This window comes from Pseudomonas sp. CFBP 8772 (assembly GCF_014841665.1).
In the GTDB taxonomy this organism is placed as follows: Bacteria; Pseudomonadota; Gammaproteobacteria; order Pseudomonadales; family Pseudomonadaceae; genus Aquipseudomonas; species Aquipseudomonas graminis_B.
Genome location: NZ_JACYUI010000010.1, coordinates 115,344 through 172,135 on the forward strand (window position 1 = coordinate 115,344; position 56,792 = coordinate 172,135).

54 protein-coding genes and 2 pseudogenes (2 of these 56 cut by a window edge) are annotated in these 56,792 nt (G+C 60.9%); 28 read left to right on the forward strand and 28 right to left on the reverse strand.

Translation table 11 applies throughout. The features are described 5' to 3' along the window. From IFT99_RS19600 to IFT99_RS19610, 3 genes are all read left to right on the forward strand, one after another. Window positions 1-3,924: the 3' portion of an RHS repeat-associated core domain-containing protein gene (locus tag IFT99_RS19600; protein ID WP_244657027.1), read on the forward strand. Its footprint begins 600 nt before the window's first position; 3,924 of the gene's 4,524 nt are visible here — the last part of the coding sequence; the start codon falls outside the window, past its left edge; it ends in the stop codon at window positions 3,922-3,924. Window position 3,925: 1 nt separating this feature from the next. Beyond that, window positions 3,926-4,558 carry a hypothetical protein gene (locus IFT99_RS19605; protein WP_192134481.1) on the forward strand — a complete coding sequence of 211 codons (633 nt, stop codon included), beginning with the start codon at window positions 3,926-3,928 and terminating at the stop codon, window positions 4,556-4,558. A gap of 581 nt (window positions 4,559-5,139) precedes the next feature. After that, complete coding sequence (locus IFT99_RS19610) at window positions 5,140-5,400, forward strand: Imm32 family immunity protein (RefSeq protein WP_192134483.1); 261 nt, start codon at window positions 5,140-5,142, stop codon at window positions 5,398-5,400. A 74-nt stretch (window positions 5,401-5,474) separates the two neighbouring features. Here the strand turns inward: IFT99_RS19610 and IFT99_RS19615 are convergent, their stop codons facing one another. Beyond that, window positions 5,475-6,473 carry a bile acid:sodium symporter family protein gene (locus tag IFT99_RS19615; RefSeq protein WP_192134485.1) on the reverse strand — a complete coding sequence of 333 codons (999 nt, stop codon included), beginning with the start codon at window positions 6,471-6,473 and terminating at the stop codon, window positions 5,475-5,477. Between the two features lie 220 nt (window positions 6,474-6,693). After that, the gene (locus tag IFT99_RS19620) at window positions 6,694-6,924 is read right to left on the reverse strand and encodes a hypothetical protein (protein WP_192134487.1); all 231 of its coding nucleotides are present in this window, start codon (window positions 6,922-6,924) and stop codon (window positions 6,694-6,696) included. Between the two features lie 471 nt (window positions 6,925-7,395). Between IFT99_RS19620 and IFT99_RS19625 the strand changes: the two genes are divergently transcribed. The 8 genes from IFT99_RS19625 (at window position 7,396) to IFT99_RS19660 (ending at window position 16,242) form a co-directional block, all read left to right on the forward strand. Then, a complete protein-coding gene (locus IFT99_RS19625) occupies window positions 7,396-8,811 on the forward strand; it encodes a serralysin family metalloprotease (protein ID WP_192134489.1) in 1,416 nt (471 codons plus the stop codon). A gap of 115 nt (window positions 8,812-8,926) precedes the next feature. Then, entirely contained in the window at window positions 8,927-9,256 is a 330-nt protein-coding gene (locus tag IFT99_RS19630) for an AprI/Inh family metalloprotease inhibitor (RefSeq protein WP_192134491.1), read from the forward strand. A gap of 23 nt (window positions 9,257-9,279) precedes the next feature. Further along, on the forward strand, window positions 9,280-11,058 hold the full coding sequence (locus IFT99_RS19635; protein ID WP_065989258.1) for a type I secretion system permease/ATPase: 1,779 nt from the start codon (window positions 9,280-9,282) through the stop codon (window positions 11,056-11,058). Continuing rightward, window positions 11,051-12,355: an HlyD family type I secretion periplasmic adaptor subunit gene (locus tag IFT99_RS19640; RefSeq protein ID WP_192134493.1), complete on the forward strand. Its 1,305-nt coding sequence runs from the start codon at window positions 11,051-11,053 to the stop codon at window positions 12,353-12,355. Before IFT99_RS19635 ends, IFT99_RS19640 begins: the two co-directional genes overlap by 8 nt. A gap of 13 nt (window positions 12,356-12,368) precedes the next feature. Continuing rightward, on the forward strand, window positions 12,369-13,715 hold the full coding sequence (locus IFT99_RS19645; RefSeq protein ID WP_192134494.1) for a TolC family outer membrane protein: 1,347 nt from the start codon (window positions 12,369-12,371) through the stop codon (window positions 13,713-13,715). 197 nt (window positions 13,716-13,912) lie between these two features. Continuing rightward, a complete protein-coding gene (locus tag IFT99_RS19650; protein ID WP_192134496.1) occupies window positions 13,913-14,341 on the forward strand; it encodes a DUF2231 domain-containing protein in 429 nt (142 codons plus the stop codon). After that, complete coding sequence (locus IFT99_RS19655) at window positions 14,338-15,630, forward strand: PQQ-dependent sugar dehydrogenase (protein WP_192134498.1); 1,293 nt, start codon at window positions 14,338-14,340, stop codon at window positions 15,628-15,630. The genes IFT99_RS19650 and IFT99_RS19655 overlap by 4 nt, the downstream gene beginning before the upstream one ends. Before the next feature lie 147 nt (window positions 15,631-15,777). Continuing rightward, on the forward strand, window positions 15,778-16,242 hold the full coding sequence (locus IFT99_RS19660) for a GNAT family N-acetyltransferase (protein ID WP_192134500.1): 465 nt from the start codon (window positions 15,778-15,780) through the stop codon (window positions 16,240-16,242). A 55-nt stretch (window positions 16,243-16,297) separates the two neighbouring features. Here IFT99_RS19660 and IFT99_RS19665 read toward each other — a convergent pair whose 3' ends face one another. The 3 genes from IFT99_RS19665 to IFT99_RS19675 all read right to left on the reverse strand — a co-directional run bounded on the left by IFT99_RS19665 (window position 16,298) and on the right by IFT99_RS19675 (window position 20,928). Next, window positions 16,298-17,152 (reverse strand): transglycosylase SLT domain-containing protein, encoded by an 855-nt coding sequence (locus IFT99_RS19665; RefSeq protein ID WP_192134603.1) that lies wholly within the window; start codon window positions 17,150-17,152, stop codon window positions 16,298-16,300. Between the two features lie 171 nt (window positions 17,153-17,323). Continuing rightward, entirely contained in the window at window positions 17,324-19,702 is a 2,379-nt protein-coding gene (locus IFT99_RS19670) for a type III effector HrpK domain-containing protein (protein WP_192134502.1), read from the reverse strand. A gap of 674 nt (window positions 19,703-20,376) precedes the next feature. Next, on the reverse strand, window positions 20,377-20,928 hold the full coding sequence (locus IFT99_RS19675; protein ID WP_065989250.1) for an RNA polymerase sigma factor: 552 nt from the start codon (window positions 20,926-20,928) through the stop codon (window positions 20,377-20,379). Between the two features lie 270 nt (window positions 20,929-21,198). On the opposite strand from IFT99_RS19675, the gene sctW reads away from it, so the two are divergent. Genes sctW through sctU form a run of 12 tightly spaced genes read left to right on the forward strand, consistent with a single transcriptional unit; the run spans window position 21,199 to window position 31,947 of the window. Further along, window positions 21,199-22,302: a type III secretion system gatekeeper subunit SctW gene (gene sctW, locus IFT99_RS19680; RefSeq protein WP_192134504.1), complete on the forward strand. Its 1,104-nt coding sequence runs from the start codon at window positions 21,199-21,201 to the stop codon at window positions 22,300-22,302. Then, on the forward strand, window positions 22,302-24,437 hold the full coding sequence (gene sctV / locus IFT99_RS19685) for a type III secretion system export apparatus subunit SctV (protein ID WP_192134506.1): 2,136 nt from the start codon (window positions 22,302-22,304) through the stop codon (window positions 24,435-24,437). Before sctW ends, sctV begins: the two co-directional genes overlap by 1 nt. 18 nt (window positions 24,438-24,455) lie before the next feature. Further along, window positions 24,456-25,436, forward strand: coding sequence for a type III secretion system inner membrane ring subunit SctD (gene sctD, locus IFT99_RS19690; RefSeq protein WP_192134508.1), 981 nt, complete (start codon window positions 24,456-24,458; stop codon window positions 25,434-25,436). Further along, window positions 25,433-26,782, forward strand: a complete 1,350-nt coding sequence (locus IFT99_RS19695; RefSeq protein WP_065989242.1) for a FliI/YscN family ATPase — start codon at window positions 25,433-25,435, stop codon at window positions 26,780-26,782. The genes sctD and IFT99_RS19695 overlap by 4 nt, the downstream gene beginning before the upstream one ends. Window positions 26,783-26,786: 4 nt before the next feature. Continuing rightward, window positions 26,787-27,242 (forward strand): YscO family type III secretion system apparatus protein, encoded by a 456-nt coding sequence (locus IFT99_RS19700; RefSeq protein ID WP_192134510.1) that lies wholly within the window; start codon window positions 26,787-26,789, stop codon window positions 27,240-27,242. Then, window positions 27,239-27,793 carry a type III secretion system HrpP C-terminal domain-containing protein gene (locus IFT99_RS19705; RefSeq protein ID WP_192134512.1) on the forward strand — a complete coding sequence of 185 codons (555 nt, stop codon included), beginning with the start codon at window positions 27,239-27,241 and terminating at the stop codon, window positions 27,791-27,793. Before IFT99_RS19700 ends, IFT99_RS19705 begins: the two co-directional genes overlap by 4 nt. After that, window positions 27,790-28,689, forward strand: a complete 900-nt coding sequence (locus tag IFT99_RS19710; protein WP_244657028.1) for a type III secretion system protein — start codon at window positions 27,790-27,792, stop codon at window positions 28,687-28,689. The genes IFT99_RS19705 and IFT99_RS19710 overlap by 4 nt, the downstream gene beginning before the upstream one ends. Further along, window positions 28,679-29,155, forward strand: a complete 477-nt coding sequence (locus tag IFT99_RS19715) for a FliM/FliN family flagellar motor switch protein (protein ID WP_192134518.1) — start codon at window positions 28,679-28,681, stop codon at window positions 29,153-29,155. The genes IFT99_RS19710 and IFT99_RS19715 overlap by 11 nt, the downstream gene beginning before the upstream one ends. Next, complete coding sequence (gene sctR / locus IFT99_RS19720) at window positions 29,152-29,805, forward strand: type III secretion system export apparatus subunit SctR (RefSeq protein ID WP_065989234.1); 654 nt, start codon at window positions 29,152-29,154, stop codon at window positions 29,803-29,805. The genes IFT99_RS19715 and sctR overlap by 4 nt, the downstream gene beginning before the upstream one ends. Before the next feature lie 7 nt (window positions 29,806-29,812). Next, window positions 29,813-30,079 (forward strand): type III secretion system export apparatus subunit SctS, encoded by a 267-nt coding sequence (gene sctS, locus IFT99_RS19725; RefSeq protein WP_065989232.1) that lies wholly within the window; start codon window positions 29,813-29,815, stop codon window positions 30,077-30,079. Next, entirely contained in the window at window positions 30,080-30,874 is a 795-nt protein-coding gene (sctT, locus tag IFT99_RS19730) for a type III secretion system export apparatus subunit SctT (RefSeq protein ID WP_192134520.1), read from the forward strand. Further along, window positions 30,871-31,947, forward strand: coding sequence for a type III secretion system export apparatus subunit SctU (gene sctU, locus IFT99_RS19735; RefSeq protein ID WP_065989228.1), 1,077 nt, complete (start codon window positions 30,871-30,873; stop codon window positions 31,945-31,947). Before sctT ends, sctU begins: the two co-directional genes overlap by 4 nt. 1,094 nt (window positions 31,948-33,041) lie before the next feature. Here the strand turns inward: sctU and IFT99_RS19740 are convergent. The 15 genes and pseudogenes from IFT99_RS19740 to IFT99_RS19810 all read right to left on the reverse strand — a co-directional run bounded on the left by IFT99_RS19740 (window position 33,042) and on the right by IFT99_RS19810 (window position 45,202). Beyond that, window positions 33,042-33,401, reverse strand: a complete 360-nt coding sequence (locus IFT99_RS19740; RefSeq protein WP_065989226.1) for a type III secretion protein HrpV — start codon at window positions 33,399-33,401, stop codon at window positions 33,042-33,044. Window positions 33,402-33,403: 2 nt separating this feature from the next. After that, window positions 33,404-33,607 (reverse strand): HrpT family type III secretion system protein, encoded by a 204-nt coding sequence (hrpT, locus tag IFT99_RS19745; RefSeq protein WP_074891941.1) that lies wholly within the window; start codon window positions 33,605-33,607, stop codon window positions 33,404-33,406. Next, window positions 33,604-35,706, reverse strand: coding sequence for a type III secretion system outer membrane ring subunit SctC (gene sctC, locus IFT99_RS19750; RefSeq protein WP_192134522.1), 2,103 nt, complete (start codon window positions 35,704-35,706; stop codon window positions 33,604-33,606). Before sctC ends, hrpT begins: the two co-directional genes overlap by 4 nt. 1 nt (window position 35,707) lies before the next feature. Beyond that, window positions 35,708-36,136, reverse strand: a complete 429-nt coding sequence (locus IFT99_RS19755; protein WP_192134524.1) for a type III secretion protein — start codon at window positions 36,134-36,136, stop codon at window positions 35,708-35,710. After that, window positions 36,123-36,347 carry a type III secretion protein gene (locus IFT99_RS19760; RefSeq protein WP_065989219.1) on the reverse strand — a complete coding sequence of 75 codons (225 nt, stop codon included), beginning with the start codon at window positions 36,345-36,347 and terminating at the stop codon, window positions 36,123-36,125. Before IFT99_RS19760 ends, IFT99_RS19755 begins: the two co-directional genes overlap by 14 nt. 90 nt (window positions 36,348-36,437) lie before the next feature. Next, window positions 36,438-37,019 carry a type III secretion system stator protein SctL gene (gene sctL, locus IFT99_RS19765; protein ID WP_192134526.1) on the reverse strand — a complete coding sequence of 194 codons (582 nt, stop codon included), beginning with the start codon at window positions 37,017-37,019 and terminating at the stop codon, window positions 36,438-36,440. Window positions 37,020-37,056: 37 nt separating this feature from the next. Continuing rightward, window positions 37,057-37,599: a type III secretion protein gene (locus tag IFT99_RS19770; protein WP_192134528.1), complete on the reverse strand. Its 543-nt coding sequence runs from the start codon at window positions 37,597-37,599 to the stop codon at window positions 37,057-37,059. Then, window positions 37,599-38,402: a type III secretion system inner membrane ring lipoprotein SctJ gene (sctJ, locus tag IFT99_RS19775; RefSeq protein WP_192134530.1), complete on the reverse strand. Its 804-nt coding sequence runs from the start codon at window positions 38,400-38,402 to the stop codon at window positions 37,599-37,601. The genes IFT99_RS19770 and sctJ overlap by 1 nt, the downstream gene beginning before the upstream one ends. A gap of 9 nt (window positions 38,403-38,411) precedes the next feature. Then, on the reverse strand, window positions 38,412-38,786 hold the full coding sequence (sctI, locus tag IFT99_RS19780) for a type III secretion system inner rod subunit SctI (RefSeq protein WP_192134532.1): 375 nt from the start codon (window positions 38,784-38,786) through the stop codon (window positions 38,412-38,414). A 41-nt stretch (window positions 38,787-38,827) separates the two neighbouring features. Continuing rightward, window positions 38,828-39,874, reverse strand: a complete 1,047-nt coding sequence (locus IFT99_RS19785; RefSeq protein WP_192134534.1) for a harpin HrpZ family protein — start codon at window positions 39,872-39,874, stop codon at window positions 38,828-38,830. A 53-nt stretch (window positions 39,875-39,927) separates the two neighbouring features. Next, window positions 39,928-40,260, reverse strand: coding sequence for a hypothetical protein (locus IFT99_RS19790; protein ID WP_192134535.1), 333 nt, complete (start codon window positions 40,258-40,260; stop codon window positions 39,928-39,930). 170 nt (window positions 40,261-40,430) lie between these two features. Beyond that, window positions 40,431-41,339: a sigma 54-interacting transcriptional regulator gene (locus IFT99_RS19795; RefSeq protein ID WP_192134537.1), complete on the reverse strand. Its 909-nt coding sequence runs from the start codon at window positions 41,337-41,339 to the stop codon at window positions 40,431-40,433. 216 nt (window positions 41,340-41,555) lie between these two features. Continuing rightward, window positions 41,556-42,497, reverse strand: coding sequence for a sigma 54-interacting transcriptional regulator (locus tag IFT99_RS19800; protein ID WP_192134539.1), 942 nt, complete (start codon window positions 42,495-42,497; stop codon window positions 41,556-41,558). A 1,065-nt stretch (window positions 42,498-43,562) separates the two neighbouring features. Continuing rightward, window positions 43,563-44,648 (reverse strand): annotated as a pseudogene (locus tag IFT99_RS19805) (transglycosylase SLT domain-containing protein); the annotation flags it as partial. Between the two features lie 113 nt (window positions 44,649-44,761). Further along, window positions 44,762-45,202: a LexA family protein gene (locus IFT99_RS19810; protein ID WP_065989204.1), complete on the reverse strand. Its 441-nt coding sequence runs from the start codon at window positions 45,200-45,202 to the stop codon at window positions 44,762-44,764. A gap of 98 nt (window positions 45,203-45,300) precedes the next feature. Between IFT99_RS19810 and IFT99_RS19815 the strand changes: the two genes are divergently transcribed. Then, entirely contained in the window at window positions 45,301-46,029 is a 729-nt protein-coding gene (locus IFT99_RS19815) for an SOS response-associated peptidase family protein (RefSeq protein WP_192134543.1), read from the forward strand. A 50-nt stretch (window positions 46,030-46,079) separates the two neighbouring features. Here IFT99_RS19815 and IFT99_RS19820 read toward each other — a convergent pair whose 3' ends face one another. Then, a complete protein-coding gene (locus IFT99_RS19820; protein WP_192134545.1) occupies window positions 46,080-48,302 on the reverse strand; it encodes a TonB-dependent siderophore receptor in 2,223 nt (740 codons plus the stop codon). 469 nt (window positions 48,303-48,771) lie between these two features. Here IFT99_RS19820 and IFT99_RS19825 point away from each other — a divergent pair, with 469 nt between their 5' ends. Next, a complete protein-coding gene (locus IFT99_RS19825) occupies window positions 48,772-50,259 on the forward strand; it encodes a SulP family inorganic anion transporter (RefSeq protein WP_192134547.1) in 1,488 nt (495 codons plus the stop codon). Window positions 50,260-50,378: 119 nt separating this feature from the next. Here the strand turns inward: IFT99_RS19825 and IFT99_RS19830 are convergent, their stop codons facing one another. Then, the gene (locus IFT99_RS19830; protein ID WP_192134549.1) at window positions 50,379-51,263 is read right to left on the reverse strand and encodes an EamA family transporter; all 885 of its coding nucleotides are present in this window, start codon (window positions 51,261-51,263) and stop codon (window positions 50,379-50,381) included. Window positions 51,264-51,526: 263 nt separating this feature from the next. Here IFT99_RS19830 and IFT99_RS26940 point away from each other — a divergent pair. Further along, window positions 51,527-52,294 (forward strand): annotated as a pseudogene (locus tag IFT99_RS26940) (MCP four helix bundle domain-containing protein); the annotation flags it as partial. Window positions 52,295-52,363: 69 nt separating this feature from the next. Further along, the gene (locus IFT99_RS26945; RefSeq protein ID WP_446731146.1) at window positions 52,364-53,152 is read left to right on the forward strand and encodes a methyl-accepting chemotaxis protein; all 789 of its coding nucleotides are present in this window, start codon (window positions 52,364-52,366) and stop codon (window positions 53,150-53,152) included. 70 nt (window positions 53,153-53,222) lie between these two features. Here the strand turns inward: IFT99_RS26945 and IFT99_RS19840 are convergent, their stop codons facing one another. The 5 genes from IFT99_RS19840 to IFT99_RS19860 all read right to left on the reverse strand — a co-directional run bounded on the left by IFT99_RS19840 (window position 53,223) and on the right by IFT99_RS19860 (window position 55,836). Further along, window positions 53,223-53,648, reverse strand: coding sequence for a cell wall hydrolase (locus IFT99_RS19840; protein WP_192134551.1), 426 nt, complete (start codon window positions 53,646-53,648; stop codon window positions 53,223-53,225). Window positions 53,649-53,674: 26 nt separating this feature from the next. After that, entirely contained in the window at window positions 53,675-53,881 is a 207-nt protein-coding gene (locus IFT99_RS19845; protein ID WP_192134552.1) for a hypothetical protein, read from the reverse strand. Further along, the gene (locus IFT99_RS19850) at window positions 53,878-54,195 is read right to left on the reverse strand and encodes a phage holin, lambda family (RefSeq protein WP_192134554.1); all 318 of its coding nucleotides are present in this window, start codon (window positions 54,193-54,195) and stop codon (window positions 53,878-53,880) included. The genes IFT99_RS19845 and IFT99_RS19850 overlap by 4 nt, the downstream gene beginning before the upstream one ends. A 275-nt stretch (window positions 54,196-54,470) precedes the next feature. Then, window positions 54,471-55,643 (reverse strand): cellulase family glycosylhydrolase, encoded by a 1,173-nt coding sequence (locus tag IFT99_RS19855; protein ID WP_192134556.1) that lies wholly within the window; start codon window positions 55,641-55,643, stop codon window positions 54,471-54,473. Then, complete coding sequence (locus IFT99_RS19860; RefSeq protein WP_192134558.1) at window positions 55,633-55,836, reverse strand: Com family DNA-binding transcriptional regulator; 204 nt, start codon at window positions 55,834-55,836, stop codon at window positions 55,633-55,635. The genes IFT99_RS19855 and IFT99_RS19860 overlap by 11 nt, the downstream gene beginning before the upstream one ends. Before the next feature lie 495 nt (window positions 55,837-56,331). Between IFT99_RS19860 and IFT99_RS19865 the strand changes: the two genes are divergently transcribed. Beyond that, window positions 56,332-56,652: a DUF1654 domain-containing protein gene (locus IFT99_RS19865; protein ID WP_192134560.1), complete on the forward strand. Its 321-nt coding sequence runs from the start codon at window positions 56,332-56,334 to the stop codon at window positions 56,650-56,652. A 91-nt stretch (window positions 56,653-56,743) separates the two neighbouring features. Here IFT99_RS19865 and IFT99_RS19870 read toward each other — a convergent pair whose 3' ends face one another. Beyond that, a protein-coding gene (locus IFT99_RS19870) for an XRE family transcriptional regulator (protein ID WP_192134562.1) crosses the window boundary here: on the reverse strand, window positions 56,744-56,792 show its 3' end. The gene runs 764 nt beyond the window's last position; 49 of the gene's 813 nt are visible here — the last part of the coding sequence; the start codon falls outside the window, past its right edge; the stop codon is at window positions 56,744-56,746.

Here is a 56,792-nt window from a genome sequence, read left to right on the forward strand (position 1 = left end):
CAAGGTCACGCCGACTCGTTGCGTGCTATGGGCAAAGACCTCAGGACTCAGATAAATCGTCTGGCGGATCCAGAGGTTCAGAACTCCATCGGTTCGTTGCTGCAGACACTGGCCGGCGCGGTTGTCAGTTGGCGTTCGCGCAATGGGCATGGGCAGTCTTTCAACATCAAGCCTGGCGTTACCAATCAGGCCAAGCGCCAGGCGGGTGAAGGCAAGCTGGAGGCTGTTCAGCATGAGCGGCCTGCGAAGGGGCGACCTAACGAGCGGAAGAAATGTGCGTGCCCGTGTCCTTGTGAGTGTGCCTGTGCGGCGACGCGGAACAGCATCAGTTTTGCGATGGGCTCGGAGTCGGTCAGTCACACCGATTTCAGTCTACCGGGGCCGTTTCCCATTGAGTGGACTCGGACTTATTGCTCGAGCCTCGATGCCTACGATCAGGACGTTATCGGCGCACGCTGGATTACGCCGTTTACGACACGCTTTGATCTCGTCGACGACGGTTTGGTGTTTCATGACTTCGACGGTCGCAGCCATGAATTCCCTGTTCCCAAGGTCAAGCTGTTTCACTTCAATGCCATCGAAAATCTGACCGTTATTCGACTCAGCAAGGATCGGCTGTTGCTGATGCGAGGGCTTGAGCATAGGGAAACCTATGTTCGGCGGGGCAAGCGCTTTGTTCTGATCAACAAGATGCTGCCCAACGGCGCCGGGGTGATGCTGCATTACGAGCATCGGCATGATGGGCAGTTGGTGCTCTCCGAACTGGTGACTTACTCGGAGAAAGATCTAAACAAAGTCCATCTGCGCCTGGGTACGTTGATTGATGATCAGGGGCGGTTGACGGGTGTTTGGGAAATTCGTGGCGGGGACGTCAAACGTCAACTTTGCGCGTATCAGTACGATGATTCTGGCGATCTTGTTCTGGCTCAGGACGAGAACGGCGGTACATGGAGTTATCAGTATCAAGATCACCTGATCACGCGCTACACCGACCGTACGAATCGCGGTTTGAACCTGCAATGGCAAGGATCCGGCCCCGACGCGAAGGCCATCCGCGAATGGGCTGACGACGGCAGTTTTGACACGCGATTGGCGTGGGATGAAAACATCCGTATGACCTACGTCACGGATGCTTTGGGCCACGAAACCCGGCACTACTACGACAGCCTTGGCTACACCTATCGCATTTGCCATGCGGACGGGCGTTCGGAATGGTTTTTCCGTGATGCTGCCAAGAACATCATCCGCCACGTTCACACCGACGGTAGCACCGACCGTTATCGCTACGACAAGCTGAGCAATCTGACCGAACACACTCGCGCTGATCACAGCGTGATGAATTACGCCTACGACGACAAAAGCCATCTGATCAAGATCAGCGATGGCGAGGGTGGCTTGTGGAAACGGGACTATGACCTTCGCGGAAACTTGGTTGAGGCGATCGATCCGCTAGAGAACGTTACCGAATACGCCTACAACGGCTTCGGTCTTCCTACCGCGATCAAGGACGCTAACGGCAATACAAAGGCGTTGGCCTACAACGACGCCGGACAACTGGTTGAGTACACCGACTGCTCGGGCAAGGTCAGTGTTTGGGAGTACGACGAACGCGGCCAAATGATCCGCTTTACCGATCCGGCCGGGCACAGCACGACCTACGAGTACAAGTTAGGCCAGTTAGTGCTGATCAAGCATCCGGACAAAACCGAAGAACGTTTTAGCCGCGATGCCGAAGGTCGTTTGCTGGCGCATTCTGATGGCCTTGAACGCTGCACCACCTGGCGCTACACGGCTGCCGGTTTTATCGCCGAACGCGTCGACGCTGCCGAGCAAACCTTGCGTTACCGCTGGGACAAACTTGGTCGTCTCGTTGCGCTGGAAAACGAAAACGAACGCCGCGCGCACTTTCACTACGACCCGGTGGGCCGGCTGCTGCAAGAAAGCGGCTTCGACGGGCGATCCACCCGCTATCAGTACGATCCCGAAACCAGCCGCCTTGCGGAGACCATCGACGGCCAACGCACCATCGCGCTGACCTTCGACCCCGTGGGCCGCCTGACCGAACGCCGCGCCACCCTCGGCGAAAAGTCCCAGAGCGAAACCTTCGCCTACGACGGCAATGGCCATCTGGTCATGGCAACCAACGCCGTCAGCCGGCTGCAATGGTTTCACGACCCGGCGGGCAACCTGCTGCGAGAGCACCAGCACTACTCGAATCTGGATAAACCGCTGGTTGCCGTCTGGCAGCACGAGTACGACCCGCTTAACCACCGCGTCGCGACTATCAGACCGGACGGACATCGCGTCAGCTGGCTGACATACGGCAGCGGTCATTTGCTGGGTATGAAGCTCGACGAGCACGAACTGCTCAGTTACGAACGTGATGACCTCCATCGCGAAGTCGCCCGCCACCAAGGCAATAAACTGCTGCAAACCCAACAATGGGACCCGGCGGGACGCCTGCAAGAGCAACTGCTAGGACGTCCCGACGACAAAGCCACACTCATTAAACGCGCGTACACCTACGATGCCGCCGGCCAACTCACCGACATCAATGACAGCCGCCGCGGGCCGCTCAGCTACCGCTACGATCCCGTCAGCCGGCTAATCAATGCGACTAGTCGCTTGGGTGTGGAAACCTTCGCCTTCGACCCTGCGAGCAACCTGCGCAACGAAACCGCCACGCCCGTCCGCCGCCCACTCGACCCAGAACCAATTCAAAACAAACTCGTGGACAACCTGCTGCGCGACTACGCCGGCAACCACTACGAATACGACGAACGCGGCAACCAGACGGAGCGCTGGACCAACGGCCTGCGCAGCGAGCTGCACTGGGATCTCTTCGATCGCCTCGCGCATTTCCGAGATTCGCGCCTGGCTGTCGACTTCGGCTACGACCCACTGGGACGTCGCCTCTACAAACTCTCAAAAGCACACTACCGACCGCGCCCGGAAGCCGGCACTGGCTGGAACGAAAACGAACACGCCCGTAAAGAGCGCGAGCTCGGCTGCGGCTTCACCCTGTATGGCTGGGACGGCGACAACCTGGCGTGGGAAAGCAGTCCGCCGCCCTATGCCGGCGCGCTAGGCCGCACGGTGCATTACATCCACGAGCCCGGCACCTTCGTTCCCGTGGCCCAGGCCATGCGCCACGAAACCATCCGCCTGGTAAGCCAACCGACCTATCAGGGCCGCTACAACTTCAAGGAAGACCCGCTCTGGAACTACAAACCGGTAGCACTGCCCATCGACGTCCTAGCCTGGTACCAGTGCGACCACCTCGGCACCCCGCAGGAAATCACCGACCAAAACGGCAATACCGCCTGGAGCGCCCAATACAAAGCGTGGGGCGAAGCGAAAGAACAGCGTTCTGAATTCGCCCAACAAGTCGGCCTGACCAACCCGATCCGCTTCCAGGGCCAATACCACGACCACGAGACCGGCCTGCACTACAACCGGCATCGGTACTATGATCCAAAGGTCGGGCGGTTCATTAGCAAGGATCCGATAGGGTATTCGGGCGGGCTAAACCTTTACGCATATGCTGCAAACCCGGTGGAGTGGATCGACCCACTCGGCTTGCATAAAGTCATCGCAACGAACAGCCGTAGGAGCGCAATGAAGAAGGCGCAGCAACATGCCCAAGTCCCGCGAGTAGGTAGAGGAGGAAAGGACATTCCAATGGAACGACTCCACCCTAGTAGCCGTGGAGTAAATTGTGCCTGCCTAAAAAAACGAGGAATTGCCACGCTCGGTCGCGAAGTTGAAGAACAGCAGCTAGAGGTATTTGACCACCCAGATGGACATCCTGACTTGGTTGGGCCTGGACAACCGGAGCACCATGAAATGCCTCATGTCCACGCGACAAATAAAAAAGGTGAGGTGTTAATATTTACCTATCCGTCAGGCCGTAAAGGACACTGAGATGAAATACTATAAAATTATGTGCTTCAAAGCGGATTTCTCAGAGTTTAGAACTCAAGTGGATAATCTCATAACCGAAATGTCCGCGGGAAATCATGATGAGTTTGCGCTACTAATGGCAACTGACTTACAAAATAATGTTGGCTTCCATACCACACCTCATGGTAATGCCGCAATTCGCACGCTGGTTTCCAGATGCTATTCAGTTGATTTACAGCATTTAAGCGTCAAACGACCGCAGGCAGGGGACGTCGTGCGAATGCCTCGACTATTATTTCGGGAAAAGGATGGCAAGTTTGAATCATTGCTGAGCGAACATTCAAAATATGAAGCTGACCTAAAAAAATATAAAGTGATCTCAAGACACAGGCCTGCCGTGATGCCAACGATGTCAACACTTGCCGGCATGCTTAAGGACGAACGTTTGTCGATCACTGGGAAGGATTTATATGAAGCTTTAGACAAGACTTGCCACTATGTAATGCGGCGGGTGGTATCGGGCGAGCATGGCCGCGATGCATTTATCGTTTTCTCCTCGAATCTAGATTTCTTCTTCAGCGAATTCAAAGAGATAATCGCGGATCACGCGACAATTAAGTTTGTCAAAAGCACGCGCGAACTTATCTATTATTAACTTGAAGGGTTATTATAAAGGGGACAGACCCTTAAGCCATATTGACGATTCAGTGCACGACAAAGGTAGCGGAGATGTGACTTTCAGTAGAAAAACAATAGCGAGTTAAAGGGGACGGCTCCCTTTAACTTATCTTGCTTAGAACAAAGAGTGGTGGCTTTAAGTAACTTCTTGAAGAGCACGTCAAGTACGAGAGAAACCTAAAAAAAATCTGGTGATCAGTAGGCATCGACATGCCGATAAACCTAAAACATCCAGACTCACAGGAATTTTACAAGACAGCAACCTGCCAATATCTCACAAGAAATTATTCGAAGCTTTGGTGGAGACTTGTCACTATATCCTAGTGCCAACTATCTCTCGAGAACACGGACAGGATGCGTTTTTCGTATTTTCGAGAAATTTGGATTATTTCTTCGAAGAGTTTAACTCGATGGTCGATGGTCGATGGTCGTGGCGAGTTAACTTGTCTCGATAGCGTGGTAGAGCTGCCATTCAACTAAGTAAGCTCGTACGCCATTTCATAAAGTAAGATTGACTTAAACTAGCCCCCCTCTAACTCATTCGATCGCATTCACCCTATGAAAAACCTCACAGCTTTTACCGTACATGGCACGGCAACCGGCAGCCATAAAAGCATCCAACTTGATGAGATATCGATCATCGCGGATTCAGAAACCATGAGAGCTTTAGGAAATTTCCTGATCAATGCAGCGAAAGAAATGGCGCAATACGGTGTGGAACACCTCCATCTTCAAGACTTCGCCGAAAATTTCTCCCATGAAACCCAGGTGGATTTTATCGCCCTGAACCGAGAGCTTGTTGACCTTGCGAACGAATAAGCCCACCCACTCCAAACACAAAAAGCCCCGAATCATCGGGGCTTTTCATCACGGCACTTCGTTGATCCCCAGAATCAAGGATCAACCTGCGCCATCAACTCCGCCACCGGCTCCGTCCGCTTCGCATACCGCTGAGCCACCACCGCGCACACCATCAGCTGAATCTGGTGAAACAGCATCAGCGGCAAGATCAGCAACCCAATCGTGCTTCCCGCAAACAGCACCTGGGCCATCGGCACGCCGGTGGCCAGGCTTTTCTTCGAGCCGCAGAACAGGATGGTGATGCGGTCTTCCTGATTGAAGCCGAACAGCTTGGACAGCAGGGTCGCAGCCACGAGCACCAGTGTCAGCAGCAGGCAGCACACTCCCACCAGCCCGGCCAGGTCCCAGATCGGTGTTTTCTGCCAGATGCCTTCGTTGACCGCTTCACTGAACGCGCCGTAGACCACCAGCAGGATCGAGCCTTGATCGACGAATTTCAGCCAGTTCTTGTTGCGTCCGACCCAGGCGCCAATCCAGCGCCGCGTGATCTGGCCGGCAATGAACGGCAGCAGCAACTGCACGCTGATCTTGATGATCGCATCGAGGGTCGAGCCGCCTTCGCCGTGAACGTTCAGCAACAGCGTGACCAGCAGCGGCGTCAGGAATATCCCGAACAGGCTGGAGGCCGCCGCGCTGCAGATCGCCGCCGGGATATTGCCGCGCGCCAGTGAGGTGAAGGCGATCGCCGACTGCACCGTCGCGGGCAGCGCACACAGGTACAGGATGCCCATGTACAGGTCTTTGCCAATCAGGGGCGACAGCACGGGTTTGAGTGCCAGACCGAGCAAGGGAAACAGGACGAATGTCAGCCCGAATACCAGCAGGTGCAGGCGCCAGTGCCCTGCCCCGGCGATGATCGATTCGCGGGACAGTTTGGCGCCGTGGAGAAAGAACAGCAGCGCAATGGCAATGTTGGTCAGCCAGCCGAAGCCAACGGCCACTTGCCCGGTGGCCGGCAGGAAGCTGGCGATGATCACCACGGTGATCAACATGAGGGTGAAGTTGTCGGGGAGAAAGCGGGGGCGGGTCATCTGCGTCATCCGAAGGTGCCAGGAACATGCCCGTCACTTTAGCGCGCAACGCACTTGCCGACTAACGCCAATAAGTCGATCAATAGCGCCTAACGGACACCTCGGCCGATCTGGACCTACCGAGTACCTATTCCCGGCTATAGCCGGTCCCACTAGACGCAGGGGGAGCCGCTTGCCAGATGTTGTGTCGACAAGCGGATCAGCGATAACCCGGGTTATGTCAGGACAGTCCGCCCTGAATCACGCGCATCACGGTCACCCGACGCTGGCCCGGGTTGTCGGCGATGAGGCGGGACAATGCGGCTTGCCACTTCACTATGTCTTTCTCTTTCGAGAGCATCATCAGTTGTTCCCAGCCCATCGGCCCACGGGGGCCAGCCTGTGCAGCGGATATCTCGGGACTGCCTTCGCGTTTCAGGAGGTTTGCTGCAATTTCCGAGAGAGTACTCATGGCCGGCTCCTGAGCGTGCGCGTCGTGGCGCACGCCGATTCAAAACGAAAGGTGATGTCAGGAGTGCCTTCGCGCCAATTTTCGGTGATCAAGGCCGCCTGTAACAGGGCTGTAGCAAAGTTCAGACCAACAGTGGCCTGGCCGCCCCTCACTCATTTTCCCCTTCAAAACTGTCAGGGAAAGACCGGTTCAACCACCCCCAATATGCCATCACGAACAAAGCGGTCTTGCTGAGCTTGTAACCCTCCCACCCCGCTTCATGTGTAACGCCAGCGTGTCACTTGATGGCAAATGTTTGTCGAATTTGTTACATATTTGAGAAATCTTGATACATTTTTAACTAAATCGCTGGACGATCGTCCCAACCCTGTGCCAATTTTTCCTCGCTTCATGCACCAAGCGAGTGATTGGATGACCTCGCACCTGAGGTCATTCGGTCGTTTTTTTTCACGCAGACAAGGATATGTCTGAATGTCGAAACTTAAACTCAATGCCCTCGGCGTCACGCCGCAGGGTCCAAGCTCTGCCTACAACCAGATCAACACGTTCAGCCACCAATACGATCGAGGCGGAAACCCGATCAACGGAAAACCGTCGTACACGGTGGACAAGGCAGCCGACTACATCTTGCGCGACCATGCCGCATGGGCAGACTCGAACAAGAGCGGCACCATCGAGTTGACCTACACCTTCCTGACCAGCCGACCCGCCGATTTCGATCGCACCCTGGGCACGTTCAGCGCCTTTTCGGCGCTGCAACAATCCCAGGCCAAGCTGTCGATGCAGTCCTGGGCCGATGTCGCGAAAGTCACCTTTACCCAAGCCAATTCCGGCGGTGACGGGCACATGACGTTCGGCAACTACAGCGGTGACAACGGCGGCGCGGCGTTTGCCTACCTCCCTGATAGCGGCTCGTATGCAGGTCAGTCCTGGTACATGATCAACAACGGCTATCAGGTCAACGCCAACCCTGGCACCAGCAACTACGGGCGCCAGACCCTGACCCACGAAATCGGCCATACCCTGGGCCTGTCGCACCCCGGCGATTACAACGCCGGCAACGGCAACCCGACCTATGCCGATGCCACCTATGCCCAGGACACTCGCGGCTACAGCGTGATGAGCTACTGGAGCGAAACCAACACCGGGCAGAACGCCAAAGGGGCTTACGCCTCGGCACCCTTGCTCGACGATATTGCCGCCGTACAAAAGCTGTACGGTGCCAATCTCGCGACACGTGCCGCAGACACCACCTACGGCTTCAACTCCACAGCAGATCGTGACTACTACTCGGCGACGTCCTCGTCGTCCAAGCTGGTGTTCGCGGTATGGGATGGCGGTGGCAAGGACACTCTGGACTTCTCCGGCTACACCAGCAGCCAGAAAATCAACCTCAACGAGGCTTCGTTTTCGGATGTCGGCGGCCTGGTGGGCAACGTGTCCATTGCCAAAGGTGTGGTCATCGAGAACGCCATCGGCGGCTCGGGCAATGACCTGATCATTGGCAACAGCGCAGCCAACGAACTCCGTGGTGGTGCCGGCAACGACATCATCTTCGGTGGCGGCGGTGCCGATAAACTGTGGGGTGGTACGGGCGCGGATACGTTTGTATTCGCGGCCAGCAGTGACTCACGGCCGTCGGCGCCGGACCAGCTCATGGACTTTGTCAGCGGTCAGGACAAAATCGATCTGTCGGCCATGCCGGAGTTTGCGACAAGCCACATCCCGCTGACGTTCGTCAGTGCGTTCAGCGGTACGGCAGGTCAGGCCATGCTGTCCCAGATCAGCACTGGCAGCACCTTGTCGATCGACCTCACGGGTGACCGTGCGGCCGATTTCATGGTTAACACCGTAGGCCAGGCCGCCACGACTGACATCGTGGTTTAAGCCTGAGGGGGCGGCGTGCAAACGCCGTCCCCGCCTGACCCGGAGCAGATCAATGAATTGGAAAACCGCGGCGTGTCTGTTCACGACGCTTTTCACCTTAAGCGGAGCACCCCCCATGGCCAGCAGCCTACGTCTCGCGAGCCCCGCCGAACTGGCCGGACCCTGGCAGTTTTACCCCAAGGACGATACGCAGAAACCCTGCACGTTGATTCTGCAAGAACAGGACGGCCAGCTCGCTGGGGATCTGGCCTGCGCCGGTCACTGGCTGGGCGGCACACCGGCAACCTGGTACCCGACGCCCGATGGACTGGCGCTGGTCGACAACCACGACGAACTGCTGGTGCACATGGGTCGACAGCGAGAAGGGTTCTACATGGCGCAACTCCCGGATGGCCGCACCCTTGTTCTGCAACGCGAACCCGCCAGCGCCACCCCACGCTCCTGACTCTTTTTCAAGGATGAACCCCCATGACCCAAGGCCGGCCAAGCCCCCTGCCGCGCGCGCCCATGTGGGCCACGCTCAAGGCCTATAAAGGCATCCTGCTCAGCATCGGCGCCTTCACCGCGCTGATCAACGTGTTAATGCTGGTGCCCTCGGTCTACATGCTGCAGGTTTACGACCGGGTGCTGTCATCGCAAAACGAAACCACACTGGCGATGCTGACCGTGATGGTTGTCGCCTTTTTCATGTTCATCGGGCTCATGGAAGCCATACGCAGCTTTGTGGTGATCCGTATCGGCAGCGATATGGAGCGGCGCCTCAACCTACAGGTGTACCAGGCGGCTTTCGAACGCAACCTCAGCCAGGGCGAAGGCAATGCCGCACAGGCGCTGGGCGATTTGACCCTGGTCCGGCAGTTCGCAACCGGCCCGGCATTGTTCGCCTTCTTCGATGCGCCGTGGTTCCCCATCTACCTGGCGGTGATCTTTCTGTTCAACCCCTGGCTGGGCGTATTTGCCACGGTGGGTGCGCTGGCACTGATCGCCCTCGCCTGGCTGAATGAAACGCTGACCCGCAAGCCGCTGGCCCAGGCCGGGCACTTTTCCGTGGCATCGAGCCAGTTGTCCGGCAGTCACCTGAACAATGCCGAGGCGATCCAGGCCATGGGCATGCTGGTGCCGTTGCGCCAGCGCTGGTTCGCCTTGCACAGCCGTTTTCTGGAGCGGCAAAACCGCGCGAGCGACATCGGCGCGCTGATCGGTTCGTTCAGCAAATGCCTGCGTTTGTGCCTGCAATCGCTGGTGCTGGGGCTGGGTGCACTGCTGGTCATCGAAGGCCAGATGAGCGGCGGCATGATGATCGCCGGCTCCATCCTGATGGGTCGTGCGCTGGCCCCGATTGATCAGCTCATCGCGGTCTGGAAACAGTGGAGTTCCGCGCGGCTGGCCTGGCAGCGGCTCGACGCCCTGCTGATCGCCCATCCCGAGCGTCCAGCGCCCATGCCCCTGCCCGCTCCCACCGGGCACATCAGTGTCGAGCAAATCAGTGCAGCCCCACCGGGGCGGACCACCGTGACGCTGCAGCAACTGAGTTTCACCGTGAATGCCGGAGAAACCCTGGGTGTGCTCGGTGCATCCGGCTCCGGCAAATCAACCTTGGCCCGGGTGTTGATCGGGGTCTGGCAACCCCTGGCCGGGGTGGTGCGTCTGGACGGTGCAGAGCTTCACCGCTGGGACCGCAACGCGCTGGGCGCCCATGTCGGTTATCTGCCCCAGGACATCGAACTGTTCAGCGGCAGCATCGCCGACAACATCGCACGCTTTACCGACGCCGATCCGCACCAGGTGGTGACCGCCGCACGACTGGCAGGGGTGCACGAAATGATCCTGCGTCTGCCCCAAGGCTATGACACGCAATTGGGCGACGGCGGCTCCGGGTTGTCCGGCGGTCAAAAGCAGCGCGTGGCGCTGGCCCGTGCGCTGTACGGCGAGCCGAAACTGGTGGTGCTCGACGAGCCCAACTCCAACCTCGACAGCAACGGCGAGGCCGCACTGGCCGCTGCCATCGCGCAGCTCAAGGCCCGCGGTTGCACGGTGATTCTGATTACCCATGGCTCAGCCGTACTGAATCAGGCAGACCGCCTGCTGGTGCTCAACGATGGACGTCTGCAATTGTTCGGTCCCGCGGGTGATGTCTTGAGGGCGCTCTCCGGTGCCCCGCCTGCGCCTGAACGGCCGCATGGGATGCAAGGGGTCAGTACCAGTCGCCAGCTCGGCGCGCAGCAAGGAGGTCAGCGCCATGAATGAACACATCCTCAAACCCGAACGCAGCGCACAGTTTTTCGTCAGCGCAGGCTGGTGGCTCGCCCTGCTCGGTGCCGGGAGCTTTTTCTTATGGGCCGCACTTGCCCCGCTCGACCAGGGCATCGCAGTGCCTGGCACGGTGGTGGTCTCGGGCAAGCGCAAAGCGGTGCAATCGGTGGACAGCGGCGTGGTCAGTCGCATCCTGGTGCGCGAGGGCCAAGTGGTGCATCAGGGCCAACCGCTGTTCCAGCTGGACCACACCCAGGTGCAGGCCGACGTGCAATCGTTGCGCGCCCAGTACGAACTGGCCCTGGCCAGCATTGCCAGGCTCCAGGCCGAACGCGACGGCAGTGTGCAGGTGCGCTTTCCCGAGGCCCTGTTACAAAAAGCGTCTCCACAGCTGCTCGGTGTGCTGGAAGGCCAGCGGCAGTTGTTCAGCAGCCGGCACCAGGCGTTTCAGCGATCCCAGGCAGGCATCCATGCAACCATCGAAGGTGGCATTGCCCAACTCGCCGGCATGCGCCAGGCGCGCAATGACCTTCAAGCCCAGGCCGAGTCATTGCGCCAGCAGCTGGAGAACCTACGGCCGCTGGCCGAGCGCGGATACATCGCCCGCAACCGCTTGATGGACTATGACCGGCAACTGTCCCAGGTGCAACGGGATCTGGCACAGAACACCGGCGACACAGGGCGGGTCGCTCAGCAGATCGAGCAATCGCGGCTGAGCCTGCAGCAAGGTGTCGAGGAGTACCAAAAGGAGGTGCGCGGGCAACTGGCCGATGCCGAGCTGAAAAGCATCACGCTGAGCCAGCAACTGGCCTCGGCACAATTCAGTCTGACCCACAGTGAAATCAACGCCCCGGCCGATGGCATCGCCGTGAACCTCTCGGTGCACACCGAAGGCGCGGTGGTGCATGCCGGTGAATCGCTGTTGGAAATCGTGCCCCAGGGCGAGGGCCTTGAGATCGAAGGCCACCTCCCGGTGAACATGGTCGACAAGGTGGCCGAACAGCTGCCGGTGGATGTGCTCTTCACCGCGTTCAATCAGAGCCGTACGCCCCGTGTGAACGCCACGGTGAGCCTGATTTCCGCCGACCAGTTACTCGACGAGCGCAGTGGCCAGCCCTATTACATCGTGCGCAGCACTGTCACCGATCAGGCGCTGGCCACACTCAAGGGCTTGGTGATCAAACCCGGCATGCCGGCGCAGATGTTCGTCCGCACGGGCGAGCGCTCTCTTCTCAATTACCTGTTCAAGCCTTTGATGGATCGCGCAGGCATGGCACTGACCGAGGAATAGGATGTTTCGGTACATGAAAATCTGGCTGGCAGCGCTGCTGTGGATCAGCGCCAACATGCAGGCCCAGGCAATGGGTTTGTTTGACGTTTATGAGCAGGCCTTGCGTAACGACCCGGTCTTTCTCGGCGCCATGAAGGAGCGTGACGCGGGGCTGGAGAATCGGAATATCGGCCGTGCCGGGCTGTTGCCTCAAGTGGCCTGGAATTACAACAAGGGACGCAACGACTCCAGGGCCACGTACAAAAGCGACGATCGCCCCAGCTCCCGCGAGGACCGTCACTACAACAGTTTCGGTTCAACCCTGAGCGTGCAGCAGCCGATCATCGACTACGAGGCCTACGCCAACTATCGCAAGGGTGTGGCACAGGCGTTGTTTGCCGACCAGGCCTTTCGAGGCAAGAGTCAGGAGTTGCTGGTGCGGGTGTTGTCCGCTTACAGCCAGGCGCTGTTCAGTCGCGACCAGATCGAGATTGCCGAGGCAAAGAAGAAAGCGTTCGAGCGGCAGTTCGAGCAAAACCGACAGATGTTCGATCAAGGCGAAGGCACCCGAACCGACATCCTGGAAGCCGAATCCCGTTACGAACTGGCCGGTGCCGAGGAAATCGAAGCGCAGAATGAGCAAGACGCTGCGTTGCGTGAGCTGGGGGCCTTGATCGGCGTGCCCGAGGTGCGCATCGACGAACTGGCGCCCCTGCGGACGCCGTTCAACTTCCTGGCCCTGACGCCCACCACGTACGAGGCGTGGAATGCCATCGCCTTGAGTGAGAACGCCGACCTCGCCTCCCAGCGGCAGCTGCTGGAAGTCGCGCACCAGGAGGTGAAACGCAACGTCGCCGGGCATCTGCCCAAGCTCAACGCCTACGCCACGGTGCGCAGCATGGAATCCGACAGCGGCAACACCTACAACCAGCGTTACGACACCAACACCATTGGCCTTGAAATCAGCCTGCCGCTGTACGCCGGGGGGGGCGTCAGCGCCTCCAGCCGCCAGGCCAGTCGTAGCCTGGAGCAAGCGGAGTATGACCTTGAGGGCAAAACCCGTGAGACGCTGATCCAGTTGCGCCGCCAGTTCAACGCTTGTGCTACGGGCGTACGGAAGATTCGCGCTTACGACAAGGCGTTGGCGTCGGCGGAGGCATTGGTGGTCTCCACGCAATACAGCATCAAGGGTGGCGAGCGGGTCAACCTGGACGAACTGAATGCGCAACAACAGCTTTACAGCACCCGTCAGGACCTGGCGAAGACTCGATATGAGTACTTGATGGCCTGGATCAAGCTGCATTACTACGCCGGCACCTTGACCGCCGAGCAGCTGGCGCGGGTCGATGAGGCGTTTGGCGCGGGACGGCCGTATCGCTAAGCATCAGTGGCCGTACGGGTAACGTCCGGTTCACCTCAGCGGGCCACCAGAACGGCAGTTGTAACTGCATATGCATGACGCCTAAATGCGGTGAACTATGTTCCTTGGGAGTTGATCCCAAACCATGCGCACCCTGCGCGGCCCTGATGGGTCAGTTCATCTGCACAGCATAAGCGTCAGTAAAATAGGGAGCCGTCGTGAACACTACCGCCCATCTTGACTACCGAAGCCCGCCAGGCCCGCTACACGCGATCTTGCTGGCCGGCACCGTCCCGCTGTTTCTCGGCGCATTGCTGAGCGACATCACCTACTTCCAGACTTACCAGATTCAATGGAGCAACTTCGCCTCCTGGCTTATCGCCGGCGGGCTCGTGTTCTGCGGACTCGCCGTGCTGTTCGCGCTGGTCAATCTGATCCGGGCCGATCGCAAAGCCGGGCGCCCTGTGGTGTACCTCGTGTTGTTGGTGGTGACCTGGGCACTGGGACTCGTCAACGCCTTCGAACACGCCAAGGATGCCTTCGCCACCATGCCGTCGGGCCTCATTCTCTCCGCACTGACCACGCTGTTGATTGGCGTGACGGCGTGGCTGGGACTCACCAGCATCCGTTCGGGAGAAGAACAATGAGCCACTCGATCAAACTGACCGCGATCAGCATGGCGCTGCTGTTAAGCGGCTGCGGTGACGGAGGGGATGCCACCCAGGCCCTGGGGCCTGATCCGAAAATGCCGGCCCCCCAGCGCGGCCTTTTGCCCAACATGAAGATTGCAGAACCGGTCTTGTGGGACGATCAAAAGCCGACAGTCCCTGAGGGTTACAGCGTGACGGCCATCGCCGCCGACCTGCAGATTCCTCGCCAGACCCTCGTGCTGCCCAACGGCGATATTCTCGTGGCTGAAGGCCGTGGCGGAAGCGCCGCGAAGCTCAAACCCAAGGACGTCATCGCCGGCTATATCAAAGCTCAAGGCAACACCAAGGTCAAAGGCGGCAACCGCCTGACCTTGCTGCGCGATGCTGACGGTGACGGCGTCTACGAGACGAAGACGGTGTTCGCGGAGAACCTTAACGCGCCCTACGGCCTCGCGTTTGCCAACGGCAAACTGTACGTGGCCAACCAGGACGAACTGGTGCGTTTCGATTATGAAGAAGGCCAGACCAAAGCCGGCGGCCCGCCGATCAAAGTCACTGACCTTCCTGCTGAAATCAACCACCACTGGACCAAGTCACTGGCCGTCAGCGACGACGGGCGCACCTTGTACGTCGGCATCGGTTCGAACAGCAATGTCACCGAGCGCGGTATGGAGGTCGAACTTGACCGGGCGCGGGTCTGGCAGGTCGATGCCGAGACCGGGGCTCATAAGGCGTATGCGACCGGCATCCGTAACCCGACGGCGCTGACCATCCAGCCGAAAACCGGGCAGTTATGGGCAGTCGTCAATGAGCGCGATGAACTGGGCCCCGATCTGGTACCGGATTACCTGACCTCGGTTCGCGAAGGTGGATTTTATGGGTGGCCCTACAGCTATTGGGGTCAGAACGTCGACACGCGGGCCCAGCCGCAGAACCCGAAAATGGTCGCTGCCGCCATCAAACCCGACTACAGCCTCGGGTCCCACGCCGCTGCGCTGGGCGTGGATTTTTCCATCCCGGCGATGGGCGACAAGTACGCCGAAGGCGTGTTCATTGGCGAACACGGCAGTTGGAACCGGGAGAATCCGGTGGGCTACAAAGTCGTGTTCGTACCCTTCAGCAATGGCCGTCCGAACGGTGCGCCGATTGACTTCGCGACCGGATTTCGGGGTGCCGACGGCAAAACCCGCGGCCGGCCAGTCGGCGTCACCGTGGACCCTCGCGGTGCACTGATCATCGCCGACGACCTGGCGAACACCGTGTGGCGAGTTACTCGCAATCGATGAAGCATGATTCCAGGCAGGGCAATCCTGCCTGGAATGCACAAAAGGCCGTTACCGCACCAATGGCGTAGGTTGATTCATGGGACGTAACAGGGCGAATATTCGTCGCAACCCCATTGATCTGACATCTGGCCAACGGAGTGCAGGCTTTTGAACTCACCCACCGTCTCCCTTGAATCACCGGACCAGCCGGAAATCATCGCGCTCATTGAAGCGCTGGACGCCTACCAAATACCGCTCTATCCGGCGGAAAGTCACCATGGCATCGACATAAACGCGCTGGCTTCGGCTAATACCGGCTTCGCCGTCGCACGTTCAAGTGATGGACAAGCCGTGGCGTGCGGAGCGCTGGTGGTGCACCCGACCTACGCCGAGCTGAAGCGGATGTTCACCCAACCGGCCTCACGCGGGCAGGGTCTGGCCGGCAGCATTCTGGCTGTTCTGGAAGAAGAGGCTCGGAGACGAGGCTGCATGCGAGTCATGCTTGAGACCGGGTACCTGCAACACGAAGCCCTCTCGTTTTACCAGCGCAACGGGTATCAGCGTCGGGGTCCCTTTGGTGATTACCAGGATGATCCCAACAGCGTGTTCATGGAAAAACTCCTCCCCCTGTAAGAGGGGCAAGAGGGGCGCGATTGCTCGCCCGCCCCCAGTGGATCGAAGACCTGCATCAGGCCGGCAATTGCCCCTGACCGCTTTCAATGATTTTTGCGAAGTTCATGACGTTCTCCACGTACTTCGGATCGCCTATGCCGCCGGCGTCCGCGAGGTTGCCTTTGTTGACCTTGTCCGGGCCCGAGTTGTAGGCACGCAGTGCCGAATCCCAGTCACCGAACTCCTTCTTCTGGTCGCGCATGTACAGCGCGCCGGCCATGATGTTGTCGTGGGCGTTGTTGACGTCGGCGTTGCCGAGCTCCTTGGGGTTGTCTCGCTTGAGGGCGGCGAAGGTGTCGGCGTTGACCTGCATCACGCCGGCGTCAGTCTTGCCGTTGACGTTGGTGGTGTCCTGGCCCAACTGACCCCGTGACTCGGCCCAGATCTGCCCGGCCAGAATGCTCGGCGGCACGCCGGTGGCGCTGGAGGCCTCCATGATGTCCTTGCGGTAGTCTTCAAGCTGGGGCGGCAAGTGCAAATCCCCCGAGCCGCTGAGGGAGGTGTCGCTCGACACCGCGCCAGTGTTGGCGGCAGGCGAAGCGGCGGCTTGAGCAGCACCCGTGCCGGCGCCTTCTGCACCACCGCCCGCCCCTTGCGCAGCGCCGCTCCCGCCGCCAGCCCCCTCGGTCGCGCCACCACCGCCTCCCCCGCCGCCGGTCACCGCATTGTTCTGCGCACCAGGATTACCGGTCTGGTTGGGGTTGTTCTGCATCAGCATTTGCATCAACTGCAGGAGTAACGCCATGAGCTGCTGGGCAATGCCATTCTGATCCGCACCGCTGGCGAGGGGGTTGGCGGCGTCGGTTTTCGTGTCCTGGTTTTCAGGCGATCCGAAGTTGACCTGGGACTGTCCGGCATGGGCAAAGAGAATCGAGCTGGCGTCGAGGGCCTGACCGGCGCCGCCGCCACCGCCCAGCGAATTGCTCTGGCCAGGCTTGCCGCTCAGGGACGAAAAATCCGCGTGGGCGGCGGGATTGCTCAATGGCTGATTCTGGGAAATACCGATACTCATGATCACTTACCTCTTTCGGGTCAGGAAACATCAATGGGCTTTGGGGATGCCGAACTGATCGAGGACCGGGTCGACGTTGTGATCGAAGGCCTTCTGGGCTTTGTGCTTCTTGACGGCTTCGATGATGGCGGAGATGCCGAAACCCAGGGCCATGGCCGCGTCGGCGATCCAGCCGACCACCGGAATGGATGCGCCAATGGCCGCACCGGCCGCCAGGCCCGCTGCTTCACCCACGACCATGCCGGCAACGCGTCCGCCGACTTTCGCCGCCACCTCGCCCAGCCCCGCACGTCCGGCGGACTTGGCCACGGCGTCATAACCGGTCTTGGCGGCCGAAAGGCCTGACTTGGTGCTGTCGTAAATCGTCTTGGCGGCATCGGTCTTGTCGCCGCGGGCGAGCATGTCCGAGACCGAGGCAAAGCCTGCGACCGAGCGCAGCGCTGAAGGCCCCATATTTGAGGCCACTTGAGCCGCCATCGACGGCGCATGGTCTTTATCGCCCTTGGCGTTTTCCAGCACCTTGCGACCACTCTTGGTGTCTTCCAGATGGTGGAAGGTCGAATCCACATAGCGCGATTGCTGGCTCTGCACGAAGGTGTCCGGCAGGACGCTGTCGTAGGCGGCCTTCTGCGCGTCGGCGGTCTGCAGCGCCTCTTCGCCATCGGCTTTCTTCTGATCGAGCAACTGCCTGACGGCGCCGCCTTCACTGAAGTTGCGCACGTACGAATCCTGAATCTTGCCCTGCAGATCAGGACGCTGGCCGAGTACCTGCTGCTCGGTCGGCACGTTCGCGTCGTCGCCGAGCAGGTCTTTCTGCATCTGCAACTGCGCCGACAACCCGCCCAGGGCGCTGCTGTAATCGGCGTTCGGCTTGTCTTTTTTGGTGGCCTTGTCGGCCGTGCTCAGGTCCGCTTGCAGGGCCTCGCCACTGTTGACCCTCTGCATCTGCCGGGTGACGGCTTCCTGCAACGACGGCGTACTGTCGACCAGCGCCCGCGACTGCTGCGGTATCTGTTTGTCGAGAAATGCCTGCACGTCGGGATCGGCCTGTAATTGGCCGATCTTTTCGTTCAGCGCATCTTCGGTCTTGCCGGTCTTGCGCAGGTCCTGGCCGGCGACGACGCTCTGCTGGGTCTGTTGCAGCTTGACCATGACTGCGGCTTTCTGCTCGCCGCTGTAGGCCGACGGATTGTCGAAGACGTCTTTGCCCAGTTTGGAGATATCGACGTTGGCCACTGAGTTGAGCGTGGCCGCATCGCTGAGCACGCTGGCAAATTCGCCGCCGTTGGTGGGGGCCTGCTTCTTGATCCAGTCGCTGATGTTCTTGGCATTGAACAACGTGTCCGGGCTGTGAGCCGCCAGCGAGCGACCGCTCAGGCCACCCTGATCGATCTGGGTGAGAAAGCCGGGCTGCGACCAGGTTTTCGCTGCCTGCTTCAAGGGCCCGCCCAGGCCGGGGTTGTCGTTCTGAATCGCCTTGAGACCGTCGGCGCTGGTCAGGCCGTCGACCTTGGTTTTGCCGTCGGCGCCCAGCGCATGCTTGGGGTCGGCGGCTTTGGTCAGGGGTTCGTTGGCCCGCATCATCGCAGCGCTGCGGACCATTTCCAGGGATTGAGGGTCGGCGTCCGGATGGTCTTTCTGGTAGTTGGCAATGTCCTTGTCCGCGCTGTCGGCGGCTTTCTGCATGTTCTTGGCAAAGGCCTTGAGGTCGCCGTCGGTGATCTTGCCGTCCGCTTTGCCGCCGTGCTTGCCGGTATCGACCGCCGTTTTCAGCGACGGGTTGGCGTTGATGAAGTCCATGGCCTTGGCCGCGTCCGGGCCTTTTTCCGCGGCCATGCGTGCAGCGGCGATGGGCCGGTTCAGCTCTTTGGCGGCCTGATCGCGTTGATCCGCCGGCAGGTTGGCGACCATTGGCGCCCAACGCTCAAGCTCCTTGGGCGACGAGTATTTCGAGTCATCGAGAAACGCTGCTTCGGTGGATTTCGGTTCTTCGGCGGGTTTCGCCGCCTCGACGGGGGCTGCGGGGGCTGGGGCGTTGACCTGAGCCACAGGCTGCGGGTTGCCTGCGGGAACGGCACCGCCGGTGGGCACGTTTTGCGCGGGGGCATCGGGCGACGAGGTGGCGGACTCGGGCGACGATTGCGCCTGGCCTTTGAAGAGCTGAGTGAGCTGGTTCAGCAATGAAAGCAGCTGCTGTTCAGTGCTTTGAGCCTTGCCTGACGGGCTAACGCCGGCAAATGCACCGTTCGCCGGGGACGGCTGGGTCGAGGCGCCGAAGCGCACATTCGGATCGACCCCGCCCTTCAGCAACAGCGTCGATTTGGGTTCGGCAAGCGGCGATCCCTGGGCGGCATCGGCGCCGGCGGGTTGAGGGGCAACGCCGTTGTAGGGTGTGCTTGAGATACGCATGAAGTCGTCATCCGGGCATGAGGGATAGCGACTGTGTGGCTGATGCGCCGCGTCGGTTCCGATAAATGTTGCAGTTTGTTTCCCAACCACCGAGTGGGCAGCCAGTCTCACTGGATACGCGCAATGCTTTGCGTAGGACCGGCTTCAGCCGGGAAGAGGCCTGTGTGAACACCATCAACCCTGCGGCGTGGCGCCCGACGCCTTCCCGGCTGAAGCCAGTCCTACAAAGCCCGCGTTCCGTCAGTCCCGCTGGATGCACGCAATCTGCTTTAGTGGGACCGGCTTCAGCCGGGAAGACGCCTGCGTGAACACCATCAACCCTGCGGCGTGGTGCCCGACGCCTTTCCGGCTAAACCGGTCCTACAACTCGGCGGCGCCGCCAGTCTCACTGGATACGCGCAATGGTTTGCGTAGGACCGGCTTTAGCCGGGAACAGGCCTGTGTGAACACCATCAACCCTGCGGCGTGGCGCCCGACGCCTTCCCGGCTGAAGCCGGTCCCACAAAGTCCGCGTTCCGTCAGTCCCGCTGGATGCACGCGGTGCTTTGCGTAGGACCGGCTTTAGCCGGGAAGAGGCCTGTGTGAACACCATCAACCCTGCGGCGTGGCGCCCGACGCCTTCCCGGCTGAAGCCAGTCCCACAAAGTCCGCGTTCCTTCAGTCCCACTCGGCACTCAGCCAAACGGGTCCATCTGCCGCTTGAGTTGTTCCCTGGCCCGGGACAGGCGTGAGCGAACGGTGCCGATCGGCACGCCGAGGGACGACGCGGTTTCCTGATAATTGCCGTCCATTTCCAGCGACACCTCAATCACCCGCTGCATGTTCGACGGCAGCGTGCCGATCGCCCTGACGGCCTGCATCAACTGACGATGGCCGTCGACCTGATGGCCGATGTCGCCATGGCTATCGGGTTCGGAATGGGTGTGGTCTTCCCAGCTTTCCTGGTACGGCTGGCGATACATTTTGCGGAAGTGGTTGCGGATCAGGTTGAGCGCGATACCACACAGCCAGGTCTGGGGTTTGCTCGCGTGTTGAAACTTGTGTTCGCTGCGCAGCGCTTCCAGAAAGGTGCTCTGCAGAATGTCGTCGACATCTTCCGGGTTCATGACCCGCTTCTGAATGAAGCCGCGAATCATCTTGATCTGATCACTGGTCAGGTGACGTATCCCTTGGGCGGGACGGCGCACTGGGGAGTCAATGTCGAGAATCGCAAGGTTGGAAAACATCAGGGCTCTTCCTTGTTTTGAGTGTATTAGCCGTATAGCGATATGCGTGCCACCCCTCAAAAACCCATAAGCCATTGAATTTAGATGAATAAATAAATCTTCAGGCACAGCACTGTGCAAATCTTTGCGCGAACACGCTGTTTCTCGGACGAGATTTGGCACAGATCGGTCTGCTCCCACATCTGCGCACAAATAGATGGAACCGTTTGCCGCCGCGCTCCACTCAGGACCCATGACCAGGCCCCGAACCGAGCCATCCAGAGCCGACTTATGAAGATCGCCGCCCCCGTTGCCCCACAGGCATTGCAACCCCCTGCGATCACGCCGGCAAAAACGCAGGCGCCCGCGCCGCTGCATGTCAATCCGCCGAACGTCAACGGCACCTCGCCGCAACAGGTCGCGCGCTTCGCGTCGGCGCTGGTTCAGCAGAGCCGCAGCCTCAGCCAGCGGGAGCTGCTCGCCAGCGGGAACGCCCTGCAATCGCGGGCGGTGAAACTGGGCGAGCTGTATCAGCTGTTGATGGGCAGTCAGGACAAAGGCCTCGACGATGCCGCGCGTAACCTGCGCAAGCAGCTGCAAAAGCAGAACGCGTCGAGCCTCGCGCAGATTCTGAGTTACACAGACGGCGACCCGGCCAAGGCCCATGTGATGCTGCAAGCAGCGAGAAAGCAGGCCCAGGCCGACGGCGAAATGGGCGAACACGTGGTGCTGAGCCAGCAGCTCAAGCAACTGCGCCGTCAATACGGCAAACGCACCCGCGCAGGCATCAACAGCGCCAAGGCGTTTTCCCGGCCGACCTCGGAAAAGCGCCGCGGTGCCCTGCGCAACCTCTACAGCGTGGCGGTGGCCGGGCAGCAGAACATCACCGGGCTGATCGACGCGCTGATCAATGAGCAGGAAGAACCCGGCGAATTCGAGCTGAACCTGCGGGACATGCGCAGCGCCCTCGCCGACGATCTTTCATCGCTCACGCCATCTACGTCGCCGCAGCAACTGCGCACCTTGATGCACGGCCTGAACACTGCCCGGCACGTCACCACCCTGCTGCGCAGTTGCGAGCATCTGCTGGGCCGCATGCGCAACAAGAACCCCGCGCTGCAAGTGGATGCAGCGGCCTTTCTCAAACACCTGCTGGCGCTGTCGGGCAAGGGCATGAACCTGGGCGAAACCCTGCAACTGACGCAACACATCGGCGGCAACCAGCTCAAGCATCAACTGGCGTTTCTCAACGGGCTGCGGCCCATGCTGCAACAGCTGCCGATTCTGCTCTGGCGCGACCTGAAAAGCCGCCAGAACGCCTTGGGCAACCTGCTCATTCTCATGGCCGAACTGACTCGGCAGGAACAGAACCAGCTCCAGGGGGGCCTCGCCTGATGGATCGTGTCATTAACCTGCTCAATTCGATCGCGCACGCCGCCATGCGCCGCTCGGAAATCGTCGGTGCGTTCGTGGTCATCGCCATCGTGTTCATGATGATCACGCCGCTGCCCACCGGACTGGTGGACGTGCTGATCGCCATCAACATCTGCATCTCGTGCCTGTTGATCATGCTGGCGATGCACCTGCCGCGCCCGTTGGCGTTCTCGACGTTTCCGGCGGTGCTGCTGCTGACGACGATGTTTCGGCTGGCGCTGTCGATCTCCACCACGCGCCTGATCCTCCTCAACCAGGACGCCGGGCACATCGTCGAAGCGTTCGGCCAGTTCGTGGTCGGCGGCAATCTGGCGGTGGGCCTGGTGATCTTCCTGATCCTCACCGTGGTCAACTTTCTGGTGATCACCAAGGGGTCGGAGCGGGTGGCGGAAGTCGGCGCGCGGTTCACCCTCGACGCGATGCCCGGCAAGCAGATGTCCATCGACAGTGACCTGCGCGCCAACCTGATCAGCGTCCACGAAGCGCGCAAACGCCGCGCCGAACTGGGCAAGGAAAGCCAGCTGTTCGGCGCCATGGACGGGGCCATGAAGTTCGTCAACGGTGATGCCATCGCCAGCCTGATCATCGTCGCGATCAACATGATCGGCGGCATCGCCATCGGCGTGGTGCAGCACAACATGACCGCCGGCGACGCCTTGCAGGTCTACACCGTGCTGACCATCGGCGACGGCCTGATCGCGCAGATCCCGGCGCTGCTGATTTCGGTCACCTGCGGCATGATCATCACCCGCGTGCCCAGCGGCGAAAACGGCGTCGAAGCCAACATCGGCCGAGAGATCGCCGAGCAGATCACCAGCCAGCCCAAGGCGTGGATCATCGCGGCGGTGGCCATGCTGGGATTCGCCGCACTACCGGGCATGCCGACGGCGGTGTTCGTGGTCATCTCGATCATCTGCGGGGTCGGCGGCCTGCTCCAGCTGCACCGCGCCAAGCCCAAGGCCGAGCTTGCCCAGGCCGTGGCCGTCGCGCCGGAAATGAACGGCCGCGAAGACCTGCGCACCTTCTCTCCCAGCCGCCAGTTCGTGCTGCATTTTCACCCCAGCCAGAACCCGGCGCAGATCGAAGCGCTGGTCAGCGAAATCCGTCAGCGACGCAACCGGCTGGTGGTGCAATACGGCCTGACCCTGCCCTCCTTCATCATCGAAACCAGCGAGCTGCTGCCACCGGACGAGTTTCGTTTTTCGGTTTACGAAGTGCCGCTGCTTCGGGCCACGCTCAGCCAGACCCACGTCGCGGTGGACGCGCGCTCGGTAGAAGGCTTGCCGGAGTCGGCCTCGCTGGAATCGGCCGTGCACGGCAGCGTTGAGCGCGAAGAAGCTCAGTGGTTGTGGCTGCCGACCGATTCGCCGCAATTGCAGCATGGGGACGTCGAGCGCATCGACGCGACCACGCTGATCATTGAGCGCATGGAACGCGCGCTGCAGTCGTGCGGGCCGCAGTTCATCGGCCTGCAGGAAACCAAGGCGATCCTCGGCTGGCTGGAATCGGAGCAGCCGGAGCTTGCCCAGGAAATGCAGCGCGTGCTGCCGCTGGCGCGCTTCTCGGCGGTGCTGCAACGCCTGGCTTCAGAGTGCGTGCCGCTGCGGGCGATCCGGGTGATCGCCGAGACCCTGATCGAGCACGGACAGCACGAGCGTGAAGTCACGGTGCTCGCCGACTACGTCCGCATCGCCCTGAAGTCGCAGATCTACCACCAGTACTCCGGCCCTGAGGGTTTGCTGGTCTGGGTCCTGACGCCGGAAAGCGAAGGCATTCTGCGCGACGGCCTGCGCCAGACCCAGACCGAAACCTTCTTCGCGCTGGACAACGAAACCAGCCAGCTGCTGGTGCAGCAGCTGCACATCGCCTTCCCCCTGCGCAGCGCCGAGCGCGCGGTGTTGCTGGTCGCCCAGGATTTGCGCAGCCCGCTGCGCACCCTGCTGCAGGAGGAGTTCTATCACGTGCCGGTGCTGTCGTTTGCCGAGATCAGCAACGCGGCGCAGGTCAAGGTGCTCGGGCGCTTCGACCTAGAAGACGACTTCGAGAGCGATCACGAAGACGACCCGCACGCGCTGGATAACGAGTACGCCGCTTGAGTGCCTGGAGAGCGTCACATGTTTGAATTACGCGTATTGACCGGCCTGCACCAGGGCGCCGCGCTGCCGCTGGTGGGTGAGCAATGGGGCATTGGCGCTGACGCCGATCAGGATCTGGCGCTGCACGATCCCGGCGTCGAACAGCTGCACTGCCGCCTGCAACGCCAGGGCGAAGACTGGCGGCTCGACGCGGCCGACGGCGCCGTTGCCGATGAAGAAGGCCACCTTCATGGGAGCACCCTGCTCACCCCCAACACCGCTTTTGTGCTGGGTTCGGTCTGGCTGTGCGTGTCCCCGGCCGAGGACCCCTGGCCTTCGCTGCCGGCGGTGATTCCTCAAGCGCAGTCCGAACAGACGGCACAGACCGAAGCGCCGGCCAGCGCGCCGCTGGAGAAGGTCGAGTCTCGCTCACGCTTCTTCAACCGCACCACCGGCGTGGTCATCGGCCTGTTGCTGGGCATTGCCGGCAGCGCCTGGAGCCTGAGCCGCAGCGCCGCACCCGCTTCGGAGCAACTGGCGATCAGCTCCCCTGCGCAGCAGCTCGCACAGCAGGCCAGGCCTTCGAGCGAGAAGAGCAAACCGACCGAAGCAGCCGCCAAAAAGCGCATCCGGCTGACCAGCATCGATGACGTCAAACGCCAGCTCAACACCATGCTCAGCGAACGCCTGCTGAGCGACGTCACCCTGGAGCAGACGCCCGAGGGCCTGGCGTTGAGCGGCAATCTCAAGCCGGAATCGCAGCTGGTGTATCAGCGCATGCTGCAGCGTTTCAAGGACCGCTATGACACGCCGGTCGCGTTGATCGACAACGTCGCCGCCGGCACCAGTGGCCTGCCGTTCACCATCGTGCAGATCATGTCCGGGCCCCACGCCCACCTGGTCACGGCGGACGGTCGCCGGCTGTACGTCGGCGACGAACTGGCCGGGCTGCGCCTGACCCGCATCGATGACAACCGCATCCAGTTCGACGGCGACCGCCACTACGAGGTGAGCTGGTGAACGCGGCGCTGGATCAATGGAAATCCGCCCACCTTCAGCGCCTGAAGGGCTTTTCTGCGGTGAAAGTCAGCGGCCGTGTCAGCGCCGTCAGCGGCATCTTGCTGGAGTGTCAGATTCCCGCAGCCAAGGTCGGTGACTTGTGTGAAGTGAGCAAATCCGACGGCAGCACCATGCTCGCGGAAATCGTCGGTTTCACCCGCGACTGCACGTTGCTCAGTGCCCTAGGCACTCCGGACGGGATTCAGGTCGGCGCGCACATCCGGCCCCTGGGCATGGCCCACCGCATCGGCGTCGATGACCGTTTGCTGGGCAGCGTGCTCGACGGTTTCGGTCGCCCGCTGCTGGGGGATTCAGAAGGCGCATTCGCCGGGCCCGGTGATCGCCGCGTGACCCTGCCGGTGATCGCCGACGCCCTGCCGCCGACCCAGCGGCCGCGGATCAGCCGGGCATTGCCCACGGGCGTGCGCGCCATCGACAGCGCGATTCTACTCGGCGAAGGCCAGCGCGTCGGCTTGTTCGCCGGCGCCGGTTGCGGCAAGACCACCTTGATGGCCGAACTGGCGCGCAACATGGACTGCGACGTGATCGTCTTCGGCCTGATCGGCGAGCGGGGCCGTGAGCTGCGCGAGTTCCTCGACCACGAACTGGACGCCACCTTGCGCGCACGCTCGGTGCTGGTCTGCGCCACCTCCGACCGTTCCAGCATGGAGCGCGCCCGGGCGGCGTTCACTGCCACCGCCATCGCCGAGGCCTTTCGCGAGCGCGGCCTGAAGGTGTTGTTGCTGCTCGACTCCCTGACCCGGTTCGCCCGGGCCCAGCGCGAGATCGGTATTGCCGCCGGCGAACCCCTCGGGCGTGGCGGCCTCCCGCCTTCGGTCTACACCCTGCTGCCGCGTCTGGTTGAACGGGCCGGGATGAGCGAAAAGGGCTCGATCACGGCGCTCTATACCGTGCTGATCGAACAGGATTCGATGAACGACCCGGTCGCCGACGAGGTGCGTTCGCTGCTCGACGGCCACATCGTGCTGTCGCGCAAACTGGCCGAGCGCGGGCATTACCCGGCCATCGACGTGCAGGCCAGCATCAGCCGGATCATCAGCAACGTCACCGGACGCGAGCACCAGCAGGCGAACAACCGGTTGCGCCGTTTGATGGCCGCGTACAAGCAGGTGGAAATGCTCTTGCGCCTGGGCGAATACCAGCCCGGCAGCGACCCGGTGACCGATTGCGCCGTGCGGCTGAACGAGCCGATCAATGCGTTTCTGCGCCAGGACCTGCGCGAACCGGTGCCGCTGCAAGAAACCCTGGCCGCGCTGATGCAACTCACCTCGCAACTGCCGGAGTAGTCGCGTGGAAGAAGCGCTCGAAGTCGATCCGCAAACCCTCGCCATGGAGCAGGTCATCAGCGTGCTCACGCCTCTGCGTCAGCATCGCCAGGCCAGCGCCGAACGGGCGCAGCGGCAGGCGCAAAAAACCCTGGAGCAGATGCACGAACACCTGCAACAGACTCGCGATTCCTACGCGCAGGAACGGCATAACCAGCGTGAACGCCGGCAGGTGTTGAGCAGCGCCCACGTCAACAAAGCAATGTCGCTGGACGACCTCGAACGCTGGCACGAGAAGGAAAACCGCATGCTCGACCGGCTCGCCTATATCCGCCAGGACATGGCCCGCCAAGCGTTGAGCATCGAGGAACAACAGCAGCGCCTCGCTCAGGCAAAAGACGCGGCGAAAGCATCCCAACGCGCCGTGGAAAAACTCGCCTGCCTGGCCGAGGCCCTCAACGAACAAGGTGAATCGTCATGAACAGCCCGGTGCAACACCCGCCTCGCCCGCAACCGCAACCCCGCGCTGAACCGCCCCGTACGCCCTCTACGGCTTCCCCAAGTGAAGCGCGCCAGCCGCAGCCCAACGTGCGTCGCGCCGATGCCGAACGCCTGCGCCGGCTGTGCGATGAATCCGCTTCGCCTGCGTCGTTGAGTGCAGACGGGATGTTTTTCTCCCAACTGCTGGTGCCGCCGGTGACGGAAGATCAAAGCGAATCGGGTTTCGCCGGCAGCAGTTTCAGCACGTTGTTCCCCGCTGAAGGCGTGCCGACTCAGCTCATCGACGAGCTCGCCCAACGCCTGCCCCAACAGCCGGACGGCCCGTTGAGCCTGACCTTGCTGATGCCCAATCTGGGCAAGGTGCAGGTCAACGCCAACAAGCGCGACAACCAGTGGAGCATCGAACTGGGCTTCGCCCGACGGGGCGTGCTGAAACGCTTGCAGCCCCATCAACGCAACTGTGAAAGCGCGCTGGAACAGGCGCTGGGCTGTGACGTTGACTTGTCTTTGCATGAGGAGGCGGCAACATGAACCCGGATATAAATTCGGACGTGAGCAACGTGGACATGGCTGGATTGGACGTAAACCCCCTGAACATCAGCCGCCCGAACCCTGTAGGACTGGCTTTAGCCGGGAACCCGTCGTTCAGTCCGCTGACACTGCGGGAAGTCAGCGCCGACGTCGCCGAGGCCTCGCGTTTGCTGGGCACCGGCGTGAGCTGCAGCTACACCGCCCAGGGCCAGCGCGGCGAACTGACCCTGCGATTGGTAGCCGACCATGCAAACCGGGATGGCTCGCCCTTCGTAGGACCGGCTTTAGCCGGGAACACGTCATCGCTGACCTGGTTCGACAGCGCCATCGGCCCCTTCGCCCTGAGCGACGCCGAAGCAGTGCTCAGTTTACTGGGCGAACTGCCGGTCACCCTCGGCGGCGAGCACCAGCCGTGGTACTGGCAATTAGTGAATCAACGCATGAATACCGAACTGGCGGAACTGCTTTGCCCCTTGCGGCCACTCAGCGATATCACTGCGCTGTCTGTTGATGACCAACGCCCGGCTACCGCGCCGATGACCTGCCGATTGCACCTGCGGCTGGGTTCGCAGGTGTTGCACGCACAGCTCTGCGCCGACGCGCGGGTCATGCTGCAACTGCTCGGCGGCCACCACTGGCAGCCACACCGGCAGGACATCGCGCCAGACTGGCCCATCCGCCAGCCGCTGGTGCTGGGCGAGCTGTCGTTGAGCCTCGACCAGTTGGCGTCGTTGCAACCGGGGGACGTGCTGCTGCCGTCGTTGTGTCATTTCGACGAGGAAGGCGGCGGGCGCCTGCAACTGGCGGGTCGGCAATGGGCAGTGCAGACGGACAGCCGCGCAGAGCAGCTGTATGTACGGTTCAGCCACGAGGAAGACTTGGGACATGGTCAATGAAGAATTGTACGAAGACGAGATCGAGGATCTTGCCGACGATGAGTCAATTGAGCCACCGCTGAATCAGGCGCCGGATCAGAGTAGGACCGGCTTCAGCCGGGAAGCTTTTGAGGACCCTGGACATCACGGCGCCCCCGAACATCAATCCACTGAAAACGAGTGGCAGGATGAAACCGCCGCCGTTGGCTACGCGGACGATTCTTACGAACCTCAATCAACAGAAACCCAGACCTCCCTCGATTCCCTCGATCAACTGCCGCTGGCCCTGACCCTGCGCTGCGGCAGCCTCGAACTGACCCTCGGCGACCTGCGCCGCGTCGCTGCCGGCACCGTATTACCGGTCAACGGCGTCACGCCGGGCTTCGCCACCCTGTGCCATGGCGATCGCATCGTCGCGGAGGGCGAACTGGTCAGCGTCGAGGGCCGGCTCGGTCTGCAGATCACCCGCATGGCGTCCCGCCCATGATCATGGACGGGATGAACCCGGTGATGCTGGCGCTGTTCCTCGGCGCCCTGTCGTTGATTCCGTTTCTGTTGATCGTCTGCACGGCCTTTCTCAAGATCTCCATGACCCTGCTGATTACCCGCAACGCCATCGGCGTGCAGCAAGTGCCGCCGAACATGGCGCTCTACGGCATCGCCCTGGCCGCGACCATGTTCGTCATGGCCCCCGTCGCCCACGAAATCCAGCAGCGGGTTCACGACCGCCCGCTGGAGATGGGCAGCACCGAGAAATTGCAGGCCAGCGCCAACACCGTCATCGAGCCGTTGCAACGGTTCATGAGCCGTAACACCGACCCGGAAGTCGTTGCCCACCTGCTCGACAACACCCAGCGCATGTGGCCCAAGGACATGGCCGATCAGGCCAGCAAAAGCGACCTGCTGCTGGCCGTCCCCGCCTTCGTCCTGTCCGAGTTGCAGGCCGGTTTTCAGATCGGCTTTCTGATCTACATCCCGTTCATCGTCATCGACCTGATCGTCTCCAACCTGCTGCTGGCGCTGGGCATGCAGATGGTCTCGCCGATGACCATTTCGCTGCCGCTCAAACTGCTGCTGTTCGTGCTGGTGCAAGGCTGGACGCGCCTGCTCGACAGCCTTTTCTACTCGTACATGTGAGGCGGTGATGGAAGCGCTGGCGTTGTTCAAGCAGGGCATGTTTCTGGTGGTGATCCTCACGGCGCCGCCGTTGGGGGTCGCCGTGCTGGTCGGCGTCATCACTTCGCTGTTGCAGGCCTTGATGCAGATCCAGGACCAGACCCTGCCCTTCGGCATCAAGCTCGCCGCCGTCGGGCTGACCCTGGCCATGACCGGGCGCTGGATCGGTGTCGAGCTGATCCAGTTCATCAACCTGGCCTTCGACCTGATCGCCCGGTCCGGCGGCGCGCACTAGATGCCCTTCGACGCCCAGGGCCTGTTCGAACTGATGCTGGGCATGGGCCTGGCCGCCGCGCGCATCCTGCCGTGCATGATTCTGGTGCCGGCATTCTGCTTCAAATACCTCAAGGGCCCGCTGCGTTACGCGGTGGTGCTGGTGGTGTCGATGGTGCCGGCGCCGAGCATCAGCCGCGCATTGTCGGGGATGAATGACGACTGGTTTTCCATCGGCGCGCTGCTGCTCAAAGAGGCCGTACTCGGCACCCTGCTCGGCCTGTTGCTGTACGCGCCGTTCTGGATGTTCGCCTCGGTGGGCGCGCTGCTCGACAGCCAGCGCGGCGCCTTGAGCGGCGGTCAGCTGAACCCGGCGCTGGGGCCTGACGCGACGCCGCTGGGCGAGCTGTTTCAGGAAACGTTGATCATGCTGGTGATCCTGTCCGGCGGGTTGTCGCTGATCACGCAGGTGATCTGGGACAGCTATCAGGTCTGGCCGCCCACCGCCTGGCTGCCCGGCATGACGGTCGACGGCCTGGACCTGTTTCTCGAACAACTCAACCAGACCCTCCAGCACATGATGCTCTACGCCGCACCGTTCATTGGTTTGTTGCTGTTGATCGAGGCCGCGCTGGCGATCATCGGCCTGTACGCTCAGCAACTGAACGTGTCGATCCTGGCCATGCCGGCCAAGAGCATGGCGGGCATCGCGTTCCTGCTCATCTACCTGCCGACGCTGCTGGAACTGGGCAACGGCCAGATCACGCAACTCGCCGACCTGAAGCATTTGCTCGGTCAACTGGTGCATATGCCGTGAGCGAAAAAACCGAAAAAGCCACGCCCAAACAGGTGCGCGACGCCCGCGAAAAGGGTCAGGTCGGGCAAAGCCAGGACCTGAGCAAACTGCTGGTGCTGCTGGTCGTCAGCGAAGTGACCCTGGGCCTGGCGGACGAAAGTGTCGCGCGCTTGCTGAACTTGCTGAACCTGTCGTTCAAAGGGGTTGGCCAGCCCTTCATGCACACCGTCGAGCAGGTCGCCAGCGAGGGCGCAAGCGTGTTGATCGGCTTCATCCTGAGCAGTGTCGGCATCGCGATGCTGATGCGGCTGGTGGGCAGCTGGATACAGATCGGGTTCCTGTTTGCGCCCAAGGCATTGAAGCTGGACTTCAACAAGCTTAACCCCTTCGCCCACGCCAAGCAGATGTTCTCGGCGCAGAGCCTGACGACCTTGCTGCTCAGCATTTTGAAAGCCACGGCCATCGCCGTGACGCTGTACGTGGTGGTGAAGCCGTCGCTGGGCACGCTGATTTTGCTGTCGAGCACGGACCTGACGACGTATTGGCATGCGCTGTTGGAGGTGTTCCGGCACATTTTGCGGGCGACGCTGGGGTTGCTGTTGGTCATCGGCGCGGTGGATTTTGCGCTGCAGAAGTATTTCCACGCGAAGAAGCTGCGGATGAGCCACGAGGACATCAAGAAGGAGTACAAGCAGGCCGAGGGTGACCCACACGTGAAGGGGCATCGTCGGCAGCTGGCCCATGAGTTGTTGAACCAGGCACCGACTGCGCCGGCCAAGCCGGTGGAGGATGCGGACATGGTGGTGGTGAATCCGACGCATTATGCGGTGGCGTTGTATTACCGGCCGGGCACAACGCCGCTGCCGCAGATTCACTGCAAGGGTGAGGATGATGAGGCGCTGGCGTTGATTGCGCGGGCGAAGAAGGCGGGGATTCCGGTGGTGCAGAGTATCTGGCTGGCGCGGACGCTTTATAAGGTCAAGGCAGGCAAGTACATCCCGCGGACGACGCTGTTGGCGGTGGCGAATATTTATCAGATCGTGCGGCAGCTTGAGGACGTTCCGGACGAGGTCATTCGAATTGACGATGTTTGATCAGGATCAAGATCAACAGCGTCTGCCTGGGGGCAGACTGTTTCGCCTTCGGCGAGTTACTTGATAAAGCCCCAAGTAACCAAGGGCTTGTGCTCCTGGTTGGGCCCTTCCTTCGTCAGGGTTCCTTCACTCCGGTCTCGCTCCGTGGGCCCGCGCCGAACGGGCATCCATGCCCTGACGGCGCTCTCGCCGCATCCATGCGGCTCGACCCACTGCGCGAGACCTGCGTTCAGCCTGCACCCAAGTCGCGTTTTGTGTCGTTTGGACTTCTTGCGTAGAAGATCAAAAGCAAAAGCAAAGGCAAAGGCTTCCCGGCTGAAGCCGGTCCTACGGGAGGCACCGTCAGTCCTACAGGTTGTCCGCGTTGCTTTTTAGTGGGACCGGCGGCGCTCCCCGTAGGACTGGCTTCAGCCGGGAAGAGGCCGGTGGGTGCGCCATCAATTTTGCGGCGTCTCTGATCGTTTCCACACGCCGCGTATTTGTGGGTGCTAGCTTGCTCGCGAGGCATTGGTACATCCGCCGGATAGTTGGTGTTTGCAATACAGCATTCGCGAGCAAGCTCGACTCCCACAGGACCGGCGTCCGACCGAAAATTTCCACCGCGCATCTACCCTCGGGAGGTGACGCGGAGCGTCACAGGCTGCATTCCCAAGCGGAGCGTGGGAACGATCAAATATCAGCGCCTGAGCGGGTCTCTTCCCGGCTAAAGCCGGTCCCACAAAAAAGCAGCGCGTGCATCCAGTGAAATGGGTGGTGGCCACACTGGCCTCTTCCCGGCTAAAGCCGGTCCTACTAAGCGTAAGCGCGCTTTTGATCTTCCTACGCAAAAGGCTCAGTCACCGCCAATCGCGACTTGGGTGCAGGCCGAACGTAGACGACGCGCAGAGGGCCGAGCCGCATGGATGCGGCGAGAGCGCCGTCAGGACATGGATGTCCGTTCGGCGCGGGCCCACGGAGCGTCGTCGGAGTGAGGGTATTCCGACGAAGGAGGAACCTAGCCAGGAGCAAGCACCCTTGGTTACTTGGGGTGCTTTTCCAAGTAACTCGCCGAAGGCGAAACGCGAGGCCGTTAGGCCGAGGCTCTTGATCTTGAATTACTGCAAAGCATCACTCAGATGCCCCAACCCCGCCAGCTCCAGCTCCTGCCGCCGAATACTGTCCAGACTCACCGCCGCCCCCTGCGCATCGGGCACCGCATGCCACACCACAAAATCCCGCTGAACATCCAAAAACAAAAAGAAATCGTTAAACAACTCCGCCTGCGAAAACCGCCGCTCCAACGCATCGCGCAACTGCTCCGGACGCAAGGCCCGGCCCTCGATATGCAGCGCAATGCCCCAGTCCCGATGCTCACGTCGACTGACAAACGCCACGCCCGTCGCCACCGGCCAGATCGCCGCACGCTCAGCGGCGACGTGGGCATAAAACGCTGCTTTTTCCGATACCCGAATCATGCTCAGTCCTTTAATGGCACCACAGTAAAATCCTGCTCATGGTCACGCTCATCAATCCCCTGACGCATGTCCGGCGGCCACCAGATCACCAACTCCCGGTCATTGGAATCTGGCCGCTTGCACGAATAACCCGAGCACCCATGGGTGGCACACCCCGCCAACGTGGCAGTGACCAGAAACAGCAAAAGCAAACCGCGCAGGTTCATCGTGTAGCCCCCTTGAGCAGCGAAGGTCGGTTCTGTTTGGCCTTGCTCGACACCTGCGGCTGACGCAGGGCGATGTAGATTTCACTCTCCGCCCCCGGCTGCAGCCACGCATGGGGCCAGGCGCTAACACCCATCACCCAGCGACCGCCACAGCGGCTTTCGTCGATGCGCACCGGCTTGCTGGTGGTGTTGCGCGCCACGACCACCGCGATGCCCCAGTCCTTGCGGGTAAACCACTGGGAACGCTGGCGATCCATGCTCAGGCCGACGCCCGGATCACACAGGCTGTCGGCTTCGAACGGCAGGGTCTCGCCGCTGTTGAAGCCCACCGGGGTCACGCCGTCGAGCAACTGGGTGAAGGCGTTCTGCACATCGCTGCGGGTCGGTTGTTCACCACCGTCGCGACGTTCCTTGATGCGCTTCATCTGGTCATCGACATCGTGGGGGTTGCCGTTCTGCACGTAGCGCGCCGGATTGATCTGATCGCCGATCAGCCGAGGCGTGAGGATGAACAGGCGCTCACGCTGGTTCAGCTCGCGACTGCGGGACTGGAACAGCAGCTTGCCGATCACCGGAATGTCGCCCAGCAGCGGGATCTTGTTGACCTTGTCGGTGGTTTCCAGCCCGTGGAATCCGCCGATCACCAGGGAGCCATGCTCCGCGATCACCGCCTGGGTGCTGACGTTGCCCTTGCGCACCGCCGGCTGATCTTCGTTGATTTGCGAGGTGTCTATCTGGCCGTCTTCGATGTCGACGATCAGTTGCACCTGGGATTTGCCGTTCTGGTCCAGGGAGCGCGGAATCACCTGCAAGCTGGTGCCCGCCGTGATGGCCTGAATGTCGGCGACGCGTTCGGAAGTGGCAGTGAGGTATTCGGTGCGGCTGAAGTCGATCACCGCCGGCTGGTTTTCCAGGGTCAGGATCGACGGATTGCCGATGACCGACGCCGCGCCGTTGCCTTCGAGGGCATGCAGGTCGGCCGAAAATTTACCGGCATCCTGGATAAACAGCGTGGTGCTGGTGCCCTGCTCGAACAGGTTGGCGCCGCCGCTCACGCTGCCGCCCTTGAAATTCCAGCGGCTGGACAGCTGCGCCAGTTCGTTGCGGTCGATGTCGAGAATCACCGCGTCGATCTCGATCAGGTTACGCGGCGTGTCCAGTTGCTTGACCAGCTTCTCGTACATCGCCCGGCGTTTGGGCAGGTCATAGATCAGCACCGAGTTGTTGCGCACGTCGGCGCTGACGCGGATCTTCGAACGGCCCTTCTCTTCACTGGAGGACCCGCCGCGCTTGCCACGGGATCCCAGCACGCGGTCCAGCCCCTGTTCGATGGCGCCGGTGTCGAAACCCTGGCCTTCCATGCCGCCGTAATTCAGGCCCGACGACGTGGTGCCGCCTCCGGATCCGGCTGTACCACCCTGCCCTTGCAGCAGGTTGACACCGTTGATGGATTCGCCACGGGAGCGGCTTTCCAGCAGCTCCTGAAGAATGCTCGCGACGCCGGCGACGGTGAGCTGTTGATCGCGATAACGAATGGTGCGGTCGGCGGCGTTGGCGTACTTCAGCGGCAGGACCACGACGTCCTGCTTCTCGGCTTTTTCCGGTGCCTCGACCTTCTTGCTGTAACTGCGCACGAAGTCGACGTACTTGGCCGGACCGCGCACCAGCACCACCCCTTCGTCGGGCAAGGCGCCCCAGCCGAAACGCTTGTCCAGCAGGCCGACATCGGACAGCGCCTGCTGCAGGTCATCGACCGCTTCCGGCGACACTTCGATCCGCGCCGAGGTCTGCTCGCTGGTCGAGCTGATGTACAGGGTCTCGTTGTAGACGAACCACTGGAAGTGATGCTCCTGACCCAGCCGGTCGAGGAATTCCTGAGGGTTCTGCGCACGAATGCGCCCGTCCAGCGTGCCCGGCATCGCCGGCATGTCCAGACCGATGCCGAACTCCTTGGCGAAGTCTGCCAGCGCAGTGGCCAGCTCGGTCTGCCGCGCATCGTAGGCGTAGGCGGTGTGTTTCCAGGCGTCAGGCACCGCTGCCAGCGCCGGCGCGCCGATGCCTATCATCAGCAAAGGCAACCACATTAAGGCCTTGCGCATTTCACACTCCCGGTTGCCAGGTTTTGAGGGTCGAGCGGGACGACGAGGCGGTCGCGCTGCGAATCGAGGTTTGCATGAGGCTGAGCATCGCGGCGCGCTGATTGGCCAGGCGCTCCAGACGTTCGAGCAGTTGCGTGGGATTGCAGGGGTCGGGAATCCAGCTGACCAACACCACGCAGCGGGTGTCGGGGTCGATCGCCAGTCCGCCCTCACAGGCACAGGCCACGCCGGCACCGCCCTGGGCGAGTACCGCGTCGAGGCGTTGCGGGTCGCTGCCGTCGTAGGGATCGAGCACATCCAGGCTCAGGCGAATGCCGTTGCCCGACACCGCCAGTCGCGCGTTGGCGTCGTCGATCCAGCAGTCCAGTGGTGCGAGCGGACGTCGCTCGCACCACTGAGCGAGGATCGCGCTGAATTCACTGAATTCCATCGATGATCGCTTTGGTGATGCCGTGTTTGGCGCGCAGCCCTTCGTTGAGGATCATGTTGGCGACGTTGGTCTGCTGCGAGGCATCGCTGAACGCCTGGAAGTCTTCCATGGTGCCGCTTTCCGAGGCGGTTTCGGCGGCGTCCTGCATGTCGTCCTGGGCGCGGGAATAGGAGTGATCGAGGTGGTTTTGCAGGGATTTGAAACTGATCATGCCGGTGGCTCCAACTGAGGGATTCAACCCCTGAGTGGAACCTGCGGCCGCTCCGGTTCCATGAACCGTCACAACCGGGTCAAGAAAATCTCATGAAGGCGCCGAAGACCCCACCAGCCCGCGGCGCAGGCTGTCCCAGTCGATGTCGAACGCGCCGTTGGCGTCGCTCAGGCGCAGGGTCTGCGGCGCCAGGGCCGGGTCGGGCTTGAGCTGCCAGTGACCGGCGAATCGACTGGCCGACAGCCACTCGCCGAGGCTGTCGAGCATGTCGGGATGGGCGCTGAGCACGGCGGTGGTTTCAACGGACTGTCCGGCAGCCAGATTGCGCATCAGGGCGCGGCTGCGTTCAGCGAGTGTGGTCTGGTCGAGCAACTCGGCAAGGGCCTCATTGAGCAGGGATTCCACGGCCTCCATCGACGCCTCGGCCAAGGCCAGTCGCTGCTGCTCAAGGTGCTGCAGAAAACCGTTGGCGCTGTCCCAGAATTGCGCCAGCGCCTGATCCTTTTCGTGCTGCGCCTGGGCGTGGGCGGCGGCCAGAATCTGCTCGGCTTCTGCCCGGGCATTGTCCAGCACCTCAGCGGCGAGCACGGTACTGGCCAGGTCTTCGCGACGCAGGATGTCGGTGACCAGCACGGTGGAGGAAGACAACACGAGACGACGCTTGGCGAGCATGTTCAGCTCCTGAAATACAATGAGGTAACGGCAATCATCAAGGCGTCGTCACTCGCCACAACACCGAGTGCCAGAGGGTTTGCAGCTTGTTCTCGGGCAGCTCGGCGCACGCCGTCGGCAACACATCCGGCGCCCACGACAGGCGCAGCCGTGACCAGCAAGGCTCGCCCGCCCACGCCGCCAGCAATACGCGCGCATCGCTCACCGAGGCGTCCAGCCATAAACCGGGCCGCAACGCCTTGGCCACGGCGCGGCACCAGGGCTCATGCACGTGCCCGGCGTGATCAGCGCTCGCCTGCCCGCCCTGGCCGAAACAGATGCGGCCGGCCAACGACAGCGCCTGCTGCTGTTGCGCGTCACCCAGTTGCAGCCATTGCATCATCGAGTCAACGGGCGGCGGCGGCTGGCTCGGGACCACGCCGACGCTGTGCAGAAAGACGTCGTGCCGCGTGCCGAGCAACTCGGTGCCATCCTCGCGCGTCACGCCACAGTGGTCCGCGAACACGTCGATCCAGTCGGCATGGGCCCATTCCCATGGCGCACACCACCAGCGAATCCAGTGCTCCTCGGCGCTGAGCATTAGGCCCTCACCGGCATGCTCGTCCGGGCACTGCGGCGCAGGCCGATGCGTTGCAACAGCGCATCGCGCCAGTCACCGCGCAGGGCCAACACGATCAGGGCAATCAGCAGCAGCGAGGCAAACGGCGCGAGCCACAGCATGCGGTTCCAGAAATCGAGGTTGGCGCTGTCGACCAGAAACGGCCCGAAACTCACCAGCCGTTCGGTGTCCTGAAACTCCGCCGCCGGCACGAACACGATGGCGAATTTCTTCGAATCCAGGGGCTCGCCGGACATGCCGGGAATGCTGCTGGCGACCATCTGCTGAATACGCCCGCGCACGCTGTCGGGGTCGAGGGCCGAGGTGTGTTTGATGAACACCGCCGCTGAAGCCGGCTGCACCGGCTCGCCCGGCGCGATGCGTTCAGGCAGCACCACATGCACGCGGGCGACGATCACGCCGTCGATCTGCGACAGCGTCGCTTCCAGCTCCTGGGACAAGGCATAGATGTACCGCGCGCGCTCTTCCAGCGGCGTGGAAATCACCCCTTCTTTCTTGAAGATTTCACCCAGGCTGGTGCGCGAACGACGCGGCAGGCCGGCCGCATCGAGGATCCGCACGGCACGGTTGATCTCGGCGGTCGGCACGCTGATGACCACACCGGTCTTCTCGCTGCGCTTGCGCGCGTCGATGTGCTGGTCGGCGAGGCTGGCGATCACGTCGTTGGAATCCTGCTCGGACATCCCGGTGAACAGGTCCGTGTCATCGCTGCACCCGCTGAGCAGCAGCATCAGGCAGATCAGTCCCGCAGTCAGGTATTTCACGGCATGCCTCTACTGCAGGTTAGTCAGTTTATCGAGGGCCTGGGCGCTCTTGCTGACGACTTTGGTGGTCAGCGCCATTTGCAGCGAATACTGCGACAGCGACCGGCTCATCTGGGAAATTTCCAGCGGGTCGTCAGTGGTGGACGCCCGTTTCATCTTGCGCGCCGCTTGCTGCGAGAGCTTGTCGGTGGCGCCAAGACGGTCCGACAGCGCGCTGGCGATCTGTTCGGACAAATGGCTTTGCTGCATCGACAGCTCGGGACGCATGGCGGCGTTGAACAGATCGACGTCCGCCTGCGAAGGCCCGCTGACCAATCCCTGATCCAGGCGAGGCTCAAGATCGGTGGACGGCGATTTGAGTTGGTTGACATTGGAAAGGGTCACGGGGGTTCTCCGGCAGACGGTGTCGAGGGGCGCAGCTCGGTTCAGGACAGGCTGTTGCTATTGCTGCTGTTGCCACCGCCCACCAATGCCGAGACAAGGGCAGCAGCGGCCTGGGCCAGGGTGTTTTGCTGATCCTGTTGGGCGAACGGGTTTTGCCCACCTGCGCCGTTGACGCCGGCACCGTTCTGTTCAGCTTCAAGCCCTTTCTTGATCAGGCCGCTGAGCAGTTGCCCCAGGTCCTGGGTCACGCTCTGGGTGGCACCGCCCGACTGAGACGCGTCGTTCATCGGCGTACCGAGGCCGCCGCCGACGCTGGCATTGACGCCCTTCTGCAGCAGATCACCGAGCAGTTGGCCGAGGTCCTGATTCACGCTGCCGGGGGTTTGCATAGCGCCGCCCGATGGATCGGCGGGAGAAAGGCTGCTCAGCTGCGATCCGCCGCCGGCATCACTGAGGCCGTTCTGTTGCTGATCGAGTTGACCGCCCAGAGAGTCGAGCGCAGAACGGAAATCAGCGGTCTCTTTGCCGTCGAGGAAGTTGTCGCCCTCAGCCGTGAGCTCATTCTTCCAGGAGCCCGAGTCCGGTGCCGGGAATTTGACCGGATCCTGGGCCGTGCGCTGGTCCATGAATTCAGCGATTTTTTCCAGCAGCGGCATGTCACCCTTGGAGAAGGTGGTGCCTTTGTCCGTCTTGGTCAGGAGGTCGTCCAGTGAGGCCTTGGCCAGACCGTTGAGGGTCTTTGACATCAGGTCCGGCGCGCCGGCACCCGCCTGGCCTGCATCGGCGGCAGCACCAAAATTGTCGCCCAGCTTGTCTTTGATCAGGTCGCCCAGCGCCGCCTTGATCATGTCCGGATTGCCGCCGATCAGGGACGCCAACGGATTGTTCTTCTCCATCTGCTTGCCGACCATCTGGCCCAGCGGCGATTCCTTGTCCAGGTGCCCGTCCTTGGTCAGCGCCTGAGCCAGCTGATCAATGACGTCCTTCAGCGACTGCGGGGTCTTGTCGCCGCCTGACGTCGGCTGGGAAGCCACGGTGCCGATGTGCAGGTTTTGCAGCGGATTGGTATTGGCATTGAGACTTAGCATGAAACCTCCATCCTTAGGTGGATGCCCCCCTTTTCAGGGGGCGCTCGGACCGATCAGTAGCTGATGCCCTTGGCGTTCTGCGCTTCGGCACTGATCGCCTTGTTGGCGCTGTCTTCCTTGCCGGAACGGATGGCGCTGAGGACATCGTTGGTCTGCTTGCGGATGTCGGCTTCGGTCTGCATGGCAATCAGGCGCGCCTGGCTGGCATCGGCCTTTTCGGTAGCGGCGTTTTGTGCCGCTTCGGCCTTGGAAGGGGCAGCGGAATCAGTGATCTGGCCTTCCTGCTGGACTTTGGTCACAGCGTTGGCGCCCTGCTGAGTCGCCTGCCCGGCGCCAGTGATAAAGCTGTTGGCGAGGCCACCGACCATTGCTACTGGATTTGGCATGTCGAACACTCCTGAGTCATCACCAGCGAAAGTGCTTGGTGCCAATGGGTGGCCCGGACCTCAGGATCGGTTCCCATGTCGCTCAATAAAGTTCGTAGCAGGCGGGGACGCTGCGGATCTGGCCGTTTGAACGCAGGGTGTGTCGCCAGAGAAAGCGGGATAAACGGAGGTCAGACGTCGAGCTCTTTCATGCGGTGGTAGAGCGTCCGACGGGGGATTTCGAGCTCCTGACTCACGGCATCGACGCTGTTGTTGTGGCGCTTGAGCGCGGCTTGAATCAGCGCTTTTTCGATGACCCGCAACTGCGATCTCAGGCCCGATGATTCGCCCTCTTCGCTGGCCTCCCCGCCCAGCAGCGGAAAGCCCATGACGTGACGCTTGGCGGCTGATTTCAGTTCGCGGATATTGCCCGGCCAGTCGTGGTTGAGCAGGACGTGGCGCAGCACGCCAGTGGTCTCGGGCATCGGAACACCCGATTCCTGCGCCGCGGCTTCAGCAAAACGCGCGAACAACGGCAGGATGCGCGCCCTCTGCTCGCGCAAAGGCGCCAGGGTCACGGTCAAGACGTTCAGGCGGAAATACAGGTCCCGGCGAAAACGTCCCTGTTCGACCATCTCGTCAAGGGAGCGCTGAGCCGAGGCGATGACGCACACGTCCAAGGCAATGGGTGATGTCGAGCCGAGGCGTTCGATGGAGCGCGTTTCCAGCACCCGCAGGAGTTTGGCTTGCAGGGCCAAGGGCATGCTGTCGATCTCGTCGAGGTACAACGTGCCGCCCTGGGCCGCTTCGATGTAGCCAACCCGGGCCCGATCGGCACCGGTGTAGGCGCCGCTGACCACGCCGAACAGTTCGCTCTCGGCCAGGGATTCCGGGATGGCCGCGCAGTTCATCGCCACCAGCCGGCCCTTACGACCGGACAGCGCATGAATCCGGCTGGCGACGGTGTCCTTGCCAGTCCCGGTTTCGCCTGACAGCAGCAGGTCGATCCCCAACTGGCCGAGACTGCGGGCCACCACCCGCAGGTTCGGCACCTGATGGTCGTCCTCCAGTTGCTCATCGAATAACTCGTACACACTCATCCACGACCTCTGGTATCTCAGGGTTACGCGACATTGGCTGCGCGAGATTGGCTGCGAGGCGTCCATTGCGAAACAGCGCGCTTGGTGAGGCAGGTATTTGTGGGGCTTCAGGGCGGAACTCGCGTTTTTAGGACCGGCTTTAGCCGGGAAGGCGTCAGGCGTCACACCACACATCTCATGCCGTTCACACCGGCCTCTTCCCGGCTGAAGCCGGTCCTACGAAATCACCGCTTCTTCAGCATCATTCATCCCCAGCTCCTTCATCCGGTGGTACAGGGTGCGCCGAGGAATTTCGAGCTCCTGCACCACCGCTTCCAGGCTGTGTTTGTGACGCTTGAGCGCGTCTTCGATGAGCATCCTTTCGATGACGCGCAGTTGGGTCTTCAGGCCGGTTTCCAGGTCCCGGTCCGCAGGTGCATCGCCGCCCAGCAGCGGGAACCCCAGCACAAACCGCTTGGCGGCCGACTTCAGCTCGCGAATGTTGCCGGGCCATGAGTGGCTGAGCAGGACCTGCACCAGGCGATTGTCCAGCTCGGCAACCGGGCAGCCAAAATCGGCGGCGACTTGCTGGGTGAACTGGTCGAACAATGGCAGGATCTGCTCGCGACGCTTGCGCAAGGCTGGCATTTGAATAGTCAGCACATTGAGCCGGAAAAACAGGTCGCGACGAAAAAGCCCTTGTTCCACGAGTTCATCCAGAGGGCGCTGCGCCGAAGCGATGACCCGAAGGTCCACCGGAATGAAGTCGGTCGACCCCAGGCGCTCGATGCCCCGGGTTTCCAGAATCCGCAGCAGCTTGGCCTGCAGGCTCAGCGGCATGCTGTCGATCTCGTCCAGGTACAGCGTGCCGCCGCAGGCCGCTTCGATGTACCCCTCCCGAGACCGACTGACACCGGTATAGGCGCCGTTCACGACCCCGAACAGCTGACTTTCCGCGAGGGATTCCGGAATAGCCGCGCAGTTCATACCGATGAAAGAACCTGTCCGACCGGACAAGTCATGAATACGTTTGGCCAGCGTGTCTTTGCCTGTTCCTGTCTCCCCGCACAGCAGCAAATCCATACTCAGGTTTGCGGTATTCAATGCTATCTGCTGGATATCCAGCGCCACATTTTCTGGCGGACAGGAACAGTCGCTTACATCGATTTCTTCTTTCATCGATACCTCTCGTAGTGGGAGCAAGCGATTTATTAATACCACGCATTACAAAGGCAGCCACAATTAAATTTAGTTCCCCGACGTCGCGAGACCTACTTCACACGCGACCAGTGGTAGCACTTTGACTTTATTGACGAAGACAACTAATTATCCGCAAAACATTCAAACGACTATTTAAAATCATCCGTTGCCCCCGACTGGACGATGAAGCGTCGGAGGCGTCCAACGGCCCGGCCAGCCTGGCGCCTGCATCACAATAGCTTAACAATCATCAGGTTATGCTCTGCCATGGTGCGTCCCCTTTGTCTTCCCCTCATCGCTATGGCGGCGGCGAACCGGTTGACAAGCCAGCACGCTGACTCATGCCGTTTCAAACTTATTGTCATTCCTCGCGCGCGCTCGACCACCGCCTATTTAATATTCGCTCGTCCCGGACAAGTAATGCGAACTTACTTGATCGCCTGACTTATATATCCCGCCCCTTTATAACTTATATAACGTCACCCACCTATTTAAAGCGACCCTATCATTGACACCTGAATTATTAGTTTCAAGGAAGGCTAGTTTAACTCCGTTCGGAAATCCGACTGAGCCAAGTCGGTTTTCCGAACACGCTTTACTGTACTCTCGCGTATAGGTCCAAACCCCTTGCGTTTAGCGGGTCGGACATACCGACTATCATGATTTGAACTATTAACAGCGAAGCAAAGGTTTGCGGATCAATAACGATTCGGTAATGGGATCCAACTAATCCTCGCCGCGCAGGATGATCTGCCAGGCACTGCTCAACGAGCCAAAAGGCTCATCAACCTAGGGCAGTGGATGTTTCGAATTGTGTCTTCGAAGGCGACTGGCCATGATGTATCGGCGTTTTTACAAAACGCCGGCAAAGTTCGGTGAAATTTTCGTTAATTCATTGTGTGAATAAGTCTGACCCGGCTCATCCGGGTCGATGGGACGTGCAAAGCAGGCGGGCGGATGTGTGTCTGCGCCGGTACACGGCGAGCCCATTGCTGCCAAAAGTGGGCCCGAAGCGGACAACCTCACGGCTGAGGCGTCGCCTCAGGGGCGCACAATTCCCGCTGACGCCGTGGCAGTCGTGACCGCCAGTGCCTCGTTACCGTGCACGACGTCGTCGGTCATTTTGTCCAGAGTGGCGGAAAGCTGCTCGAACTGGTCGCGAGGCACGAGCAGGCGAGAGGGTCCGTCGGCTGTTTTTTTGCGCAGAAATGCCGGGTTGAGGTTCAACAGCACCGAGCGATCGATGCCGGCGCTGACAGCGAGGCGCTCCAGATCCACCGGCCGCGCCAGCTCCAGCTCCGTGAAATACGGCGCGTTGGCCACCGGGCTGAGTTTCACGCCATAGGTCTCGGGTTCGCGCACCAGCAACGACAGCGCCAGCAGGCGCGGCACATAATCCTGGGTTTCCTTCGGCAGGCTCAGGTGCCAGTAATCGGTGGGTAGCCCTCGCCGCTGATTTGCGTCGATAGCCCGGCTCACCGTGCCCTCCCCTGCGTTATAGGCGGCCATGGCCAGCAACCAGTCGCCACCGAACTGGCCATGCAGACGCGTCAGGTAATCCATCGCCGCTTTGCTGGAAGCCACGACGTCCCGGCGGCCGTCGTACCAGGCGGTCTGGCGCAGGTCAAAATCGCGCCCGGTGGCCGCCATGAACTGCCACAGCCCGGCCGCGTCACGGATCGAATTGGCCTTGGGGTTGTAGGCGCTCTCGATGATCGGCAATAGGGCCAGTTCCGCCGGCATCGCGCGCTGGTCGAGGGTTTCGACGATGAAGTGCAAATACGGGCTGGCCCGCTGGCTGGCGTTGCGGATGAACCCTGCATTGCCCAGCAGCCAGTTGCGCTGACGCACGATGCGTTCATTGACGCCATTGTCGTCGGCCAGGCGGAAATCCTGCCCCATTCGCTGCCAGATATCACTGCCGTCGTAGGGTTGCGTCGGCCGCGAGTAAGCCAACGGCTCTTCGCTGCGATGGAGCCCCGCCACCAGGCGCGGCGTGCGTTCGGTACTCGCCTCGGGAGGGCCGTAGGACTGGCACCCGGCACACAGCACCGCGACGGTCAGTGAAGCGATGCGCATCGGTCGAACGACACGCAAAACGCCCGAATACGGGCGGAAGGCAGGCGGCATGGGAGGTCATCCTGAGAGGTTTATGCTGTGTGGCACGGGCGCTTGAATGGTTCCAATACGCCCGTGCTGTCACACCCCTCCTGCGCGCCTTCCTTATATAGAAAGCCTCTGCATCACGAGTGCATCACCTTGTCGTGATCGCGAACGCTGTATTTCACCACGCCCCAGATCAGCAGCTCGTCGCCCTCCATAACGTAGCGCGGCGGGTATTTGGTGTTCTCGGACTTGAGGATGACCTCGTTGCCACGCATGTGCAGGCGTTTGCAGACGGGCTCGGTATTCAGCGCGGCGATGACGATGTCGCCATGCTCGGCATACAGGCTGCGGTCGACGATCACCAGATCGCCGCAATAAATGCCCGCGCCCTGCATGCTGTCGCCTTCTATTTTGACCAGATAGACATGGGGCGCGCGGATGTCGAAGAGCTCGTCCAGCGAGATGTGCCGCTCGATGTGATCGGCCGCTGGCGAGGGAAAACCCGCCGGTACTTGAAAGGCATAAAGGGGGAACCGCTCGCCCGCCGCTGACAACCGGCCAAGGATGGTGACACTCATGGGACTGACCTTGTGTTTGTTAACTGTACGTATATACAGTTAACGTTCTCAGCCGCGTGCGGTCAATGTTGTAGGCAGGAAAATTCGACGGGTGACACATGTGCGGACGCTACTCGATCTACGAGCCAATGGACCATTACCTCAAGACGCTTGCGCCAGAGCAGTTGGTGATCAACGGCTACGATCTCTGGCCCATCGAGCGTTACAACGTGGCGCCGACCACCCGCGTCGAAATCATCCGCCCGGTGACTGACGGCCTGAGCGTCGACAAAGTGCGCTGGGGCTGGTCGCCCCACTGGGCCAAAGGTAAACGGCCCGACCCGATCAATGCGCGGGTCGAAACGGTCATGACAGGCAAGTTCTTCAAGGATCTGTGGCCGAACGGTCGCGCCCTGGCCCCGGCCAATGGCTGGTACGAATGGGTGAAAGACCCGATCGACTCGAAGCGCAAGCAGCCGTACTTCATCCATCTGAACGACCAGGGGCCGATGTACTTCGCCGCCTTGGGACAGGTCAGGCCTGGCCTTGAGCCGGATGAGCGCGACGGCTTCGTCATCATCACCGCAGCGAGCGACGCGGGCATGCTCGACATCCACGACCGCCGCCCCCTGGTGCTGACGCCCGAGCTCGCACGGGAATGGGTCGACCCGCAGACACCGGCCTCACGGCTCGCGCAAATCGCCCAGGAAGGCTGCCGGCCGGTCAGCGATTTTCACTGGCATGCCGTGGGCAAAGAGGTCGGAAATGTGCGCAACGAGGGTGCGCAGTTGATCGAGCCCTTGGCCGGGCCCGATTTGCTGACGGAGGATCAGGACGAGAACGTTTGATCGCTGCACATGGCGATCACGCGGCACTCAATGGGGCAGGTTTGGAGTGATCAGAGCGTCCACTTCACCGAGAACATCAGGTTGCGCGGATCGCCGTAAACGCCGGTACCCGACGCGATCGGAATGCCCTGCCAGTAGCGGGTGTCGAACAGGTTGTTGACGTTGACCCGGCCGTCCCAGTGCTCGTTCAGCTTGTAGCCGGCCATCAGGCCGACGATGCCGTAAGCGTCCTGATCGGCCTGGCCGTCGCCAACGCGGTTGAAGGTCTTGCTCTGGGCCAGCACGTCCGCCCCCACTCGCCATTTGTGCAGCTCGCCCGGCAGGGTGTAGCTGGTCGCGGCTTTGAACAGATGCTTCGGCTGCTCGGGGGCGAACAGTTTGCCTTCGTTGCTTTTGGTGCCGTCTTCGACAAACTGGCTCAACACGTAGGTGTACGACGCCGAGAACTGCCAGTCCGGCGTCAGCGCGCCGCTCAGTTCGGTATCAATCCCGCGGCTGCGCACTTTGCCCGCTGCACCGTAGCAGCTGGACGCCGGGAAGCTCGGGCAATTAGTGGAGTTCTGGTCCTGCACCAGGTACGCCCGGTTTTCCTGCTCCATTTCAAAGAGCGCCACCGAGGCATTCAGCGCGCCGTCGAAGTATTCGCCCTTCAGGCCGATCTCGTAGTTCTTGCCCGTCATTGGCTTCAACACCGAGCGCGCTGAATCCATCTCGGTCTGCGGCTTGAAGATTTCGGTGTAGCTGGCGTAGGCCGAGTACGTGTCGTTCAGGTCATAGATGACGCCGGCGTAAGGCGTGACTTCGCGGACCACCTTGTAATCGCCGCTGCCGACGCGGTTGTCGAAGTCATACCAGCTGACGCGGCTGCCGAGGATGACGTGCAGGGGGTCGATCGGGTTCAAGCGCGCGACGGCGTAAACCCCTTCTTCGGTGGCGGCATTGCGGGTTTCGTACAGGCTGGTGTCGACGTCAGGTTTGGGCAGTGAATGGGTCGGGTTGTAGAGGTCAATGGGCGTGCCGTCGGTCCAGCCGCCCCACTGGTGAAATTTCTCCTGCCGGTGGCTCACGCCCACGACCAGTTCATGCTCGCGACCGAACATCTGAAACGGCCCGCTAAGGGACGCATCGAGGTTGGTCTGGTCATCGTCGTCGCGGTACTTGCCGTGGTACTGCTGAAAGCCCAGAACGTCGTAGTTGCCGATGTAGCTGGAGAAGGTGTCCGCTTCAGCCCAGATCTTCTGTCCCGCCAGCTTGGCCGACCAGCCGTTGTCGAAACGGTGGGTGACGTCGGTGAAGAACATGATGTTGTCTTTGTTCCAGTACGACCAGTCGTTGCTGAGGAACGTCGAACGCTTGAGGTGCAGGTCTTCGCCGTTCGGGCCGCTGGGCAGACCGCCCCAGTCCGAGGTGTTGTCGTCACGCTGTTTGGACGCGCCGACGGTCCAGGTGGTCGAGTCGTTCAGGTCGGCTTCGAGAATCCCGTAAAAGGTCTGCCGCTGATTTTTGCGGATATCGGAGAAGCTCTTGTCATCTTCGTACGCGGCCACCACACGGCCGCGAACGGTGCCGGAGTCATTGAGCTTGTTCGACGCATCGACCTCGGTGCGGTAACGGTCCCAACTGCCGGCGCTGGTGGTGACACTGACCTGCGGCACGGCGGTCGGGCGCTTGCGCACCAGGTTCAACGTCGCCGCCGGGCTGCCCGCGCCGGTCATCAGGCCCGTCGCCCCGCGAACCACTTCGACGCGGTCATACATGGCCAGATCCGCGCCGGAAATCACGTCCTGGGTGTAGGCGCTGATGCTGCTCGGCAGGCCGTCGTACATGATGTTGTCGATCTTGAAACCGCGCGCCAGAAACTCCTGACGGTCCGACGCCGTTCGGTGCAACGTCACGCCGGGCGCGTATTTCACCACATCGTTCAGGTCATTCATGCCCTGATCGTCCATGCGCTGGCGGGTGATCACACTCACCGACTGCGGCGTCTCGCGGATGGACAGCGGCAGCTTGGTCGCCGTGTTCATGGAACCCGTTGTGTAGGACCCCGAACTCTCCGTGGTCGCCTGTCCCGCGATGCCGTAATCGGCGTTGATGCTCAGGCCTTCCAGCGCGACGGCGCCCGACGCCGAATTGCTGCTGGCACTGCCCGGTTGAGCGAGCGATGTTGCCGGTGGCTGATCCGGCAAATTCTGCTGCGTCGGCGCTGCGAAGGAATGGCTGGAGAAACCAAGGGCAACAAGTGCCGACAAGGCTGGCAGGGCGGGACGTAGCATCGGGTGCTTCCTGGAAAGGGCGAGAGCTGATCTGCGGCCCATCACCCTGATGAGCGACGTTCCACATGGCGAAAAGCTATGAGGGCGCCGATCGTAACAACCTTTTTATAAATTGTTAATGCAAACCGTTTCCATTTGTTAAAGCGTGTGATTTGTTTTTACTGCTCTTACGTCCATCAGTCGGCTCGGGCGAATTCCGTCTGGACCGGGCGGCGAGATCACAACTATCATGCCCACGTCTCACGATGAATAACCAAAGGTACTACCTTGCCCCGTTCCAACTGGCTGCCTACGCCGCCTTAGCGCTACGCCCCCCTCGCTTGACCCTGACCGCCACCTGACTGCGGTCGAATCCTGCTGCGCCTGATTTTCTGTCCGCGGCTAATCCACAACTCAATTGAAACAGACACACGTGTATCGCCCAGCGCCCGCCGCTGTGCGTCATGCCGTGCCTGCCCTGGGTGAATTAATGTTTGAAAACATCAGAACCGCCTGGCTGTCCGACGCCAGAGCGAACGTACTCGCTGGACTCGTTGTTGCGCTGGCCCTCATCCCCGAGGCGATCGCCTTCTCCATCATTGCAGGCGTCGACCCTAAGGTCGGCCTGTATGCCTCTTTCTGCATCTGCACCGTCATCGCTTTCGTCGGCGGCCGCCCGGCGATGGTGTCGGCGGCGACCGGAGCGATGGCCCTGCTCATGGTCAATCTGGTCAGGGACCATGGCCTTCAATACCTTGTGGCAGCTTCGTTGCTGTGCGGAGTGCTTCAGATCATCGCCGGCTATCTGCGCCTGGGTGAGCTGATGCGTTTCGTCTCCCGCTCCGTCGTGACCGGGTTCGTGAACGCCTTGGCGATCCTGATTTTCATGGCCCAACTGCCGGAACTCACAGGAGTGACTTGGCCGGTTTATGCCCTGACGGCGGGCGGGCTGGCCATCATTTACCTGTTTCCACGACTGCCGGTGCTGGGGAAACTGCTCCCCTCGCCGCTGGTGTGCATTATCGTACTCACCGCGATTTCAATCTCGATGGGACTGACCGTACACACCGTAGGCGACATGGGATCGTTGCCTGACAGCCTGCCGATATTTCTGTGGCCGGACGTGCCGCTGAACCTCGACACCCTGCTGATCGTTTTGCCCTACTCTGCCGCCCTGGCGGTCGTAGGGCTGCTGGAGTCGATGATGACCGCGACCATCGTCGACGACCTGACTGACACCTCCAGCGACAAGAACCGCGAGTGCAAGGGGCAAGGCATCGCGAACATCGCGTCCAGCCTGATAGGCGGCATGGCGGGTTGCGCAATGATCGGGCAGTCCATGATCAACGTGAAATCCGGCGGCCGCACCCGACTGTCGACGCTGAGCGCCGGGGTGTCGCTGCTGGTCATGATGGTGTTTCTCGGCGACTGGCTTGCGAGAATCCCGATGGCGGCGCTGGTGGCCGTGATGATCATGGTGTCGATCAGTACGTTCAGCTGGGACTCGATCCGCAACCTCAACAAGTACCCGCTTTCAACCAACATCGTTATGGTGGTGACGGTCGTGGTCGTGGTCGCCACCGACAACCTGGCCTTCGGCGTTGTGGCGGGTACCTTGCTGGCGGCAATGTTCTTCGCAAACAAGATCGGCCATCAGCTCGAGGTGAGCTCAACCCGTGATCCCGAGCACCCTCACCGCACGTATGAGGTAACCGGTCAGGTGTTCTTCGGATCAGCGGACAGGTTTATCCGATCCTTTGATCTCAACGAGCCCCTCGAGACGCTGGCCATTGACCTTCGCGCCGCGCACTTCTGGGACATCACGGCGGTTGCGGCATTGGACAAAGTGGTGCTCAAGCTTCGTCGACTGGGGGTCCAGGTGGATGTCATCGGGATGAACCAGGCCAGTGCAACTCTCGTGGATCGCTTCGGCATTCATGACAAACCGGACGGTTTAGAGACGCCAATGGGGCACTGACCGCAGCAAAACGGTCAGCAGTGACGCCGGGAAGGCTTGGCAACGGCCTGCGCTGCGCAGAGACGCAGCGCTGCAATGGATACGCGTGGTTTGCGAAAGTGATCCGGCGTCGCGCGTCATCAAGCCACCGCGCGTCGCCCTCCACCGAATAATTTGGGGCCCAACAAATTGACTGTCAGACCCAACATCACAAGCACACCCCCCGCGCATTGCAGCACGCTGAGTCGCTCGCCCAGCACCAACGCTGAGGAACTCAGGCCGACCACCGGCACCAGCAGGGAAAACGGCGCGACCTTGCCCGCCGGGTAGCGAGACAGCAGCTTGCTCCAGCTGATGTAGCCGAAGAGCGTGGCGACGAAGGCCAGATAAGCCAGCGACAGCACCGAGCTCCAACTCAGGTTGAGCAATGAATGCTCAATGAGCGCCGGCCCCTCCAGCCACAGCGACATGGCGAGAAACGGTAGTGGCGGAACAATCGCACCCCATACCACCAGGGCAACCAGATCGACGTTGCCGAACCGGCGCGTGATGATGTTGCCCAACGCCCACATCGAGGCCGCGCACAACACTAGCAACACCGCCAGCAGCGGTGTCGCAGCCCCTGTGCCCATGCCGATAAGGGTCAATCCGCCTGCGGCGATGAGCAAACCCGCCACGCTATAGACGCGTAATTTCTCACCGATGAAGATCGCCGCGAACAGCAGCGTGAAGAACGCCTGCGCCTGCAGCAGCAGGGAGGCCAGCCCCGGTGGCATGCCATGGGCCATGCTCTCGAACAGAAAGGCGAACTGACCGAAGGAAATGGTCGCTCCGTACGCAAGCAGCCAGAACCAGGGCAACTGCGGACGACGGATGAAAAACACGGCCGGAATCGCAACCAGCGTGAACCTCAGCGCGCCCAGCAGCATCGGCGGCAGGCCATCCAGCCCGTATTTGATCACGATGAAATTCAAACCCCACGCGATGATGACCAGCAATGCCAGGCAAAGGTCTTTAAACGGCATGGTGTTCCTTAAGAGTTGGCAGGTAGTTGGGGAGAGCCCGATGAAACAATAATCGCCTCGTGTCTGTTGCATTTGCAAACGCCTTGGCACCGTTGAATGAAGAATTAGTTAATTGATTATTTAGCACTGAGCAAACCCGCGGACATGCTAGCCATAGGCCTGCCCATCCGCCGAACGCACCTTAAGTATTCAAAAATCCGGCAGACACGCTGATCGCTGGAACGGACCTCAGCGCCTTCCTTTGGAGCTCCGGAGAAACTCACATGCAACTACAAAACTTTAGAATTGCGACCAGAGCGCTGCTCTGCTTCGGTCTGATCACGCTGATCCTGCTAGGCCTTGGCGTGTTCGCTTACGTTCAAATTGATGAAATGCGTGCCACTGAACAAAAGCTGGAAACCGACGTGGTGCCCAGCATTCAGGTGATTGACGATATCCAGATCGCTCTGCTGCATACCCGGCTGGAAAGCATACGATCGCTGGCGGTGTCGGGCTCAGACGCACAACGCAAAGTCACCGATAATATTTTTCAAGACATCGCCACGCTCGAAGACAAGACGGGCTACTACCGAGCACACCTGATTACTGACGAAGAAGATAACAAGCAGTTTCAAACCGCGAACGGCCTGATGGAGAAATACATAGCTGGCGTCAAAAACATTATTTCGCTGAATAAAACCGACCATCAAAGCGCGCTGGACTACGCCAACAACGAACAGGCGCAGACCGCGACGCAGTATCAGGCAGAGCTCACAAAGCTGCGCGACCTTAATTCACAGAACGCCGTCAACGCCGGGCATCGCGCTGCAGAGGTTTACAACCACAGCATCATGGTTCTTATCTCCGTTGTTCTGGGTGCATCGGTGCTCACCATAGGCCTGGCTTATGCCCTGACCCGAAGCATCGTGAAGCCGGTCGGCAGTTCGTTGACCTTCGCGGAGAAAATCGCAACGGGCGACCTCTCCGGCGTCCTCGCCGTGACAGGGCGGGATGAGATATCCAGTCTGATGATTGCGCTCAATCTCATGGCCGGCAATTTGAAGACCACGCTGACTGAAATATCGGGAGCGGCCGACCAACTGAGCACCGCGTCCGTCGAAATGACATCGATCACCGAAAACGCAGACCGGACACTTCAAAGACAGAACAGTGAGATCGAACAGGCGGCCACGGCGGTCACCGAGATGAGTGCGGCGGTGGAAGAAGTCGCAAGAAACGCAAACTCGACGTCCGAGGCCGCGCAGTCATCCAGCACATCTGCCGAAGAGGGCAACCGCCGGGTCGTCAACACGGTGACGGCCATGACGAACCTCGCCGACCTCGTGGACAACTCTGTGGTACAGGTCAAGGCCTTGGCCAGTCAGGCTGACGATATTACGAAAGTGCTGAGCGTCATCCGCGCCATCGCCGAGCAGACAAACCTGCTCGCGTTGAACGCGGCAATTGAAGCGGCGCGCGCCGGGGAACAAGGACGCGGCTTTGCCGTAGTGGCAGATGAGGTACGAGCCCTGGCGCACCGGACCCAGCTGTCTACTCAGGAAATCGAGCAGATGATCACCAAGGTCCAGTCAGGGTCCGCCGCGGCGGTGGAATCCATGGACAAAAGCAGGCAGGAGGTTCATAGCACGCTGACCTCTGCGAAAGACGCAGGCTCGTCCCTGCGCCTGATCACCGACGCAGTCCTTGAAATCAACGAACGAAACATGCAGATCGCGACGGCTTCGGAGCAACAAGCCCATGTTGCCCGCGATGTGGACAGAAACCTGGTGAGCATTCGGGATTTGGCCATGCAAAGCACCGAGGGCGCGAGACAGACGTTGGAGGCAAGCAGCGAACTGTCGACGCTCGCGGTCCGACTCAACGACATGGTCGGCAAGTTCCGGCTTTAGCCCATGGCTGCTTTGACGCCCTGAAGCCGGCTTCCCTACCCCAACGGCTTGCAGATGACTGTGCCGCTGATCACGGAACGTCCTTGAAAAACATGTGGCTCCCGAGTTTCAGAGTCGGCTTGGCGCTGGCTGCCCACGCCGGAGCCCTCGACAAAGTGGTCGCGTAATAGTGAGTCGCCCCGCCGGTGGGGTCTGGCACGTTCCCGTCGATTACTTGGTCGGCAGCGATTTGGCACTGCGCCAACTCGCGGAACGGAATCTGTCGCGCGCCGCTCACGGACGGATAGTTCGGGTCGCCCTTGTTCCAGCAACTGAACTGATAGGGCTTCTGGCACACCCCGGCATAGCCCTCGCCCCACCATGACCTTTCTTGTCCATCGTTCACGCGGTTGCGGATCGTCCAGGCCACGGCCAGCATTCCGGCAAGCCCTTCCCCACGAGCTTCGCCATACAGCGTGCGGGCGAGCACGTCGCGATCTCTATCAGTGACGGTCATGGCTATTCTCCAGACAAAAAACCCGCTCAGCGGCGGGCTAGACGATCGGATGTGCTTTTGGGGGCGGTCTGCCGCGCGTCACGATCGAGGGCGATGGCGCCCTGCAGACTGACAACGCGAATCTGCTGGAGCGCAATCAGCAGTCCCAGCACGATTGCAATGACCACGGCGGCTGCAATGGCTCGCAATGTGGAACCCGCTTTGGCTACGGCGACAATGGCCCCAAGGCTCATAACGAATCCGCCTTGCGTCCGAGGAACCGGATGATCAGCTCGCGGATCGCCGTCACGCCGATGAACCCTATGGTGCCGCCGGCGGCGACGGACAGACTCGACGGCCAGGCCATCCATTCGATGACGCTGCTGGCTGACAGGCTCAACGCACCACAGATCAGCGCCTCAAGCACGACGCGCCATTTGTTGGCTTCTTTGCCTTCATAGAGCACGCGCAACAGAGAAGTGGTGGCGGCCATGATCGCTCCCTGCCAGAGCGGCGTCGTGATGATCAGCCAGACGTGCGCCCAGAAGTCAGGTGTTTTTTCCGGCATCTTCGTCGACCTCCGACAGTCCGCCCCCTCGGGCTCGGGGAATGGGTCAGCCCCTCGGCAATCCCTACTTGGAGCGATGAATGTGGCGGGGCTGAATACGAAAAAGCCCCGGCAAATGCCGAGGCTCTGAATAAGTGCATGTCGTTCACGCTGCCCGTCGGAGCAGCGCGGGTATTGTTATGTAGCGTTCCGGATCGGGTGTCACACCCTCGGTCGCTGAAAGAATGGGAAGGAGAGCCTCCCGGAATGGGAGGCTCAGGCTCTACCAGCCAGACCTAGGCTTGCGCGTAACCCCACTGAGTGATGCGCTCAGCGAAGTATGGCTTCACCATCGTAACCGTTGCCGCCTGGTTACTCGCTTCAAGGCTCATCTTCTCGCCGTCAGTGCCCGGACCCGCGACCCATAGGGTGACGGGGATTTTCTCAGCCTTGGCTTTGTCGAGCAGATTCTTCAGCGCGGTACGGCCAGCATCCGTTGGTGGAATGCCAGTCTCGCCGATGAATGCTGCCATCTTGTTGGCTTTGGCGTAAGTCAGAAACGGACCCACGATTTGGTCGCGCAGTGCCGTCGGCGAAATTTGGGTGTTGTCGCCGTTGTAGGCACCGCTCGATCCGCCATCGACGTCAGCATAGGCGTGCGCTTCCCACACGATAGAGTTCGCCGGATCTACAATCTTCGACTGTAGATTCGCCGAGACACCCGCCCAGTCCTTGGCACTCGCGAATTGCAGCCCACATATGAAGACTGGCTTTTTGGAGCTGTTGCGCAGGGCCTTCAGCACGGTATTCATCGTGTTGATGTAAAGGGTTTCCAAGTCGCCCGACGTAATGTAGTCCTTTGCGCCGGCGTTGGGGTTGGGATAGGGCTCGTTGCCCAAACCCCAACCCAGAACCATAGGGTCATCGCATGCAACGACCAACTTCTGGTGGAAGTTCGCCAAGTGGACCGCACTCCAGGAACCACCACCGACGGAGTTACCGTCCTGGATCAGAACCTGCTCTGTAATTTTCCAGCCGTCTTGATTGCCCGCCTCTTTACTTGGGTAAAGCTGACCGGTCAGTTGGCCATTCGCATCGGTCTGGTAGCGATGCAGGCGCATGTAGTGATGCGGATCGGGGATGATCCTGGCTTCACCGTTAGAGTCATCGCTGATCGCCTTCAGCATTACCTTCCACTTGTCCACGAACTCCTGCTTCAAGTTCGCGCCTTGACCTGGCAGACCGTCAATTGTCGACAGCTCAATGGCGCGCTGCAGTTCGAACGGAAAACGGATAAGGCGCACACCGAGGTTCTTCACCCAGTGAGTGATGGTGTCCCGAGTGGGCCATTGATAATGAGTGCCGGCCGAACCTGGAAGGATTTGACCCGCATTGGCGACCGAGCCCAGGTTGATTCCTACCAGAGGAATGTTTTTGAGCTGGGCGATTACTGAGCTGCTATTGGACATTTTGATTACCTTGAGTCGAATGATTTTTAGCGGAGAATTCCGCATTCATGTCGCTCAAAGGCGATAGCTCGGGGCACGTGGCCCTCACATGGTTCAACGTCCCGCACCGGGAACACTTGATCTGGAGCTCCGTCATCTCACCGATACGGGCGAGAAGTCTTTTGCACTTTCCACATCTGCAATCTTTCAACATTCCGCGAAGCCTTTTGGATTCTGCCAGGCTCCGCCCCGCTCGCGCGGAGAGTAAGGGCCTCGGCTGGTTTGCAGGTACAGCCTGCGATCTGGCGATCCCTGTGGGTGTTAGTGCACCCGCCTGACTGCCCTCTCTTTCTTCGTTGATTTCCCGTCTGGCCCTGTTGCCAAGGCCAGCCAGCGAAATCGGTGATTCCGTCCTGCTAAAGAGCTTTGATCCAGTCGGTCCCTTGTCGGGGCTGGGAGACCACTTCGCTGGTCCCTGGCTATCTGGCGGCTTCACCAGTCATGTATCGCTGCGGTATGTCGCTGCGATGGATGTAAGTTAGCAAGCGCTAAATTTAGCGTCAATAGCTAATGCTAAATTATTTTCGTGCCTGTAATGGGTGCTGGTCGCTCGAGGCAGGTCGATATTTCTGACAGGGGTTTTGCAAACAGCTGACTGCCGTTATGCTTACGAGAACTGTACGCATATACAGTAATCAAGGAGAAACTGATGTCCCTACCAGAGAAGAAAAAGTCTCAAGAGCGCGAGCCCATGTCCGGCCTGGAGCGCCTGAACCTAAGGGTGGCGGGCATGATCAACCACCCGATCGCCCAGGATCAGATGTGGGTCACGATCCATAAGCTGGAGACCGACGGCGAGCGAGAGTGGGACGAAGTGATGGGGGCTATTGCGGAAGTGGATGGGATAGAGATGGTTTTCAACGATGAAGACAGTTCGGTCACGCTGAAGTGGGAAGCGCCGTCAGATGACGATCCCCGCGTCCAAGTGCGGGACGAATTCGAAGCACTGGAGGAAGCCGCGCCTTTCTGAGTGCACAAAAAAGCCCGCTTGATTCGCGGGCGTCTGCACCTTCAAAAAACCGCCTGTGCCGGCCACTAGTCGGCCAGATCGGCCAGCGCAACTAGGCCTTTCTTGCGTTCCAGATCAATAAAACCTTCGCATGGATCGTC

Excerpts from the sequence above, each read along its gene's own strand:
- IFT99_RS19605 (WP_192134481.1), top strand. The coding sequence starts at position 3,926 with ATGAAATACTATAAAATTATGTGCTTCAAAGCGGATTTCTCAGAGTTT.
- IFT99_RS19610 (WP_192134483.1), top strand. The coding sequence starts at position 5,140 with ATGAAAAACCTCACAGCTTTTACCGTACATGGCACGGCAACCGGCAGC.
- IFT99_RS19615 (WP_192134485.1), bottom strand. The coding sequence starts at position 6,473 with ATGACCCGCCCCCGCTTTCTCCCCGACAACTTCACCCTCATGTTGATC.
- IFT99_RS19620 (WP_192134487.1), bottom strand. The coding sequence starts at position 6,924 with ATGAGTACTCTCTCGGAAATTGCAGCAAACCTCCTGAAACGCGAAGGC.
- IFT99_RS19625 (WP_192134489.1), top strand. The coding sequence starts at position 7,396 with ATGTCGAAACTTAAACTCAATGCCCTCGGCGTCACGCCGCAGGGTCCA.
- IFT99_RS19630 (WP_192134491.1), top strand. The coding sequence starts at position 8,927 with ATGGCCAGCAGCCTACGTCTCGCGAGCCCCGCCGAACTGGCCGGACCC.
- IFT99_RS19635 (WP_065989258.1), top strand. The coding sequence starts at position 9,280 with ATGACCCAAGGCCGGCCAAGCCCCCTGCCGCGCGCGCCCATGTGGGCC.
- IFT99_RS19640 (WP_192134493.1), top strand. The coding sequence starts at position 11,051 with ATGAATGAACACATCCTCAAACCCGAACGCAGCGCACAGTTTTTCGTC.
- IFT99_RS19645 (WP_192134494.1), top strand. The coding sequence starts at position 12,369 with ATGAAAATCTGGCTGGCAGCGCTGCTGTGGATCAGCGCCAACATGCAG.
- IFT99_RS19655 (WP_192134498.1), top strand. The coding sequence starts at position 14,338 with ATGAGCCACTCGATCAAACTGACCGCGATCAGCATGGCGCTGCTGTTA.
- IFT99_RS19670 (WP_192134502.1), bottom strand. The coding sequence starts at position 19,702 with ATGCGTATCTCAAGCACACCCTACAACGGCGTTGCCCCTCAACCCGCC.
- IFT99_RS19675 (WP_065989250.1), bottom strand. The coding sequence starts at position 20,928 with ATGTTTTCCAACCTTGCGATTCTCGACATTGACTCCCCAGTGCGCCGT.
- sctW (WP_192134504.1), top strand. The coding sequence starts at position 21,199 with ATGAAGATCGCCGCCCCCGTTGCCCCACAGGCATTGCAACCCCCTGCG.
- sctV (WP_192134506.1), top strand. The coding sequence starts at position 22,302 with ATGGATCGTGTCATTAACCTGCTCAATTCGATCGCGCACGCCGCCATG.
- sctD (WP_192134508.1), top strand. The coding sequence starts at position 24,456 with ATGTTTGAATTACGCGTATTGACCGGCCTGCACCAGGGCGCCGCGCTG.
- IFT99_RS19705 (WP_192134512.1), top strand. The coding sequence starts at position 27,239 with ATGAACAGCCCGGTGCAACACCCGCCTCGCCCGCAACCGCAACCCCGC.
- IFT99_RS19710 (WP_244657028.1), top strand. The coding sequence starts at position 27,790 with ATGAACCCGGATATAAATTCGGACGTGAGCAACGTGGACATGGCTGGA.
- IFT99_RS19715 (WP_192134518.1), top strand. The coding sequence starts at position 28,679 with ATGGTCAATGAAGAATTGTACGAAGACGAGATCGAGGATCTTGCCGAC.
- sctR (WP_065989234.1), top strand. The coding sequence starts at position 29,152 with ATGATCATGGACGGGATGAACCCGGTGATGCTGGCGCTGTTCCTCGGC.
- sctS (WP_065989232.1), top strand. The coding sequence starts at position 29,813 with ATGGAAGCGCTGGCGTTGTTCAAGCAGGGCATGTTTCTGGTGGTGATC.
- sctT (WP_192134520.1), top strand. The coding sequence starts at position 30,080 with ATGCCCTTCGACGCCCAGGGCCTGTTCGAACTGATGCTGGGCATGGGC.
- IFT99_RS19740 (WP_065989226.1), bottom strand. The coding sequence starts at position 33,401 with ATGATTCGGGTATCGGAAAAAGCAGCGTTTTATGCCCACGTCGCCGCT.
- hrpT (WP_074891941.1), bottom strand. The coding sequence starts at position 33,607 with ATGAACCTGCGCGGTTTGCTTTTGCTGTTTCTGGTCACTGCCACGTTG.
- sctC (WP_192134522.1), bottom strand. The coding sequence starts at position 35,706 with ATGCGCAAGGCCTTAATGTGGTTGCCTTTGCTGATGATAGGCATCGGC.
- IFT99_RS19755 (WP_192134524.1), bottom strand. The coding sequence starts at position 36,136 with ATGGAATTCAGTGAATTCAGCGCGATCCTCGCTCAGTGGTGCGAGCGA.
- IFT99_RS19760 (WP_065989219.1), bottom strand. The coding sequence starts at position 36,347 with ATGATCAGTTTCAAATCCCTGCAAAACCACCTCGATCACTCCTATTCC.
- sctL (WP_192134526.1), bottom strand. The coding sequence starts at position 37,019 with ATGCTCGCCAAGCGTCGTCTCGTGTTGTCTTCCTCCACCGTGCTGGTC.
- IFT99_RS19770 (WP_192134528.1), bottom strand. The coding sequence starts at position 37,599 with ATGCTCAGCGCCGAGGAGCACTGGATTCGCTGGTGGTGTGCGCCATGG.
- IFT99_RS19785 (WP_192134534.1), bottom strand. The coding sequence starts at position 39,874 with ATGCTAAGTCTCAATGCCAATACCAATCCGCTGCAAAACCTGCACATC.
- IFT99_RS19790 (WP_192134535.1), bottom strand. The coding sequence starts at position 40,260 with ATGCCAAATCCAGTAGCAATGGTCGGTGGCCTCGCCAACAGCTTTATC.
- IFT99_RS19795 (WP_192134537.1), bottom strand. The coding sequence starts at position 41,339 with ATGAGTGTGTACGAGTTATTCGATGAGCAACTGGAGGACGACCATCAG.
- IFT99_RS19800 (WP_192134539.1), bottom strand. The coding sequence starts at position 42,497 with ATGAAAGAAGAAATCGATGTAAGCGACTGTTCCTGTCCGCCAGAAAAT.
- IFT99_RS19810 (WP_065989204.1), bottom strand. The coding sequence starts at position 45,202 with ATGAGTGTCACCATCCTTGGCCGGTTGTCAGCGGCGGGCGAGCGGTTC.
- IFT99_RS19815 (WP_192134543.1), top strand. The coding sequence starts at position 45,301 with ATGTGCGGACGCTACTCGATCTACGAGCCAATGGACCATTACCTCAAG.
- IFT99_RS19820 (WP_192134545.1), bottom strand. The coding sequence starts at position 48,302 with ATGCTACGTCCCGCCCTGCCAGCCTTGTCGGCACTTGTTGCCCTTGGT.
- IFT99_RS19825 (WP_192134547.1), top strand. The coding sequence starts at position 48,772 with ATGTTTGAAAACATCAGAACCGCCTGGCTGTCCGACGCCAGAGCGAAC.
- IFT99_RS19830 (WP_192134549.1), bottom strand. The coding sequence starts at position 51,263 with ATGCCGTTTAAAGACCTTTGCCTGGCATTGCTGGTCATCATCGCGTGG.
- IFT99_RS26945 (WP_446731146.1), top strand. The coding sequence starts at position 52,364 with ATGACATCGATCACCGAAAACGCAGACCGGACACTTCAAAGACAGAAC.
- IFT99_RS19840 (WP_192134551.1), bottom strand. The coding sequence starts at position 53,648 with ATGACCGTCACTGATAGAGATCGCGACGTGCTCGCCCGCACGCTGTAT.
- IFT99_RS19845 (WP_192134552.1), bottom strand. The coding sequence starts at position 53,881 with ATGAGCCTTGGGGCCATTGTCGCCGTAGCCAAAGCGGGTTCCACATTG.
- IFT99_RS19850 (WP_192134554.1), bottom strand. The coding sequence starts at position 54,195 with ATGCCGGAAAAAACACCTGACTTCTGGGCGCACGTCTGGCTGATCATC.
- IFT99_RS19855 (WP_192134556.1), bottom strand. The coding sequence starts at position 55,643 with ATGTCCAATAGCAGCTCAGTAATCGCCCAGCTCAAAAACATTCCTCTG.
- IFT99_RS19860 (WP_192134558.1), bottom strand. The coding sequence starts at position 55,836 with ATGTTGAAAGATTGCAGATGTGGAAAGTGCAAAAGACTTCTCGCCCGT.
- IFT99_RS19865 (WP_192134560.1), top strand. The coding sequence starts at position 56,332 with ATGTCCCTACCAGAGAAGAAAAAGTCTCAAGAGCGCGAGCCCATGTCC.